Consider the following 57,671-nt stretch of genomic DNA (forward strand, 5'->3'; position numbering starts at 1 on the left):
ACAGAATCTGTTACACCCTCCTTGAAGGTAGCCAATGATTAGCACTCTATTTTCAGCAATATTAAGCTCTTTCTGTTTTGCTTTAACTTGATGAGCTGCAACTTCTTCCTTTCTGCTAGATAACTCATTCAGCAAAGACTCAAAATTTTCACTATTAGGGTCAATGCTCCTTTTTACGTCTAATAGCTCATCAATTGAATATTGAGAATAGTCGATTAACTTCATACACTTCCTTGTATTACTAACATTTGTATTGTACACATTTATTGAACTAAACATTTATAGCTTACTAAAGCAAAGCTATTGATTAATAAGCACTCTATCAAAGTTATATTAAATAAACGAGTATCCATATTTGATTGCTTAATTTCCAAACTTCGTTTGGGTTAAGTTCAACATCGTGGCGCTTCGCCCACACCAGAGCAAAAGGGAGTGGACGGCAACTCCCTCTTGCATCACCCTCGCCGCTCCGGCGAAATTTAAAAAGCAAAATTTCCAACGGAGAATCATCCAGCTTTAGCCTATATTTTGAGCCTGCCTCACTAAGCTGCAAAAATCGCTAACGCTTCCGATGGGGCGTCCCTTCCCCTCGAAAGCTAGCCAGACATCCCTGTCTGGACTCACGCGATTTTCTTACTTACCTCAATTCGAATTGAATATTCAAAGGAGATCAAAAGCATTAAAAAACAAATAAAATTAACTTCAAAAAAATTTGGAACTACAACCGAAGTTGCAGGCTTGATGTTCCCCATTGAAATTGCTGAAATGTGTTGAAGAAAATGGCGTAAGCCTGACAGGACGTCAGGCTAGCTTTCGTTTGGCCATGGATGGCCTATCGGAAGCGTTAGCTATTTTCGAATAAGCATGAAGCTTACTCGCTTTGAAAGAGTAATTTCGTTGGGGCGGCAAGGGATGTCGAGAAGGGAAATGCTGTTGTTTCCCTTTCGTCGGGTGTGGGCGAAGCGCCACGACTTTGATTCTGATTTTAGTTAAATTTAAAAACAAAGTTAAAAACAAATATAAAAACAAAAAAGCTCAGAGAAAATCTCTGAGCCTTTCAATTTAACCAGCAAAATAAACTTATATTTTAATCAAACTATCGGTTGAAACGCTGTTAGCGAATCTAACATCGCACTGTTGCCCAAACCTTGTCTTGGTGCCACCATATTGAACTGGCCTTGTTCACCATGCAGTGCCATGTAGTTAAGCAACACCGTATCCACCAGCAAGTTCACGTTATTTGCCGATGGGGCTGATGCGGTATCCACTGAGGCATCAGAGCGCATAAAGCCGATTTGTTGGTTTTGTGCCATTTGATCAGCACTTGCGCCCATCAATTGTGGCTTACCCGCTGGGTTATACACCAAGAAGAAAGATGCACCTGTAGATGAGTTATCTCCCGTCCATTCGCCCTTGCCTCGTCCTTCCATTGAGTCATCGATGCGGCCATTACTGGCAACCGAGCCATCACTGAATACATACATCATCAAAGGTTGATTGCGACGAGCGGCATATTCCAAACATGCGCCCATACAACGCCCTGCGCGTAAATCTCGTAACTCACCGGTACCACGCTCACCTGTGTGATAGTCAAAACCACCCATAGTGACAGTGCCAGCACCAGAGAATCCATTAACCACCAGTTTCATAATAGAAGCGGTTTTTTGGAACTCTGATTCTGAATCAAATTCATTAATGGTAAAGATACCGCTTGGGCCCACAATGTCAGGATCTAACACAGGGTTAAGCGTCGAAGGATCACCAAAACGATCGGCTAAATCAGCACTTTTCACATAGCCACAATTGACTAAGTCTTTAATCACATCATCACGAGTCACTTGAGTGTTCACCGAGGCCATTTTCTGGGCGCTAATGCGCTGGATGCTTTCCATTACCGTTACGGCATCGCGCTGAGATAACAAGTTAAACAAATCCCCCACATCCACAAGCCCTGTCACATCAGACGGTCGATCGATTTTAGTTGGCCGCATGCTCAAATCGACAAAATTAGCCGCTGCCATTGAGTTGCCACCAGAGTCAGTGCTGCGCGAGCCAATGAGTGGCATCAGCGAGCCGTTAGCACCAGCCGCCGCAATAGCATACATAGGATTATGTGGGTTATTACCCGTATCGTTATCAGAACGACAAGGGATCACCGCACCATTAATCCGTGATGCGGTATCGGCTGACACCTTTTCCAATATGCCACGTAAAAACGCTGAATCAGAGTGGAACGCGAGCCCTAAATCAGTGTTAATAAAATCAGACATACCAACATCAGGGTTTGCAATCGATGGCGCCATATCACCAGGTAAACCCAGCTTGTTATAGCCTGCTGTCGATAAGAAATCTTGCTGACCTCCTGCACCACCAACCAGCACATTTGAGCCAGCAATATTGGCGCCGCCCGCTAAATCGAAACTGATAAACGGAATTTTACCCGCCCCTTGTACGCTAATACCGCATGAGTCTCGCAGTGCTTCTAAGTCAGAAGACAACGCAGCATTGGCTTGGTTTGGGTTAGCAAACATGCTCATTAATGATAAACCCGCGACCACTTGGCCACCTTTTGCCAGGCCCGTTGAGATAAACTCACGGCGAGTCATGGGTTTACGATGATCGGAAAACAATAAAGGACTGTCAGGGTGAAGATGAGTACGTTTAGTCATGTTGAAGTCCTTTTAAACTCTTTTTTGCCGCCGCTTGATTGTCGATATTCAATATTGGAAACGTCGTAATCTGTGTGGGTATTTTTATCATCATTACGCTCCTATTGAATCAACATCACAGCACTTGCCAACACTGCTGCACATGATGCTTTAGCAATAGTTTGGGTTCGCTCTGCATTACAGTTTGTGCCACACACAGACAAATTACTGACGAGTGAATCCAGCTCGTTATAAACCAAGTTAGCATCTGGCTGACTCGATAAATTCAACGGCATAAGTTGACCAATTAACGGGGTGAGCAAGTTAGGTCTTTCTGCGCTGCTTAATGCCACGTTTGGCTCTTGCATGAAGTCAATATCAGGGAACCAAGCGCTGCGTAAGCTATCGTCATCAATGGCGACATCACAATAGGCAATTGCCAGTTGCGTCACACCCATTTGCTGTGCAGAAATAAAGGTATCGATATTTTCGACACTCGGCAGTTGGCTTTTTACTAGCGCATAGGTATCAAACACTTTGGTTGTTTGCTGAGGTACACCAGTTAACTCACTCATTGAGTGGTTAATTTCAGCAAAGTTTCTTAAGCCTATTTGCGCGGTTTCAGTACTTGCGGGTAACTCATCAGGTGTGATTATCACGCCAGGCACAACCACATTTTCATGTTCACCGATTTGTTCAAAAGTGAGGAAAAACTCATCCTGACTGGCACCTTTTTCGAGACCAATAATAGTGCCTAATGCCGACAGCGACATAGGTTCAGCTAACGCCTGACCGCTTTCAATGGCTAAATCTACGTTAGAATAAGCTTGTCCTTGGGCACTTTCTTTACCATTAATCCCGATACGAACTGAACGCATATCAAATGCTTCAGCCACTGGCGTCCCATCGATATTCACCAATGAAGCGCCAGTAAATAAATAGCTGTAATTATCAAATTGGCTGACTTCAAACATCACATAGGTATTGGGTAAATCAATTAAATGACTTACCGAGAACAGCAAGAAGAATTTCTCGCCTACACCAACATCATAGTTTTGGCTGATTTGTTCTTGCTCTAGTACGCGGTTATAAATCGCCAACAAACGAATATCACCCTGCCAGACATGTTGGTTTGAAGCCTCTCGTCCTAAAATCAACGCAAAGCTGTCATCCCAAGATGCCAACGGCGCAATATCTTCATCAGCCACTTCAATTAAGTTGCCATTGACGTAAATTTTTCGCCCTTCTGTAGCGTTATAAGTTAATACCACATGCTGCAGTGTCGCTTGCAACACTTCATCGGCATCTGGCGTACTTAAGGCTGGTTCGCCATTGGTGCTTGAAGCTTCAGTGCGCAGCATAAAGTCATAGTTATATTGGCTCTGGCCTAATGTGAAGTTACGTGCATCATCACCTGCTGAATAAGTGACGATTCTTGCAGGCCCTTCTTGGGTGACATTATTTGGTGTGACCCAAGCTTCAACTGAAAACTCACCAGTTGAGGTGATTAAATCATGGAGTTTCTTACTGTTGGCGGTACTAGCCTGCGCTTTACCATTAGTAAAAGATAAGCCCCAACTGCCGAGCCATTCAACATCACCCGTCAGCGATAAATTCGCTTCTGGCGCGATACCAGAGGTATCGTATGCAGTAGAACCTTCGCCAGTTTTGAACTGGTATAAGGCAATGACATCCGTTTCAAATCGACCACCACTTGAAGCGGTAATACCATCCGTTAAGCGTAGTGATTTAGACACCACCATTTCTGGTGAAATTTCATCGACAGCAATTGCATCACTCATCGCTGTAACAGCCGCAAGCATTTCATTGCTATTTTCTTGGCAATTTGTCCAACAGTTATGAAACTCACTGCCTAAACGAACCACTAATCGAGACTGAGATGGCTCATCGATGTTGATGACATTTTTAGCCGACTCGTAAGCTTGAGCTATATCGTTACTGGCAAAGAAAGGCGACTGAGCAAAAGTCGCTCCTTCGTTATGACAATCAACGCAGTACTGACTAACAATGGGGTAAACATGTTGGCTAAATAGCGCACTGTCATCTGGAAAACTTTTGCTTGCACCTGGCTCTCGAATGACTGGCGCAGTTAACTCAATGGTATTGGCGCTACTGACCCGTTCATCTGACCACAATTTGATCCACGAAGTCATGGTTTCACCACAGGCACTATCACTGTCTAACCAACAATTATGGCCACCAGCCACTTTTTCAACTAAGCGAGATGAAGCAGGATCAGTTAAGTCAACCAGCGGATTAGTCGCAGCATACGCGTCGTTAACGTCTTCTCGACTGGCAAAATATGGCGCTTGATTACCTTCAGTATGACAGGCTCCACAGCGATTTTGAGTTGAGATATTGTCCCACAATGAGACTTTATATTTTTGAATATCTTCAGTGGCAGGTGCAGGACCGGTATACACGCCAGAGTCTGGTTCTTGCTGTTGAGGCGGATTACTTTCTACGTCACCGCCGCCACATGCCGTGAGGGTTAAACATAAACTCAGCACCGAGAGGCTAGATAAGGTTTTTTGAGATAATTTCACCGTTACTCTCCCATGCAGTAGTTGCCAACTTCAGCGAATACACGCTTAAGTTGATATGAGTTTTGTTGAAAAGACTCAGTGGTCGCCGCAATTTGGTTAATATCCTCATTGGACTCTGCATCTCGTAAGCACACGGTTTTAAATACTTTCTTTACTTGGCACTGAGCGAAAGCTTGGCTATTAGCAAACTCCTCACCTAATGACTTAGCACCAAAGCCTTTACCTTCAAGGGTTTCATCCCAGCCAAGCTTTTGGTTAACCCCCTCACGCCAATAGTTATGCCATTCATCATCTTCAGTGACATAACCGAAAGGGAAACTGGTCGAGTTAATATGGTATTTACCTTGCACTCTGGTGCCTGTATCGGGGTCAACTTGGCCACTTTGGTTGTAAGCAATAGCCCCATTATCACCAACCGGATCGGCTTCAAGGTTAAAATCATATTGATAAAATGCAAACGCTTGAGCTAATGGATCCATGCCACTGTGGCAACCTAAACAGTTATTGATAAATAAGCGACTATCGCCACCAGGGCTGCGGCTAACATCTTGGCGAATTCTATCAGGTGAACGGGTATTATCTTTTAGGGGTTCTAAATCAGTGCACAAATGATTCATTAAGGTAAAACGCACCATGGCTCTGTTTGTACCTAAATAAAAGAATGCTTTGGCAGCCGCTCTACTGGTTAGTACGCCTGCTGTAGCATCACTTGGCAAACCATTTAAGCTAGACTGACTGGTTCGCTCCAAGCCATCTTTTAAATCAATAAACTGATCTTCTAATGATTGGTAATGTTGGTTATTACTGGTGCTATAGGCTGGTAAATTAAGGCTGTTCTTCCCCACATACACCATATCGGCTTGCAGTACCTGCCTGAAATCAACGTCATCTCGTACCGCACCAATTACAGTTGCACTGTAATCATTTAGTGGTGCAAAACTGTCTTGATCGATATTAGTCCAGGGGGTGGCGAACAATTTTAAGGTCGTGGAATAAAAAGCTGGGGTTTCCATTGCTAAATAAGCCGCTTCTATCGGTTTACTATCGCCGAGTAATTGCGCTATATCATTGAGAGTTTGTTCAGATGCGGGAACACCGGCGATACGATCATGTAATTGCTTAGCTTGCTCTAACGTCCCAGCATGAGACAAAGGAGCAAAAACAATTATTGAACCTAGTGTTAATTTATGCAAAAAGGCTCGGGTTTTATTCAGTGTTAATTGCGTTCTTAGCACATTGAATTTATTTGAAAATCGTTGACTTTTCACCGTACAAAGTTGCCTCTTCATACTGTCTCCTTGTCGTTATTTCAGCCAACAAACGCCTTAAGCGGCAGAGTTATAAAAACGCAGACAATGATAAGTATTTCGGGAATCATAAAGCTTGTTGTTTTTATTTTTGTTAACTTTATTTTTTACTTGGCAAAATAATTTTTATTAAAAAGTATTGAAACACTGAGACTAGGCGGCAATAATGTCAAGAGTTATTACATTTTAACTATGTAACGATAACAATAATAACAATTATATATTAAGGGTAATAAATGAAGCCATTTTTCGGCTTAAAGGGATTAGGCCGTAAAACTTTTGACAATAAAGTTTTACGCTATAAAGCTTCTATTTATCAAGCATTAATGGCGTTTCTTCTTGTTAGCGGTTGTAACACGGATACTGCGCTTAAGGATGAACAGCCTGATCCTGTTTTAGTTGAATACCCTGTGGTTTACATTCAGCGCGATCTCATTACCCAGCCCAGTGATGACAACCCAGAATCCGCTAGTTTTCAAAGTAGAAACCCAAGCCAATTTAATCCTGGCGCACAATTATTTGTAAAACGAAATGCGTTTACTGACTCACCCGTTACCAATATCACCGCCGAACTTTTTGCCGATTTAATCACCGAAGATCCTGATACTATCCAACGCATAGATATTCGTGATTTATCAGTATCTGATGATGGTCAACAATTTTTAGTCTCTATTCGCGCGCCAGAAATTGCTGATGCCGACGAAGATGAGCAACCAAGTTGGAATATATGGCGTTACCAATTATCAGACCAATCACTGACCCGATTAATAGACAGTGATACGACCGCCGAACAAGGTGATGATTTGATGGCATCCTTTCTCCCTGATGGACGGATTATATTTGCCTCAACCCGCCAGCGCTTATCACGAGCCATTTTACTCGATGAAGGTAAACCGCAATACACCGCTCTCGATGAAAGCCGCGATAACGAAACGTTCAACATCCATTTAATGAACGATGATGGTAGCGGTATTGAGCAACTGACCTTCAATCTTAGTCATGATTTCTACCCACTGGTATTGCAAGATGGTCAAATCCTCTATAGCCGTTGGGATGACATGGGTGGCGACCATGGTATTAACCTCTACAAAATGAATCCAGATGGCACCGAGAATGAATTAATGTTTGGCTGGCATTCTCATCAGATGACTCTCGATGAGCAAGATGAACAAATTGAGTTTGTTAAACCGCAGCAATTACCAAATGGCAATATACTTATGCTGCTGTCATCACAGGATGAAATGAGTTATCAAAAAAGGCCTGTGACAATTAATATCGATGAGTATATTGATAACCAGCAAGCCACTGCGGTATCGGGCGAAACCGACAACACAACTAACAATGCCATAAACGATTTACCGCTCAGTTTTGATTTTAAATTTAACTTCGCAGACGCGCTATCACCTTCTGGGCGCTTAACTCATTTATATCCATTACCTGATAACAGCCAACGTTATTTATTGAGTTGGGATCTTTGTCGGGTTGTTGTTGAAGAACAAATCCGTGCATGTGGTCAATTAACTGATGAACAGTTACTGGATCAAACCTTAGCACTTGCCGATCCCTTATATGAACTTTGGCTACTTAACGATGCCGACGGTACTCAGCAGTTAGTCGCCAATAGCGAAGAAGGTAAAGTGATTACTGAAGCGTTAGTGATGCAGCCGTCATCGCAACCTAAAGCCTTTATCGCCAACCAAGTGATTGGTAATGAACTTGATCCACAGTTGCACGAAGAACTCGCTGCGGCAATTCACATTCGCAGCGTATATGATTTTGATGGTCAAGACAGCAGCAGTAATCAAGGCGGTATTAGTCGATTAAGCGATCCTTCATTAACCCCAGCCAGTGAATTACCAGCGCGCTTTTTAAAAGTCGTCCGCGGCGTACCTATGCCACCAGATGAAGTTCGTGATATTGCCAATACCGATTTTGGCCGCAGCCGAAATCAATTAATGCGCGAAGTTATTGGCTACACCCCAATTCAGCCAGACGGCTCAGTGAAAATTAAAGTCCCTGCAAATGTGCCATTAGCCATCAGTGTCTTAGATAGCAACGGCCAACGCATTGGTGGTCGCCACAGCCAATGGATAAGTTTACAAGCCGGTGAAACCCTGCAATGTATGGGTTGTCACACGGCTAACAGCCAATTACCTCATGGCCGTTATGGTGCCCAAGCAGACAGCATTAACACAGGGGCGGTTGGTGGCTCTGCATACCCTAATGCCAGCAGCAATATTATTCCAATACAAGGTCAAACCATGGCGCAGGCCGATGCTATGGTCAATGGCATTGCAGAGCTATCGGCGAGCCTACGTTACGATGATATTTGGACTAATCCAGCTATCTCAGCGCCAAACCCGAGTATGAATCTGAGTTATGAAAACTTAACAACCCCTGCACCAAATGGCAGTGAATGTTTTAATAATTGGACCCCATATTGCCGCATTCAAATCAACTATGAAGAACATATTCAGCCCCTTTGGGATTTACCTCGTTTAGCCATAGACGAAGACACCTTAGAGGTCCTTGCGGATAACACTTGCACCGTGTGCCATAGCAATGTCGATGATAATAACCTTGCCCAGGTGCCAGCTGGTCAGCTTGAATTGATTGCAGCTCCATCAATAGATCAAATCGCTCACCTAACGAGTTATCGTGAGTTATTTTTTAATGATGTCGAACAAGAAGAAGTGGATGGGATCGTTATCGACAAACTAGTCGAAGTGCTAGATGCCGATGGTAACGTGGTTTATCAACTGGATGCCGATGGTGAATTGATACTCGATGCCGAAGGTAATCCAATTCCTGTATTAACCACAGTGAATGTACCAGCAATTATCTCGACTAATGGTGCCAGAGCCAGTAGCAGGTTTTTTAATACCATGAATGATGAAACCCATCAAAATATGCTGACAGCCGACGAACTTAAATTATTAAGCGAATGGATAGATATTGGAGCTCAGTATTACAACACTCCTTTTTACGCTCAAGATTAGTCGAAAAGGCTTTTGATAACAGCCGCCATAATAAGAGCAACCTTGGTAAGAGACGGCTTGATAAGAAAAACCTTGATAACAACAAAGTTAAAAGCCAAATAAAAACAACAATAAACAAGGACTGATGATGTTACAAAAAGGAAACTATGTTTAATTTCGCCTGCCCATTCAAGTTCATGTTGGCAGGTACATTACTCTGTTTAACGTTATTGAACTCCAACCTTGCTCACGCTGAATCCTCGGCGGCGCAGTTAACCATTGATGTTCCCTTTGTTGAGCTTCATTCAGGCCCAAGTGCAGGCTATCCCGTCGTACATGTTGTTGAGCAACATGAACAGGTCAGTGTACTACTCAAACGAACATCTTGGCTCAAAGTCCGTGATAAGCGTGGCATTGAAGGTTGGTTTCATGAAGATGACTTACGCGGACTCAGCCAACATGGTGAAGCGGTTAACCAGCATGTCATTGGCACTGAAGCCTTTATGCAAAGAGACTGGGAATCGGGCGTAATGTATGGCGACCTTGAAGGCGCTAACTTTTATAACGTGCACTTAGGCTATGTTTTCACCCCTGTTTTTAGTGCTGAAATATCTGCAGGTAAAGCCTTAGGTAGCATTTCTGATAGTGACTTATTTGAAGCCATGCTTTACAGCCATCCTTTTCCTGAATTTACCTTGGTCCCTTACATTGGCATAGGTGGCGGCATTATCAACACTAAGCCTCACAGTGTTATCGCGGATTCTGAATCACGTCAAAGCACCTTAATGAGTGCAGCGGCTGGGGTTAAATACCATCTCGCACGTAACTTTATCTTACGCGCCGAATATAAACTCTCGTTGGCCTTAACCGACAGAGATGAAAATGAACAACTTCAATCTTGGAAAGTCGGCTTTAGCGTCTTTTTCTAATGGGCATGGGAATAATGAAGGCAATGATGAAAACAGCGATAACAACAAAAATAAGCATTAATACCATGGTAAAAAACGCAATTAAATCTTGTTTAACCCTAAGTATCGTCACTTTAGGCATGGGCTATAGCGCCATTGCACTTTCAGCTGAAGCTAGCCAATCAAATACCGTCGGAGTTAAAGCCGATGTTGAGCGCCGCGAAGTACTCGATGATGTATTGGATACCGAAAATTTCGAGGTCGGTATTCAAGGTGGCTTGATGTCAATTGAGGACTTTGAAAATAGCCCTTGGATTAGTGCACATCTGGGGTATCACATCAGTGAACACTTTTATGTCAAAGGCAGATATGCAGTCGCTGAAGGCGGATATACCAGTTTTGAGAAGCTTGCTCATACCGCGCCTTTACTGACAGATGAAGAGCGCGAAATGACCTACTACGGCCTCAATATTGGTTATAACCTTCTGCCTGGTGAAATATTTTTCAGTGAAGATTTAGTCTTTAACAGTGTGTTCTCCATTGAAGTCGGTGGTGGTAACACTGAGTTTGCCGGTGATGAACAATTTACGGTGAACTTAACCGCTAACTACCGTGTTTTTCTCAATGACTGGGTTGCATGGGATCTGGCGATGAGTGACTACATCTTTGACACTCAAATAACAGGCTCATCAAAAACGACGCACAATTTAACCTTTTCTACCGGTATTGCTGTTTATTTTTAATCTATAGCCGTTGGTCACAACCTAGCTCGAAAAAGAGTTAAACAAAAATTAAATAGTAAGAAAAAAAGGATTATCAATGATGTTATTTAAGCGTGGGTTCATTGCCCTGTTTACCCTATTTACTTTAAGTGTATCGATTCAAGCCAATGCGTTATCAGAAGGCGATATGGCACCAGATTTCACCTTAAAAAACATGCAAGGTGAGAACCTTAAACTCTCTGAGCAGCGCGGCAATATCATCCTGATTAACTTCTGGGCATCTTGGTGTGGACCTTGTAGAAAAGAGATGCCAGTACTGCAAAAGCTTGAAGACAAATATCGAGATTTAGGCGTTGCCGTTTGGGGCGTCAATGTTGAGCAAGAAAACCAAGCAGGTAAAGACTTTCTAGCCGATCTTAATTTAAGTTTTGACATCTTTTTTGACGAAACAAACAGCCTATCTCAGACCTACGATGTAAAAGCCATGCCAACGACTGTGATTGTCGATCGCGACGGCAAAGTGCGATATGTGTTCTTAGGTTATCAAGACGGTTACGAGAAAAAATACGCCGCTGCGATTAAAAAGCTGATCAGAGAGTAACCCTATGATGAATCCAATCAAAAAAATGCTCATGCTCATAACGGCCCTGTCGTCACTATTCATAATATCGGGCTGCTCAAGTTTAGACATAGAACCTTGGGTAAAACCTTATGAACGCCAAAACCTTGCCGATCCTATTATGCGATTTGGTAGGCACCCCATTGCCAATATGCACGTAGCGCATGTATTGGAGGCCCGTGAGTCTGCTCGCGGAGCAGAAGGAACTGGAGGCGGTGGCTGTGGTTGTAACTAAGATGCTCAAGTGCTTATTAAAGACAGCCACACTGACAGGATTAATTCTCTGCTCGCCACTCAGCCTAGCAGCAGTGCTAGAGCCTGATCGCGCTGATGTGCTTTATCACAGCTATGAAGGCGGCGGGATGAAAATTGACGGTCCTTCGGTATTGCTTCGAAAAAAGACCTCAGAATCATTGGCGTTTACTGGCTACTACTACCTCGATAGCATTTCTTCGGCCTCTGTAGATGTGCTCAGTACAGCAAGTCCATATAGCGAAAAGCGCCATGAAGGCCAAGTTGGGGTCGAATACCTCAACGATAAGACCTTAATGACCTTTAATGCCCGCCAGAGTGATGAAGACGATTACCTCGCACAATCCTTTAGCGTTAATGTATCTCAAGATACCTTTGGCGATTTAACCAATTTAAGTCTTGGTGTGTCATATGGTGATAATGAAATACGCCGCAATGGCGATGACCAATTTGAAGAACAAAGCCAGCAGTACCGTATTCGCGCAGGCATAAGTCAAATTTTAACTCGCAACTTAACCGCGCAACTTAACTTTGAAGCCATTGCTGACGAAGGTTACCTCAATAACCCATACCGTACGGTACGCTACATAGATACAACTAACCCATCCGGTGTTGGCTATCAGTCAGAAATCTATCCAGAGACTCGTAACTCGTTTTCAACCAAATTATCGGCAAGCTACTTTCTGCCCTATCGCGCGGCGTTATTTTTTCATTATCGCTACTTCAACGACAGCTGGGAAATTGATGCTAATGATGTCGAACTCGGATACCGCCACCCTATTGGTGACTTCTTAGAACTTGAATTTAAAGTGCGTTACTACCAGCAAACTCAAGCTGAATTTTATAGTGACTTATTCCCTTATCAAGATGCACAAAACTACCTAGCCCGCGATAAAGAGTTAAGTGACTTTAATGACTTAACCTTAGGCCTAGGTGTCACTTATTTAATGCCTGAAAGCTTATCTTTTGGAGATACTCGTTCAGAAGCCAGTATTCAATGGGACTACATCACCTTCGACTACAACAACTTTAGAGATCCCACTGCTGATGGTGGCGTAGGTAACGAACCGTTTTACAATTTTTCCGCTAACGTCATCCGCGCTTTTTATAGCGTTTACTTTTAATCATTTTGCGTAATGTTAGCGATTTAGCCCATTTTCAAGGTAGGAATATGAACAACACAGATCAAGGTACTGGACAAGGTACAGCGCAGGGTAACACTGTTAAGTCATCTACAAATTTTAAAATATGGCTCACTTTGGGGCTATTTATAACCGTGTTCTGGAGCGCGATGCAGCCAAGTGCCGCGTTAGCCAATACTAATAGTGACGCGAGTGCTAATGCAATGACTAATGGTAATGGTAATGGTAGCGCTGATAGTCAGAGTCAGGTAGCAAGCGATCTTGAAAACATCAAAAGCCAAGTCATTAAATTAAATCGTGATTTATTCATTCTTGAAGAAGACTTATTGTTCCCCGCAAGCACTCAAATAGCTGTATTTGTGTCAGTGGATATTGGACGTTTTTTTACCCTAGACAGTGTCGAGCTAAAAATTAATCAGCAAAATGTAGCCGGTTTTTTATATACCCAACGCCAACGTCGTGCACTGGAAAAAGGCGGCATTCAAAAAGTCTATATGGGAAATTTGAAAATGGGACAGCATCAGCTTACCGCTATTTTTACCGGTGTTGATGCAGAAGGTCGCACCGTACAAAGAGCAGTGACTCATCAATTTGAAAAGACAGATGAAACCGTGATGGTGGAATTGAAACTTGAAGATAATGAATCCAGTTATCGTGCAGATGTGAAAGTTGAAGAGTGGGTTTTATAACGGTTATGCCAGTTAATATGAACCAAGCTTTCCCTGACTTTAGCCGCTATGCAGTAGCAACGCCTCAGCTAAAAGCGATATTACTGCTTATCGTTAGCGGCTGTTTTTCAACTGCAGCTATCAGTGCTGATATGCCCACTGATGTCTCAACTGATGAACTAAATAAGCAACCAACTGAAGTTGCTAATGCAACGACTGCAACTAATTTAACCCTTGCTCAGCAAGCTAACCTGCGCAATAAACTTTATCGCCAAGCCTTATACTTTTATTTTGAAGGTGATTACAACGCCGCATTAAGCCAAGTTAGCCTAAACAGACAGCGCTTTGATGCTGATACCGCAAAAAGCCATTTGTTTGAAGCTGGCTTACAGGTATCCATCGGTTTACATCATCAAGCTACAGAGACGTTGGCCACGTTCGAGCAAGCATTAATTCAACAACAAGCAGACGATAAGTTGGCAGGTATTGAGCCACCAACCGAAGATAAACAAGGCAATAAAACTGCCACCTCTGCTGATGAGCTAAAGCTTATCGCGCTACTACAGTTGTCAGAACAACAAATAGAGCAAGGTAAACACAGTGCTGCCCAGCAAACCCTCGCTAATATCACTCAACTGCCTGCTTCATATGCTGAGCAATATCAGATCCTACATCAATTGGCATATTGGCCTGCATCTGTGACTCCTTCAGCGAAAATACTTGATGAGTCAGCCGCGGGATCAAACCAAGCAGATACTGAATTAACTGCAAAGTCAGCATTATCTGCTTACGTCATGCTTAACCAAGCACTGCAATTGATGCAAGCAAAGGATTATCAACGCGCAGAAACACTGCTGGTACGCATTAAAAACATAAACGTAGCAGCAACTGAAACGAATTTCTGGCAAAGCTTATTTACCGAAAAGAGTCCACAACAACGAGCTCAAGTTTCTAGTAAAAATGTTAATAAAGAAATCACTGACATAAGCATAATGACAGCTGATGAATTAAAGGCAGACAAACAAATCCAGCAGCAAGCCATTAATGATTATGCTCAATTATTGTTAGCCCAACTGTATGTTAAACAAGGTCTATACCAAGCAGCATTCGATCAATTACAAGATTTTCCTGAGCACAGTCCTTACACTGAGTCTGCACTATTTCTATTTGCCTTCTCAGCTCAGCAGATCAAGCGATATGACACTTCACTGGCATTGCTTGATTTATTAAAACGTGACTATCAATACTCCCAGCTCGGTTGGCAATCAGCATTACTCATTTCTGCTCAAATCAAACAGCAAAACACACTTTCTGAGAGCCTATATAGCTATCAACAAGCCGAGCAACTCTATGTTGAACAATTAGCTGACTTAGCACGCTTTCATACCGATATTAAGCAAACAGAATTAACGCCATTATTGTTCAACAGTAATGTAAACGCTCAAACGGGAGCTAATGGTCAATGGCTGCAAAAAGCCTTAGAAAATCCAGAGCTGAAACACGATATCGATACCTTATCTGAGTTATCACTGTTAACGAGCAATATTGACCGTCAGCAGCAAAAAAATGCCTGGATAAAAGAGAGCTTAACACTCAATAAACAGCGTCAAGCTCGCATCATCGAACAGCAAAGCCAAACCCAGTATCCTGAATTGATTCAGCAGTTAACCAATCAAAAGCAGCTGTTAGCACAAATGATTACTGAGGCTGAGGCACAAGAAAACGCAGATATTTTTGCCAATGACGCAGAGCAAGCATGGCTTAAACGCGTCAATGAAAGTGAAAACGTTATCAAGGCTATTCGTGGTCAGCGCAGCACTGAAGAGTATCAACAAAGACTAAACCGCGTTAAAGCAGTCCTTAACTGGGAGTTGCAACAGCAATTTCCTCAAAGGTTATGGCAACATAAAAAATTACTTAAACAAGTCGACCAACAACTCGTACTGGTAAGTCTGCAGCAACAACGCTTTGCTCAGTTAGCCAATTCTCAGCAACAAACCACTGCGTTTGAGCAGCGCCAAGCTCAAGCAGAAACGAGACTGGTTACAACAATTCAAAATATCGCAGCACTTGAATCCTCAACCAAAGCTCAAATTCAACAAAAAATCTCAGCCTTTGTTTCTGAGCAACAAATTCAGCTTGAACAGTTATTACTGGCCTCTCGCCATGAAATGGCGGCTGTATTAGAGCAAATGTCCCAACCTGTTATAAATGGGGAGAAATTATAATGACCCCATCAAAACCAACGCTATCTCTACTCGTTAGCTGCATGATCATTGCTGGCGTCAGCGGTTGTAAAAGCACCCTAGATACTCAAGCTAATAACAATCCCAAAAGAGCGACATTAACTGATTTAGCCAAACAACAACCCCAAGTTTCATTGGACTCACTTGCTCTGACAAAAGCGCAGCGAAGCCAAAAACTTGCGCAAATTTATCAGCAATTACTGACATTAGAACCCAACCCAGAAGTCAGAACACACGTTGAATATCGTCTGGTTCAAATTAAGACTGAAAATCTTGAAGAGCAAATGTTTGGTGAGCTTGAAACCACAGTTCTTGATGAAGATACGGGGGTTAACCAGTTAGCTGCAGAGCAAAAAGCTTTGCAACAGTTCAAGCAAAACGATCAACAACTAGCAAAATTAATCGCTGAGTATCAAACACTATTACAGCGCTACCCTAATCGCGCTGATAACGAGCATCTGCAGTATCAACTGGCAAAAGCGCTAGATTTGCAAGGCCTGCTAGATGAAAGCTTAATCGAAATGGAATCGTTATTATCCCGCTACCCTAACACTCAATATTTGGCTGAGCTTAACTTTAGGCGTGGCGAAATCTATTACAACTTACAAGATTACCCTGCTGCGATAAGCGCTTATAAACAGGTTCAATTAGCTGATAACAATGATAAATATTTACTCAACAGCATTTATATGTCTGGTTGGTCACTGTTTAAACTGAATCGCTTACCTGAGGCTGACAGTACCTTTTTAGCCGTGTTCGATACGATTTTAGCTAACCATAAACCAAAGCGAAATGAGTTAACCGCAACGGATTTCAGCTTTGCTAGTTTGAGCAGCCGCGAGCAAAACCTAGCAATTGATGCGCAGCGAGTGTTAAGTATTTCACTCAGTCAGCAGCAACAATCCGTATCCTTAGTTGCGCTGGTGACATCAAAACAAGACACGCGTTACTTACCTATTTATCAACATGTTCTATTTGATAACTTAGCAAAATTCTTACTAAAACAAGAGCTGCAACATGATGCAGAGCAGACCTATCAAGCCTATATCGGTTTGGCACAAGATAACATTTGGTCTGCTCGTTACTCATTGGCTTTACTTGAGCTTTATCAGCGCCAAGGTAAGTTTGCTTCAATGCATAAACTCAAAAATGATTATATTAACCAGTACGGGTTAAATAGCACTTTTTGGAGTCAAGCAAGTGCAAAGCATCAACGAGAGTTACTGCCTCATTTACTGGCATTTAGTGATGAGCATAGCCGCAGAGTTTACGCCAACGCGCAAAATCAGCCTGCAGGCATTGGCCGAGTAAGCGCTTTTAAAGCGGCTGCAAATGCATTAAGTACTTACTTACAACTCGCAAAATTGCCACAGGCAAGCAGCTTACTCAGCAAAGATATTCACACTGATGAATACCTGTTTGCTGATGCTAATTTTGAAGCCCAGCAATTTAGACAAGCACTTAACAGTTATAAAACTATCGCTTATGGTGAAATCAGTTCTATTGATGATTCGGTTCAAGCAGACCAGCCAAACCAACAAGCTGATCACTTAAGCCAACCAAATAAGCAGCTAAACCAAGAGCAGATAGCCCTCAAAAAGCAGGCGGCTTATGCAACCACAATCACAATTCGAGAAATCCTAACGCCGCTGCAAAATCAAGCTAATGCAAATTTGGATAGCACTCAGGTCGTTGTCCAAGAGAGGGTCGCCTTAGATAAACAGTTTATCGCCAACTATCCAGATGATAAACGCGCTCTAGAGCTTGCAACTCACGGCGCCCAATATTCATTTGCATCGAAAAACTACCTGGATTTAGCCCAGTTCAGCGAATTTGTATTAGTGACTCACGGTGTCATTAATCAACCCTCTGAGAAAAGTGCAGAACAAATAGCGGTAGTAGCGCGACAAACACCTGATGAATTAGCCAGTGTACAAAAACCTCAGGCTTATATCGCCCTAGATAAATCAAGTGTTATCAATCCAGTAGAGCACGGTAAACAGCTGCCTAAAACTCAATTAAAACAAGTACAACTTGTGACTCAGTTATATGCTCACGGGTTATATCAGCAAAGCCAATATGCCCTTGCTGAGCAATCTTATAATCTGGCGTTAAAATATTTAAGTGTCAGTCAAACACCGACAGCGCAACAAGCGACATCACGAGTTGAAATGCGCGATTTATTAGCATCAAGCATTTACTTCCAAGCACAGGCTAACAAGAACGACAATCCGCAACTTGCTGTTGTCGATTTATTACGGATTAGCAAAGCTGTGCCTGAATCAAAATATGCAGTCAGTGGCGAGTTTGAAGCGGCGAATATCTTGCTTTCGCAACAGCAATGGCAACAAGCTATTACGGTATTGGTGCCATTTCAAAAGCGTTACCCTAAACATCACTTCAGTGCATCAATCCCAGCAAAACTTGCTCAGTCATATGAAGCATTAGAACAATGGGAATTGGCTGCTGAGCAACTGTTGATTATTGTTGCCAATGAACCCAAAGGAGCGCTAAAGCGTGAGGCGCAATATACTGCTGCGGAGTACTACCTCAAAGCAGGCGAAACCGAAAAAGCCCGCTTAACCTATCGAACATACGCTAAAGATTACCCTGAGCCTTTTGATGTAGCACAAGAAGTACGCCTTAAAATGAGCGAGTTTTATCAAGTTTCTAACGAGCCCAACAAGGAATATTACTGGTATCGCCAGATATTAACCTTCCACGCCAAGCAGCAAGCTAAAGCGAATACCTTTGCTGGGCGAGAAATTGAAATTGCCTCTATTGCAGCGTCTGAATTAGCCCAAGCACACCAGCAAACATTTATCGCGATTAAGCTAACCGCGCCATTAAATAAAACCTTGAAGCGTAAACAAGACGCGATGAAACAAGCTATTGATTATTACCAGCAAGTGTTGGACTTTCAACGAGCACAATATGTGCCGCAAGCAACCTTTAACTTAGCTGAAATGTATCGCCAGTTAGCGGCTGATGTTATGGACTCTGAGCGCCCTAGTGACCTAGATGAATTAGCGCTGGAAGAGTACGAAATATTGCTTGAAGAGCTCGCCTATCCATTTGAGGAAAAGGCTATTGAAATTCATATCAGTAACATTGAGCGAGCTTGGCAAAATATCTATGACCAATGGATTGGCAAAAGTTTCACAACCTTAACTGAACTGTCACCTGCGTTATATAACAAACAGGAGGTGACACATAATGTCGTTGAATCAATTCACTAAACCTTTAAGTAAGAGAGTAAACAGTCGGGTGAATAATAAAGTGAATAACACACTTTCCTCAGCTCATGTCACCATCAAGTTATTAATGGGTTTCAGCCTAATGATCTTGTCTGCATGCTCAACGATGACTAATGATCAAGCGAGTGAAAACGCCGAAGCTAACGGTATTGATGCCCTAGATAGCAGTATGGTGGATATGGTTAACACAGATGATGGCAATGCTAGCTCTGTGGCAAATGGCTCTGTAGGGAACAGCTCGAACAAGCAAACGGCAAGTAATGGCGCTTTAAATGACATAACAGCCAACAATTACAACTTATATGCTGAGCAAGCACAGCAACGTTTAGCCAATGTACCCAGTACGGTGTTAACTCAGTATCAAGATGCGCTTGCTCTGATGAAACAACAGCAATTTGATCAAGCTGATGTATTATTCGATCAAGTACTCTTGGCGCAGCCAACCCTATCAGGTGCATTAGTAAACAAAGCCTTAATCGCCATTAATAAAAGTGACCTTAGTCAGGCTGAATCTTTGTTAAATCAAGCCATTGCCGTTAACCATAAAAACCCTTACGCCTTTCAGTTGAAGGCCCTTGTAGCAAGAAAGCAAGGTCAATTTGAACAGGCAGAAAAAGATTATTTAACCGCATTATCTATTTGGCCTAATTATCCAGAAGCACAAGTTAACCTGGCTATTTTGCTCGAGCTATACCGAGGAAAACTATTAGATTCGAGACGTTATTATCAATCCTATTTATTGCTAAAACCTGATGATGTTCAAGCCCAGCGATGGTTGGCTGGCGTTGAAATAAAAATTCAGCGCGCTGGGCTCAATTTGCAAGAAGGAGAAGGATAAGATGGTTAGTTCATTAACCCCGATGACAACATACCGTGTAAACGCGGCGGTTATTGCTGTTATGACACTCTTGCTGCTATCAGTCATTAGCATTGGCCAGCTTAATGCCGCTGAAACCGTCAGCACAGCAAACAAACCCGTATTAATTGAAAGTAAAGTGGCCGGCACGCAAGAGCAACCCAAAGTGCTTTACATCATGCCTTGGCAAGGAATTACCAACCCTGTAGCAATACAAGATAACAATATGCAAATCATCTTGCCGCAATTCAAACCGATTAACCCTAAAAAGTTCCAACAAGAGGTACGTGATTTCAGTGTGAATACTTCATCAAAACAATAAAGGGTGTATTCACCAAGATAAAAGTTTAACCCGAAGCAGTAACAAAAAAGCAGTAACAAAAAATAACTACATTTAGGACGAGTCAAAAACAACTTCGTTCGACTCTATAAAAAGGAAAATATCATGAGTTTTACCGACCATATTATTGCATTTTTACAAAATGGTGGCCCGTTCATATACCCTATCGCCCTAGTATTAGTCGTCGGTTTGGCCATCACTATCGAACGCTGGTTATATCTCAGTTCAGCTCATCGCACTAACCAAAAAGCATTCTCGTTAATCAAAGAAGCACTTAAAAGCGGTGATGTCGCGACAATCAGTCAACATGCGCAAAATAATAAAGCCCCTGTATTTGATGTATTGCAATCTGGTATCGTCAGAATTTCACAAGCTAATCGCCGTGAAGATGTGGAATACGCCATGGAAGAAACCATCATGGAGTACATGTTGAGACTTGAAAAGCGCACGCCATTTATTGCTACCTTAGCCAATATTGCTACGTTACTTGGTCTACTGGGTACCATTATGGGGCTGATTGCAGCGTTCTCTGCGGTAGCCAGTGCAGATCCAGCTGAAAAAGCTAACCTGCTGTCTTCCAGTATTTCTGTTGCAATGAACACCACTGCATTTGGTCTTATTACCGCTATTCCGCTAATTCTATTTCACTCAACACTGCAAACTAAAACTGCGACTATTGTTGATTCAATTGAAATGGCTGGCATTAAATTACTTAATTCACTGTCATTTTCTAAGCAAGCGGATTCGGACCGAGGCTAATAATTATGAGACGCCGTCGTCGCCCTAATACCGAAGATGCAGAACTCGATATCACTTCATTTATGAATTTGATGATCGTGCTCGTGCCTGTGTTATTACTGAGTTTGGTATTTTCACAAGTACGGATACTAAATCTGCAATTGCCTGTTATGTCAGAATCTCAACAAGCTGAAGATGATCAAGAACCTAAAGTATTGGAACTGGTCATTACTCAGCAAAGTCTTGAGCTCAACTACCCTGCGAGCATATTACTTAAACGTTTTGAAACAACAGAACAAGGTTATGATTTCAAGGCTTTGTCTGTGTACTTACAAGACCTTAAACTGACTTTTCAACAACAAGAAATCGATAAAAATGACATAGTGCTTTTGCTTGAATCTAATATCGATTATCAGACCATTGTGACTGCAATGGATACAGTGCGTTCATACAAAGCAGTGGTTGCGGCTAATCTAGTCGATGCTGAACTGTTTCCGCTTATCTCATTAGGCGATGCACCTGAAGAATCACTTGCTGAAACACAAGTAAGTGAAACCACAGGAGGCAAATCATGAAGCAATCACCCAGAGCTAAACGACTTGCTAAGCACCATAAGCGCTTTAAATCAGGTGGCAAACTTAACTTAGTTGCCTTGATGGATATCTTTACGATTTTGGTATTCTTCTTGATTGTGAATCAATCTGAAGTACGCGTTCTACAAAATATCGAAAAGATAAAGTTACCTGTCTCTATTGCTGAAGAACTGCCAGTTGAAAACCTGGTTATCACAGTACTTAAAGATACAGTGCTTATCCAAGAGCGAGCTGTTTGGCAAAATAGTGCTGATAAGCCTAACTTCAGTGAACAAGAAAACCTTGAGTTTATCGAAGCGATGACTACTGAGCTTACATACCAAGCGAGTAAACGTACTGAGTTAACAGAGTCAGAACAGGAAAAAGGCCGTGCCGTCACCATTATTGGCGATAGCAGCACACCTTATATGGCGTTAAAGCAAATTATGGCTGCTTGTGCTGAAACGGGATATAGAAATATGTCATTAGCCGTGGAACGCCAAGCCAGTAAAACGGCTGAGGAGAGTTAGCATGACAGCAGCAAGCTTATCCCATTCGTTTAATGGCAGTAGCCCAAATGGTAATAGCTTTAACGACATAGGTGATTTATTTAAGCCCAGTAAACAAGATAGGTTATTTAAACAGATCTTAGTGTTACTACTGGTCATTTACGCTGTGTTCGGCATCGGTGTGCCTTTACTTGAGCAAGTTGAAGTGCCAAGAGAAGTTAAAGAGCAATTACCACCGCAGTTAGCGAAAATAATGCTTAAAGAAAAACAACTTCCAGTGCCTGAAAAGCCAGAAGTTATTCCTGAACCTGAGCCAGAACTTGAAAAAGAACCGGAAAAGGTTGAAGAGAAGCCTATCGATAAACCTGTTGAAAAGCCAATAGTACAGCCGACAATGACCCGTGAGGCCGCAAAAGAAAAAGCACAAACTTCAGGGCTAGCAGCCATGAAAGATGAGCTTTTTTCAATGCGTGAAGCGTTTGATATCAAGCCGGCATCTCAAAGTGCCCTTGAACAAACGCAGGCGCAAGAAGTGAAAGTCAAACGTAAGATGTTAGCAGCTTCGGCCAATACCCAAAGTGAGAGTTTAACCACCTCTACCGTCAATCAAACCGTTGTGTCAGATGCTTTAAGCACTAAAAACACCCAACAAATTAGGTTGGCAGAAGAGGAGGTGTTAGCTACTCAAGGGGCAATTGCCGAGGAAGAGCAACTGGCTTCTGCGGGAAGCCAACGTTCAGAGGCAGCATTACGCCGCACACTTGAGGCGAACAAAGCACGTTTATATGCCTTGTATAATCGAGCTCTGCGTAAAGACCCTTTCCTCAAAGGTAAAGTCATGTTTGAGATTGAGATCCTGCCTAATGGCAGCATTAGTCGGGTTGATATTCAATCAAGCCAGCTTAACAATGCCAAATTAGAGCGCCAACTAAAGGTTGTGTTACGTTCAATCACCTTCCCAGCAGAAGATGTTGCAACAATGACAACCATTTGGGCGATCGACTTCTTACCCAGCTAGACAGAAGTAAGCGATAAATGATTAATTAATTTTTATCAGTTAACAATACGGCCAATTGGCCGTATTTTTTTATTTGCTTAAGGCTTAAAAAGTAAAACAGATTAAAGCACTTGCTTCATAATCTTAGCATCAGGGCCATAACTTGCGTTAGCCGCCTGCTCATGATCAATCTCAAAGCCCATTTTTTGCCAAAAAGGGACTGAGCCTTGTATTGCCACAAGTTGTATTTGTGAGTAATTGTATTGCTTAGCAATTAATTTTAACTGCTCAACCATTTGCTTACCGACTCCTGAGCCTTTTAATAGAGCAGATACCGCTAAATCATGTAGAAACAATTTATTACCCTCCTTTTTCTCAGAAAGTGTCTGATAGAGCTTAGGAGGCGTTTCATTAGCCCAAACATGAGCCAATAGATAAGCCATTACCTTTTGCTCTTCATTTTGATAGACAAAACAGCAGTGAGCAGAATGCTGCCATTTATCCCGAAGGACTTCGAGCGGCTCTGGTTCAATATCCACATACACTTGCGATTGGAGTTTATAGATTTCAGGCCACATTGACTCTGTAATTGGATTAATTGGCATTTCGGGCAGACTCTGAATGTAATAATTTAGAAAGTAATAATTTGGAACGTATGACTTATCCATCATACAAAAATAATCATATGCCTCAATCGATAAGTGATAATGGATAAATATAAGAAGATAAATCATAAATTTCAGGCAACAAAAAGCCCGTCATAAGACGGGCTCTTTCTTTAACCGTGAGGCTAAATTTGGCTGGGATACCAGGATTCGAACCTGGGGATGCCGAGATCAAAACCCGGTGCCTTACCACTTGGCGATATCCCAAAATTGGTTATGTATAACTTTTCATAAAGGAAGGTTTACATATTGAAAAAATTTGATGGTACGGGAAGAGAGACTTGAACTCTCACACCTTACGGCACCAGAACCTAAATCTGGCGTGTCTACCAATTCCACCACTCCCGCATCAAATCTTTCTCAGAATATACACTAATTATATATAGTGTAAACTCTGTTGTTGCTCTTTTCTAACTAAGTAGCATAGCGTTACCCACTAATCTACCTTTAAACATGGTAGCAATGGCGGGACTTGAACCTGCGACCCCAGCATTATGAATGCTGTGCTCTAACCAGCTGAGCTACATTGCCTAAGATGGCTGGGATACCAGGATTCGAACCTGGGGATGCCGAGATCAAAACCCGGTGCCTTACCACTTGGCGATATCCCAATAATCTTGTCTACTTACTTTAAAATGGCTGGGATACCAGGATTCGAACCTGGGGATGCCGAGATCAAAACCCGGTGCCTTACCACTTGGCGATATCCCAATCTAAAGCTTTTTCGAAAAACCCGCTAATGCCAGCCTTTCTATATAATGGTACGGGAAGAGAGACTTGAACTCTCACACCTTACGGCACCAGAACCTAAATCTGGCGTGTCTACCAATTCCACCACTCCCGCACTGACTCTGTTTAACATCCAGAACACGATGCTCATTTAACCTTGAGAAGGTAGCCAGTCATATTTCTAAAACCTTGCGGCTTTAACTAACCAGCGAATCTCTAGTTTGACATCTTGAGAAGATGGTAGCAATGGCGGGACTTGAACCTGCGACCCCAGCATTATGAATGCTGTGCTCTAACCAGCTGAGCTACATTGCCACTTTATCTTTCGTTGCCCTCGTCGTGAGGACGGGGCGTATTATGCTTATTCAGCGTATCGAGGTCAACTGCTTTTTTTAGCTATTTTCATCAATTGGCACTGTTCGGCTATAAGTTCACCAAACTGCGTAGCAAATCGGCATATTTGACCAAAAAAGTTAACCTCGACCGCTTGTTTGACTAATTAAAGTCTACAAATACTATTTATACGTTGAATAAGAAATGCATTACATCGCCATCTTTAACGATATAAGCTTTACCTTCTACGCGTAACTTACCTGCTTCTTTAGCACCTGCTTCACCATTAAACTCGATAAAGTCATCATAGGCCATTACTTGGGCGCGAATAAAGCCACGCTCAAAGTCGGTGTGGATCACACCAGCAGCTTGTGGCGCACTGGCGCCTACTGGCACAGTCCATGCTCTTACTTCTTTTACACCTGCAGTAAAGTAAGTCTGTAAGTCCAATAATTCATAACCACCACGAATAACGCGATCAAGCCCTGGCTCATCAAGACCAAGGTCTGCCATAAACTCATCACGCTCTTCAGCGTCCATCTCAGCAAGCTCAGACTCAATCGCAGCACATACTGCAACCACCACGGCGTTTTCTGTCGCGGCAATGGCTTTAACAGCATCTAAATGTGGATTATTCTCAAATCCATCTTCAGATACGTTAGCAATGTACATGGTTGGCTTTAGGGTTAAGAAGTTAAGGTAGGCAATTGCAGCCATTTCTTCTTTGCTTAACTCTAATGAACGCAGCATTTGGCCTTCATCTAAAGTTGGACGCATTTTTTCAAGTACTTCTACTTCAAACTTAGCATCTTTGTCGCCGCCTTTAGCGCGCTTTTGCTGACGGAAGATAGCACGCTCTAAGCTGTCTAAATCCGCTAACGCAAGTTCAGTGTTGATAACATCAATATCGCCTGCAGGGTCAACCTTGTTAGCAACATGAACGATGTTGTCATCTTCAAAACAACGTACAACGTGACCAATGGCATCCGTTTCACGAATGTTAGCTAGGAACTTGTTACCTAAACCTTCACCTTTTGATGCGCCAGCAACTAAACCTGCAATATCCACAAATTCCATTGTAGTCGGTAAAATACGTTCTGGATTAACAATCGCTGCTAATGCATCTAAACGTGGATCAGGTACTGGAACCACACCCGTATTTGGCTCAATGGTACAAAACGGGAAGTTAGCAGCTTCGATTCCTGCTTTAGTTAACGCATTAAATAGTGTTGACTTACCAACATTTGGCAAACCCACAATGCCGCATTTAAAACCCATATTTTTACCTTTATATAATTAAACTCACCTAGGAAGTGGTAAGTTGTGTCAAATCAATAATCAAAGCGCGGCTAATTAGAGCGCTTTGAATGTGTGTAATCGGTGCATCGCTTTCGCCATGTCTTGTTTAAACAATATTTCAGTTGAACGCACCGCTTCATCTATTGCTGCGTCCATCTTTTCTTGATCGCTCGCTGGCGCTTTACCTAAGACATAACCACTGACGCGGTTTTTATCTCCAGGGTGACCAATACCAATACGTAATCGGTAAAAGCCTTTTTCATTGGCAAGCTTAGCAATAATATCTTTTAAGCCGTTATGACCACCATGACCACCGCCCAATTTAAACTTGGCAACGCCCGGCTCCATATCAAGCTCATCATGGGCCACTAATATCTCTTCAGGTAAAATACGAAAAAAGTTCGCTAATGCGCCCACTGACTTACCGCTTAAATTCATAAACGTAGTAGGTATAAGTAGACGCACATCTTTACCATCAATAGTGACTCTGGCGGTTAAGCCAAAATATTTACTGTCTGGCGCTAAGGTGGCGCCACATAAACGCGCTAACTCTTGTACATACCATGCACCCGCATTATGACGAGTGTGGGCGTATTCTGCACCTGGGTTAGCAAGGCCGACAATTAGTTTTATTTGACTCATTAGCACTCAATTTCAGTGGTTAAATGACTGCGTTATCTTCAATATCATTTATCCATCTTAATAGTTATAGACTAAGATTTTGTGATTTGAAGGCGCTAAAGCGCGGCATTTTAACACTCAAAACTGAACTCAACAAATACACTGTGATAATTAGACAGAATGGGGATAACCTCACTGTGAAAAAGTTCACAGTGAATATAGTTAACCGCCATTAGAAATTGCGTGGTGGGGGAAGGCGTGATTGCTGATTAAATAGAATAAGTTACGCTAAACCCAATGCGTATTTAAGCACTTTCTGTTTGATCGGATTATCGTAGTTTGCCAGTTTCAACAACCCATTTCTTAACAGTTTTATTGGTAATAAATCATTACTAAAGCCTGCATAGAATGCATCCATTGCTGACATCATCAATAAATTATCGCTATAACGTTTGCATTGATACTGCTTTAAACAAGATGCTGTCCACCAAGGTTTATCATTGCCTACTGCATCGGCAATGGTTGCAATCAATACATCGACATCTTTAAAACCAATATTGACGCCCTGCCCTGCAAGCGGGTTAATGGTATGGGCTGCATCACCTAAAATCACAATATTATCTTGGCAATAATCTTGGGCATGACGTCTTGTGAGCGGGAAACTGCCTCTAGCTATAACGGTAAAGTTCTCATCAAGCCTTGATGGAAAGTTAAGCTTAATTTGCTCAGCCAGTTGTTTATGATTGAGCTGCATAAGCTGCTTAATGCGACTATTACTGTCATACCATACTAATGAGGCGTTATTACCCGGTAATGGCAGTAATGAGCGTGGCCCTTGAGGGGTAAACTGTTGCCAAGTTATGTCTTGCTGCGCGGTGTCAGTTTCAACATTAATGAGCATGGCTGACTGAGCATAATCCCAGCCAGTAATACCAATACCGGCCCATTGTCTTACTTGTGAGTTAGCCCCATCTGCGCCAACTAATAATGATGCATGTAATTCAACGCCACTTTTAAGGGCCGCTTTCATTCCTTGAGACAATGATTTTACGCCACTATTGCTCATTTCAATACGCTCGAACTTAGCAACGCTATCAGGGCAATAACAATGCACATTGTCCATCTTTTCAATTTGCTGCCACAGACTCAGTTGAATTAAGCGGTTCTCAAAAAAATAGCCCAGATGTGATTCATCGATCTGATCAGCATGAAAACGGGTAATGCAATCATCGAGCTCCCAGGTTTCTAAACCTTTATAGGCCACATGACGCATAGTGCGTAATTGCTCCATTACGCCCAAGCGTTCAAGTAATTGCTCAGAGGCCACACTAATAGCTGATACGCGTAAGTCTAAGGGCTGCTCAGGTAAATAGGCTTTAGGCGCGAATGCTTCAACCATGGCAACATTTAAGCCAAGCTGACCTAACCCCACAGCTACAGCTGCGCCCACCATACCTCCGCCAACGATGACGACATCATGTTCAACTACATTCGATGCTTGATGCATTGTTTATTTACCTTAATAAAAAGCTGTAATACTGAAACGCCATGACAGCGGCTACTATTATGTGCCAATAAGCGTCACTTAAACTATGTACAAAGATGTCTGTAACGCCTCAATCGTATCGATATGTTGCTATCTTGAGTTTGAGCAACACTTGCTTACACTGATTAAACTTTGACCACCAAACCTTACCTTATACTGAGACTGTCTAGTATGACATGCCTTGCAACCAACCCCTTAAATGCCAAGGTAAGAGAGGATAGTATGTTCAGTCAAAGCACCTATGTACAATCTAATAATGGAACCCTTAAATCACTAACAAGCAGCCGTAATACGTTAATGAGTTATGTAAAAAAGTTTACTAAGTCACTCTATACTATGCCGCTACTTGCAGGGCTTGTTGCTGGCGCAGCCATTATGCCAATGACAGCACAAGCCGAAGTACAACCGATGGAAACCATTACGGTTATTCACCGTTCATCCTTCGATTATGCCTTATATCAACAAACCACGGAAATGCTTACGCAGTTTAATAGAGAGCTAGCGCAAAAAATAATTGTTCAAGCAAGACAAGATAACGTCACAATGGCGAAACAATTTGGCTATTTTACCAATCAATCAAATGAGTTAGCCCAAATAGATAAACACCCTGAAAATATAGGGGTATTAGTCATTTCAGAATAATGCCGCTTAAGTGTGCACAAAGGCTAGCCAGCGAGCCTTTGTGCAGTTAAAATACTCGGCTATTTTTCTGTGGTAATAGAACGGCGTAACTGATGAGTAAAAAACTACACATAAAGACCTGGGGCTGTCAGATGAATGAATATGATTCATCTAAAATGGCTGACTTGCTGGACGATTATCAAGGTTATACCTTGACTGAGGATGCTGAAGAAGCAGACGTACTGCTACTAAACACATGTTCAATTCGCGAAAAAGCGCAGGAAAAAGTGTTTCATCAGCTTGGTCGCTGGAAAACCCTCAAAGACAAAAAACCTAATCTAATTATCGGTGTAGGTGGTTGTGTTGCATCACAAGAAGGTAAAGCCATTAAAGAACGTGCTCAGTGCGTTGATATTATTTTTGGCCCACAAACCTTACATCGCTTACCTGAGATGATCACCCAAATTAATAATGGCGATAAAGCAGTTATTGATGTGAGCTTTCCTGAAATTGAAAAATTCGATCGCCTACCTGAGCCTCGCGCTGACGGTCCATCGGCGTTTGTGTCTATTATGGAAGGCTGCAGTAAATACTGTTCATTCTGCGTAGTGCCGTACACCCGCGGTGAAGAAGTTAGCCGCCCGGTTGATGATGTCATTTTAGAAATCGCACAACTTGCTGAACAAGGTGTACGTGAAGTAAACCTGCTTGGTCAAAACGTGAATGCGTTTCGCGGTGCTACCCATGATGATGATATTTGCACCTTCGCAGAGTTATTGCGTCTAGTGGCATCAATTGATGGTATCGACCGTGTGCGTTACACAACGAGTAACCCCATTGAGTTTTCACAAGACATTATCGATGTTTATGAAGACACCCCTGAAGTGGTGAGTTTTTTACATTTACCAGTGCAATCGGGATCAGACCGCATTCTAACTAATATGAAACGTGGTCATATGGCAATTGAATATAAATCAATTATTCGTCGTTTACGTAAAGCGCGCCCTGATATCCAAATCAGTTCCGACTTCATTGTCGGCTTCCCTGGTGAGTCAAATGCTGAATTTGAAGACACCATGAAGTTGATTGAAGATGTCAGTTTTGACCACAGCTTTAGCTTTATCTACAGCGCCCGTCCAGGAACACCAGCGGCTGATTTGCCAGATGATGTCACCATGGAAGAAAAGAAAAAGCGCTTAGCGATTTTACAAGACCGTATTACCCAACAAGCCATGCGCTACAGCCGCCAAATGTTAGGCACTGTTCAACGTATTTTAGTTGAAGGCCCTTCAGTTAAGAACCCTATGGAGCTTCGCGGCCGTACTGAAAATAACCGCGTAGTGAACTTTGAAGCTGATCCTAAGTGTATTGGCGGTTTTGTGGATGTTGAAATTGTTGATGTATATACAAACTCGCTGCGCGGCGTATTTATTCGTGGCGAAGACGAGATGGATTTACGTCGAAGTTTACGTCCGTCAGATATCGTAGCCAAACACAAAACTGATGATGATATTGGTGTAAGCCAATTTACCCCAGGCAGCTAATTTAGCCATAAAACGGGTTTATCATTATTTAATAAAGGCGGCCTCGAGCCGCCTTTATTGTGCTTTTCAGTTAATACCGTGGTATTTTAACTTTTATACCTATTCGCATTCTTTTTCTTTTGGAGCATTATTTTTGTCCACTAAAGTTACTACCATGAATTTATACCTCGAGCCTGCTGAAACTCGAAGAATTGCCTCATTATGTGGTCCATATGATGACAACATTAAACAGCTTGAACGTCGTTTAGGTGTTGAGATTATCCATAAGAATAATCATTTCAAAATCGTTGGCCTGCCAAGACATGCCTTTAATGCTAATAATTTACTGAAACAGCTATACATTGAAACCCAAACTGTTAAAGGTAGCACCCCAGATTTAGAGCCAGAGCGAGTGCATTTAGCCATTCAGGAGGTCATTAACCTCGAAGCTGAATCATCGGCTGAAGATGACACCCTGCATATCAAAACTAAACGCGGCATCATCAAACCTCGCAATCCAAACCAGTCTGTGTATGTGGCGAATATGGCCAAACACGACATTACCTTTGGTGTGGGACCTGCCGGTACCGGTAAAACCTTTTTAGCAGTTGCCGCAGCTGTTGATGCCCTTGAAAGACAAGAAGTAAGACGAATACTCCTTACCCGCCCAGCTGTTGAGGCTGGCGAAAAATTAGGTTTTTTACCAGGGGATTTAAGTCAGAAAGTCGATCCCTATTTACGCCCGCTTTATGATGCCTTATTTGAAATGATGGGCTTTGAGAAAGTTGAAAAGCTACTTGAACGTAATATTATTGAAGTCGCGCCTTTAGCCTATATGCGTGGTCGAACCCTAAATGATGCGTTTGTTATATTGGATGAAAGCCAAAATACTACCGTTGAGCAAATGAAAATGTTCTTAACCCGTATCGGCTTTAACTCGAAAGCGGTGATCACCGGTGATATTACCCAGATAGATTTGCCTCGCAGTCAAAAATCAGGGCTTCGCCAAGCCATTGAAGTATTGAGTGAGGTCGATGAAATCAGCTTCAACTTCTTTATGTCTCAAGATGTGGTGCGTCACCCGATTGTGGCAAGAATTGTCGAAGCTTATGAAGCCTTTGATTCAAAAGAGCTAGCACAAAAAGCTGAAAAAGAGCACCAGTATAAACAACGTCAAACGGCCTTTAATGAACAAATGGCCAATGTGGACGTTAACGCCAACGAGATCAGTAAAGACGGAGCAATAAATAATGAGTCTTAAACTTGATTTAGATCTGCAAATTGCCGTTACTGACAGCAGTAAGCTCCCCAGCCGAAGTGAATTTGAGCTATGGGTAGCGACAGCCCTTGGTAACACTATGGCGCAAGCTGAACTGACCATCAGAATTGTTGAAAATACTGAAAGCCAGCAACTTAATAATACTTACCGTGGTAAAGACAAGCCGACTAATGTATTGTCTTTCCCCTTTGAAGCGCCTCCAGGGATTGAGTTACCGCTATTAGGCGATCTCATCATTAGTGCTGAGGTGGTAGAACTTGAAGCAAATCAACAAAATAAGCCCCTTGTCGCACATTGGGCCCATATGGTTATTCACGGCTGCTTGCATTTACTAGGCTATGACCATATTATCGATAATGAAGCTGAAGAAATGGAGTCATTAGAGACTCAACTCATTGAAGGCTTAGGTTTTTCAAATCCATATAAGGAAGCGTAAATAAATCAGACGACTGCATATAACATGCTGATTTTGATTTAGTAAAATATTATGAGTGACGACATCCCACCGAGTACCAACGCCCGTAAGAAGAACTGGATTGGCAAAATTAGTCAGATGTTTCAGGGCGAACCTCAAAATCGCGAAGACTTAGTTGATGTAATTGCTGGCGCAGAAGAGCGCTCTTTAATTACTGAAGACACCCGCGAAATGATGAATGGCGTATTAGAAGTATCAGGGTTGCGGGTACGCGACATCATGATCCCTCGAAGCCAAATAGTCACATTGCAAATCGATAGCACTGTTGAAGAGCTACTAGAAACAGTCATTGAGTCTGCACACTCCCGTTTTCCTGTGGTCAACGAGGATAAAGATCATATTGAAGGTATTTTGCTTGCAAAAGATTTACTTAAATATGGTTTCAAACAATCAGCTCAACCTTTCTCATTGCATCAAGTCATCAGGCCTGCGGTTGTTGTGCCTGAAAGCAAACGCGTTGATGTACTGCTAAAAGAATTCCGCTCCCAGCGATATCATATGGCCATCGTGGTCGATGAATATGGCGGTGTATCCGGTCTAGTGACGATTGAAGATATCTTAGAAGAAATCGTCGGTGAAATCGAAGACGAGTTCGATCATAGTTCAGTAGAAGATACCGAAATCAAAAAGATCAGTAACACCGTGTTTATGATTAAAGCACGTACACCGATTCATGAATTTAATGACGCTTGTGGCACCCAATTTAGCGACGAAGAATTTGATACCGTAGGCGGCTTAGTTTCACACGCATTTGGTCACTTACCAGAGCGAAATGAAACTGTCGTTATCGATAATATCGAGTTTAAAGTCACCAATGCTGACACCAGACGTTTAATTCAACTTAGTGTGAAGTTACCCGATCAAAAACTGCTAGAAGAACTCGACGACTAACTCTGTGCTAAAAAATAAACTTTCCAAGTCATCAGTGATTAAAATGGTGACTGCATTTGTTGCAGGTGCTTCAACCACACTTGCTTTTGCCCCCTACGCTATTTGGGCTTTTTACCCCGCAGCAATGCTGTTTGTTTTATGGCAAAGTCGCAGCCTAACCCCGAAAGAAAACTTCTTTCATTGGTTAAGCTTCGGCTTTGGCTGTTTTGCATTTGGCATTAGTTGGGTACATGTCAGCATTGATACCTTTGGTGGTTTACCGCTAATAGTATCAATGGCATTAATGGCAATATTGGCGCTTTATCTGGCCTTATTTCCAGCGCTAGCAGGTTATCTCACTGCGAAACTGTCCCAATATCAGCAAACTCAAGGCTGGCAAGTTTATTTTCGTTACTTAGGGTTATTCCCCGCACTGTGGGTATTTACCGAGTGGATGCGCGGTTGGGTTCTCACAGGTTTCCCTTGGTTATGGGCAGGCTACAGTCAAACCCAAGGGCCATTGTCAGAGCTTGGCAGTATAATTGGCGCATTAGGCTTAAGTTATGTTATCGCACTGGTTTGTGGCAGTATCGCACTGGTGTTATATCAACGTTTTGCCAGTGTTATCATCATATTCTCTTTGATATTTATCAGCACTTACCTTGCGCCGCACATCTCCGACATAAGCCCACGAAATGAAACGGTTAAAGTGGCTTTAGTACAAGGCAATATTGAGCAAAGTATGAAGTGGGAGCCTGACGCACTATGGCCAACTTTACTCAAGTATATGGATTTAAGTCGGCCTAATTTTGATGCTGATATCATCATTTGGCCTGAAGCCGCGATTCCAGCGCCTGAAGCTATGGTGGCAGACTTTTTACATAATACCGACAAGGTGGCTAATTTAAATAATAGCGCCATCATTACCGGTATTATTAGCATGCAACAAAATGACTTTTATAACTCATTAATTGTATTGGGCAATGCCTATCATCCTCAGCAGACTGAGGGCGATTACGTTGGAAGTGGCATTAATGATTACAAGAAACATCATCTATTACCAATAGGTGAGTTTGTCCCTTTTGAAAGCCTTTTACGCCCAATAGCCCCGTTTTTTAATTTACCCATGTCATCTTTTGCACGTGGCACCTATGAGCAAAAAAACCTTAATGCTTTAGGCTATCAAGTGGCACCGGCTTTATGCTACGAAATCGTCTTTCCTGAGCAATTACGCGCCAATGTGAATAAAGACACTGATTTTTTACTCACAGTGTCTAATGATGCCTGGTTTGGTGACTCTATCGGGCCACTGCAACACATGGAAATAGCCCAAATGCGCGCAATTGAGTTGGGGCGCCCCTTAGTCAGAGCCACCAACAACGGTGTTACCGCTGTGGTCGATATTAAAGGCCGTATTACTCACCAACTGCCACAGTTCAAATCTGGAGTATTAGTGGCTGACGTTGCCTTATATGACGGTGAAACTTGGTTTAAGCGAATAGGCCAAACACCGTTACTCATATTATGTAGCTTGATAATTTTATTTAGTTTTATATATCAACTATTATTAAACAAAGGCAGAAAAAAATAGCAAGGAGGCCATGATTGCAGCAAGCATTGCCAGTTAAGCCAAATATATTCAATCCAAATGGATTTACATTAATTGAGTTAGTGGTGGTCATTATCATTTTGGCCGTCATTGCCATTATTGCTGCGCCAAAGTTTATCAACTTTGCCACTGAAGCCCGAATTAACGCATTATCACAATTACAGAGCAGCGTTAAAGCAGCTAATACCCTCGTTTATGCACGCACGCAAATGCCCAGTATTTCTACCCGAAGTGTTCCAGGTCGTGATGATTTAACCGATATCGATTTAGAAGGCGATGGCAGTTTCAATACCCGTTTAATAAACGGTTATCTTGATAATACTGATATCGAAAAATGGATTGTGTCGATGGACGATTGGGAAATCCAATATCGAGGTGCACCTGAAACCTATATTGGATATGATCTCAATGACGATGGTGAAGTGCGTGATGACAACTGCTATTTTTTGTACACCCAGGCCAGTAGTGAAGCTAACCCGCCAACATACCAAGTTAGCACCTCGGGTTGCTAAATATGCGCTTTAAACTCAGTTAATCGATAAAAAATTGACCATAAAACACTATTGCATAAACATAAGACGTAAAACACTATTACATAAACATAAAACGTAAAACACTATGCCACTTAAGTCAGCTAGCATAGTTGCTGTCTCAAACAATCTCTAAAATCGTGCTATTGTTTGAAATAGGCAGCGCTTTAAGGCGTTAGCGCTTCTCGAGTGAACATTTCATTATCGCATTGTGGGCAATCTGGAATAATACTGGGGAATTCAATTTTCATTTCATGATTACACTCAGTACAAATCACTTTACCTTGGTTAATCACCTCCCCTGACATATAAAAACCCTGATGCTTAAAGTCTTGGGCAATTTCATGCCACTCTACTTGGCTGCGATCAGTAATTTCACCCAGCCAGTGCCATAAGGTGTTTTCAATACCAATGACAGTTGGGCTAAAACTGAGGTTATCGGCATTTTCCTCTTTTATGTAGCTGGCGATGTCACGCTTTAAAAAATCTTCTGCTAAAGCAAGCTCCTCGGCATCGGCGGCTGACTTTAATTGCAAATAATCTTTACACTGGGTCACAGAAGCAAAAAGGCTCTTTGCCGTCAATGAGTTATCTTCATCATATTGTTTCTTAACTTGCTCAAAAAGCGTCTTATATAGTGCTAATAACGCTGAACTTCGTCCACTCATAGTAAATACTCCTTCATCTGAACCTTTTTAATGCATCACTTCTAGTTTATTCTATGCAGATCTTACTCGCGCTTTTTAGCGCTAGATCAAACAATGGGCGGCATTGGCCGGAATAGAGTGATGCAAGAGCAATATAATCCCTCAGAAATTGAAGCCTTGGTGCAAAAGCACTGGGAAGACAAAAAAACCTTCGAAGTAACTGAAGATGCAAACAAAGAGAAATTTTACTGTCTCTCTATGTTCCCTTATCCATCAGGCCGACTTCACATGGGACACGTGCGTAACTACACCATAGGTGATGTTGTTGCTCGTTACCAACGTTTGCAAGGTAAAAATGTGTTACAACCTATCGGTTGGGACTCATTTGGTCTACCTGCAGAGAATGCCGCAATCAATAATAAGACTGCGCCTGCGCCATGGACTTATGAAAATATCGACTACATGAAGAACCAACTTAAGCTATTAGGCTTTGGTTATGATTGGAGTCGTGAAATCGCGACTTGCACCCCTGAGTATTACCAGTGGGAACAATGGTTCTTCACCCAGTTATTTGAAAAAGGCTTAGTCTACAAAAAGACCGCCTCAGTTAACTGGTGTCCAAACGATGAAACAGTACTGGCTAACGAGCAAGTACAAGACGGTTGCTGTTGGCGTTGTGACACTGAGGTGGTTCAAAAAGAAATCCCTCAGTGGTTCATTAAAATCACCGATTACGCTGAAGAGCTATTAAACGATATCGATAAGTTAGATGAATGGCCTGAGCAAGTTAAGGCGATGCAACGTAACTGGATTGGCCGCAGTGAAGGGATTGAAATGACTTTCGGTGTTGCTGGCAGTGACGATAGCTTTGATATCTATACCACTCGTCCTGATACCGTGATGGGCGTAACCTATGTTGCAATTGCCAGTGGTCACCCTCTTGCTGAAGCTGCAGCAAAGAATAACCCTGAGCTTGCTGCATTCATTGAAGAATGTAAAAACGTTGATACTACCGAAGCGGCTATGGCTGCAATGGAAAAGAAAGGCGTTGCGACCGGTCTTAATGCAATCCACCCATTAACCGGCAAAGAAGTGCCTATTTGGGTCGGTAACTTTGTATTAATGAACTACGGTACTGGCGCAGTAATGTCAGTTCCAGCCCATGACCAACGTGATTATGAGTTTGCTAAAAAATACGGTTTAACCATTGAAGCTGTGATCAAGCCTGCTGATAGCGATGTGGATATCAGTGAAGCTGCCTTTACTGATAAAGGCGTGCTATTTAATTCAGGTGAGTTTGACGGTTTAGAGTTCCAAGCTGCATTCGATGCTATTGATGCCAAACTGACTGCTGAAGGTAAAGGTAAGCGTCAAGTGAACTTCCGTCTGCGTGACTGGGGGGTATCGCGTCAACGCTACTGGGGCGCTCCTATCCCTATGGTTACGCTTGAAGATGGCACCGTAATGCCAACACCAGCTGAGCAACTGCCGGTTGTATTACCTGAAGATGTGGTAATGGATGGTATTCAAAGCCCGATAAAAGCTGACAAAGAGTGGGCTAAAACCACGGTAAATGGCCAGCCAGCACTGCGTGAAACTGATACCTTTGATACCTTTATGGAATCATCTTGGTATTACGCCCGTTACTGTAGCCCCCATGCAGATCAAATGCTTGATCCTGCTAAAGCAAACTACTGGTTACCAGTGGATCAATATATTGGCGGTATCGAGCATGCTTGTATGCATTTGCTATACTTCCGCTTCTTCCACAAGTTGCTACGTGATATTGGTTTAGTTGACTCTGATGAGCCAGCCAAACGCTTACTGACTCAAGGTATGGTATTGGCTGATGCTTATTACTATAACAACGAGAAAGGCGCCCGCGTTTGGGTTTCACCATCTGACGTTACAGTACAAGAAACTGACGATAAAGGCCGTGTAGTAAAAGCGGTAGACGGTGAAGGTCATGAACTGGTTTATACCGGCATGAGCAAGATGTCTAAGTCTAAGAATAACGGTATCGACCCACAAGAAATGGTTGATAAATACGGTGCTGACACCGTGCGTTTATTCATGATGTTTGCAGCCCCACCTGAGTTAACCCTTGAGTGGCAAGAATCAAGCGTTGAAGGCGCACATCGATTCATTAAGCGTTTCTGGAAAACAGCTCATGATCATATCGCTCAAGGTGATGTGGTTGAACTTGACCCTAAAGCACTTGATAACAATCAAAAAGCACTTCGTCGTGAATTACATAAAACCATTGCTAAAGTCAGTGATGATGTTGAACGCCGTCAAATGTTCAATACCGCCATTGCCGCTATCATGGAACTGATGAACAAGTTGCAAAAAGCCCCGTCTGCTAATGAGCAAGACAGAGCCCTGATGCAAGAAGCATTATCAGCAGTAACACGTTTGCTTTACCCAATCATCCCACATACTTGTTTCAGCATGTGGACAGCCTTAGGTAACCAAACTGATATCGAAGATAGCCTATGGCCAACAGTTGATGAGTCAGCACTAGTTGAAGACAGCAAACTGATTATCGTGCAAGTTAACGGTAAGCTGCGTGCTAAAATCACAGTAGCTGCAGATGCTGCTAAAGAAGAAGTAGAAGCCCTAGGTTTAGCTGATGAAAACGTACAAAAATTCACTGATGGCGTCACCGTACGCAAAGTGATTTATGTACCAGGCAAACTGCTAAACATCGTTGCTAATTAATCATTTATAAGTAACGATAGCTTGAAGGTGACAAATGACAAGCAATTAGCCTCGTCATTCGTCGCCTTCATAAAGTTAAAGGTGTAACCTAATACCCATCTTATGCATGTACAGTTAAAGGATGCCAAAAACAGTGATGCTAATTAAACGCATTAACTTGGCCTTGTTGGCGCTCGTCATTATGACCAGTGCTGGTTGCGGCTTTAAATTACAACGTAGCTATTCAATTCCTGCCGAACTTGAAGAATTGCACCTGCGTTCCAATGACCAATACAGTGAACTGACCCGTCTAGTTAATGAACGCTTACGTATTCACCGTGTGGCAACCGTACCCGCATCAGATGAAACACCCACTTTAAGCCTCATCAATGACTCACTAGAGCGTGCTACCCTGTCTTTATATCCTACGGGTAACGTAGCTGAGTATGAGCTTATTTATGTGGTTAATTACACTGTTATGTTCCCAGGCAGCGAGCCACAGCGATTCGTATCTGAAATTCGCCGTGATTATCAAGACGATCCGCGTACAGCACTAGCAAAAAGCCGAGAAATGGAAATGTTAGTCAAAGAAATGCGTATTCAAGCGGCTGATAATATTATCCAAACTCTGGCCTCAATCGAGGTGAATTGATGCGGGTTTACCCAGATCAATTAAATCAGCATCTCAAAACACTCCATGGTTGTTATTTACTCTTTGGTGACGACCCATGGTTAATTGAAAACTGCAAAGCGCAAATTCTCAGCGCGGCTAAAAAACAAGGTTTTGAAGAGCGGGTACATTTAACTCAAGACAACAGCTTTAGCTGGAATGATTTGCAACAAGAGTGGCAATCAATGAGTTTATTTGCCAGTCGCCGCATCATCGAGTTGACGCTTCCCCAAGCAAAACCTGGCACCGAAGGTTCGGCAGCGTTAACAGCCATGATGCAAAATCCTAATCCGGATATTATTCTGATTATCCATGGGCCAAAGATATCTGCTGAAACCAAAAGCAAATGGTTTAAATCCCTTGATAACGACGGTATTTATTTACCTTGCGCTACCCCTGAAGGGAAACAGTTCCAGCGCTGGTTAGATAATCGCATTCATTTTTACAAGTTACAGGTGCAGATGGACGCCAAAGCCATGCTGTTTAACTTGTTTGAAGGTAATTTGTTGGCTGCTGAGCAAGCCTTGCAATTATTGCAATTACTCAGCCCTGATAAGCCAATCCACAGCGATCATTTAAACGATTATTTTGAAGATCAGTCGCGCTTTACTGTGTTTCAGTTAACCGATGCGCTACTAGGAAACCACCAAAAACATGCCCAGCATATGTTGGTACAGCTTAATGCTGAAGGCACTGCGATGCCAATTCTAATGTGGGCATTGTTTAAAGAGTTAAATGTATTACTCAGTTTAAAATCTGCAGTAGAGCAAGGCGAGCAACTGAATAGTTTATGGTCTAAACATCGTATTTGGGATAAGCGTAAACCCTTTTATCAAGCGGCATTAACCCGACTGAGCCTCAGTCAAATCGAACACATGCTAGCCTTTGCCTCAAAAATTGAGTGCAACCTCAAGCAGCATGGGGTAGAAGATTGGACCGCTATCAGCCATTTAAGTCTGTTATTTGATCCTAATGCCCACAGACGATTAGCCCATATAGAACTGCAAACATGAAGATTGGGATTTTAGGCGGCACCTTTGATCCCATTCATTATGGTCATATCAAACCTGCCATTGAAGTAAAACAACAGCTCAATTTAGACAAAATTTGGCTAATGCCTAATCATATCCCGCCTCACAAACAAACCACTAAAGTTAGCAGTGAGCAACGCTTAGCTATGGCTGAGTTAGTTTGTCAGCAATATGATGAGCTTGAAGTGTGTGATATCGAAATTAATCGTGATAGTCCATCTTACACTGTGACCACTCTTGAGTTATTAACCCAGCGTTATCCCCAGCATCAATTTTATTTCATAATGGGCACAGACTCTTTTATTCAGCTAGCGTCATGGTATCAATGGCAGCAATTATTTGCCCTGTGCCATTTGGTGGTTTGTCGCCGCCCTGGTTGGTCAGCGAGCCATGACCATCCGATGATGCAACTGCTTAAACAAAAGCAAGTAGATTGTCAGCAAGCTGAGTCGATTGAGGCTAAAGTTGGCAATATATTTCCAGTTGAAGTGACCTTGCAAGATATCTCCTCTACTGAAATAAGGGCGCAGCTGACTCAGTTAATGGCTAACGAAACTCACTTACCCACCCAAAGCACTAAACTACTCGCACAAAGCACTCATTTTTCCGCTGATGGCTCTTTGAAATTAGCAAAAGGCTCATTAAATAAAAAACTCCCAGCGTGCATCCAAGCCTATATTTTACAACATCAACTTTACCGTTAACCCCTCGTAATTCCCGCCTCAAAAATCGCTGCTGTTAAAATCAATTTCAGCTTCAATTGCGCTCGCATAGGTATTTTGCGTATAATGCCCCGTTATTTTTATATATCGAGGTAAGTGACGTGCAGAGCACGGAATTAAAAGATTTTGTTATCGATAAAATCGATGACCTGAAAGCCAAAGACGTTGTGGTATTAGACGTTGCAGAACAATCACAAATCACTGATTTTATGGTTATTTGCTCTGGCACATCAAAAACACACGTTCGCGCAATTGCGGAAAATATGATCGTTGAATCTAAAACTGCAGGCTTACAACCATTAGGTGTTGAAGGTCGTGAGAGCAGTGAATGGGTACTGGTTGATCTAGGTGGCGTAATCTTACATGTAATGCAAGACCAAACACGTGAGTTTTATGATCTAGAAAAACTATGGTCTGAAAACAACGCATAATGAAGTTACAACTGATTGCTGTTGGCACCAAGATGCCAGATTGGGTAACCCGCGGATTTGAAGAATACCAACGTCGTTTTCCTCGTGATATGGCGTTAGAGTTGATTGAGATCCCCGCAGGAAAGCGCGGTAAAAATGCTGATATAGCACGCATTCTTCAAAAAGAAGGCGAACTAATGCTAGCAGCAGTACCCAAAGGCAATCACATTGTAAGCCTAGACTTGCCTGGTAAGAACTGGGAAACCCCACAACTTGCCGAGCAACTCAGCAAATGGCAGCTTGATGGCCGTGATGTCAGTTTATTGATTGGCGGTCCTGAAGGTCTTGCGCCAGCATGCAAAGCTGCTGCAAGCCAAAGCTGGTGTTTATCCGCCCTCACTTTGCCCCATCCATTAGTTCGAGTACTGGTTGCCGAAAGCCTTTATCGAGCATGGAGTATAAATAACAACCACCCCTACCATAGAGAGTAAACCTTATTGGTCAAGGCTCTGGTAAAAGCAAAGCTAATTCAGCTAATATAACAAATCTGAATTTATTAGCCTGAATCTCATCGGAGAAAGCTTAAGTGTCGCCAAAAAAGCGCATTGCCATGCACGACCACGCTGCCGAGGCGTCGCTATTCAAACGTCGTGCTTTGTTCACTTTCCTGTGCGTGTTTATTCTCATCAGTGTTTTACTGTCTAACCTTTATCAACTGCAAGTTGTCTCATACACTGATTATGAAACCCGCTCTAATGACAACCGTATCCGCGTTGTGCCCGTAGCCCCGAGTCGCGGCTTAATCTACGACCGTAACGGCCAACTGCTTGCTGAAAACCAGCCGTTTTATACCCTAGAAGTCATCCCAGAAAAGTCTAAAGATATTACTGCGACCCTAGATAAACTCAATGAGGTTATTGCCCTTACTGAAGAAGAGCGTGAAAGTATCACTGAAAGATTACGTTATCATCGCCGCTTTAAACCATTAACCATCAAAAGCCGATTAACTGAAGAGCAAGTTGCCGCATTCAGTGTTAACCAACATCAATTCCCCGGTTTTAGAGTCGAAGCAGGCCTTAAACGCCATTATCCCTATGAAGATTTGATGACTCACGTATTGGGTTATGTGGGTAAAATTAACACCCGTGATCGCGCATCTCTTGAAAAATCGGGTACCTGGAAAAATTACGCCGCCACTAATGATATTGGCAAACAGGGGATTGAAAAGTTCTATGAGAGCCTATTATTAGGCACCCCTGGTCACCTTGAAGAAGAAGTGAATAACCGTGGCCGCGTGATCCGCACCTTGAAGGTGACCCCGCCAACGCCTGGGCAAGATATTTACCTCACCTTAGATTTAAAACTACAGCAAAAAGCTATGGAACTATTAGATGGTCGCCGCGGCTCAGTGGTTGCAATCGATCCACAAGATGGCGGCGTACTTGCGATGGTATCAAGCCCAAGTTATGACCCTAATTTATTTGTTCACGGTATTAGCAGCAAGGCGTATAACGCACTACTAAACGATAAATCACGCCCTCTTATCAACCGTGCAACCCAAGGCCAATACTCACCAGCATCAACAGTAAAACCGCATATTGCACTACTGGGCTTAGAACAAAAAGCCATTAGCGAAAAAACCCGCATCTGGGATCCAGGCTTTTGGCAAATCCCCAATGTCGAACGTAAATACCGCGACTGGAAACGCTGGGGCCACGGCTGGGTTGATGTATACAGTGCCATCATGGACTCCTGTGATACCTTCTTTTATGACTTAGCCTATAAAGTCGGTGTCGATAAGATTGCTGATTTCATGAACCAATTTGGTTTTGGCGAATCAAGTGGCATTGATATCTACGAAGAAGCCAACGGCATCATGCCATCAAAAGATTGGAAGCGCATGCGTTACAATCAGCCTTGGTATATTGGTGATACGATTTCGGTGGGTATTGGTCAAGGCTACTGGACCTCAACACCATTACAGCTTGCTAATGCCGCCACCATTTTAGCCAATCACGGCACCCGTTATACGCCGCATTTATTAAAATCATTTAAAGATGACACAGCTAAAATCGATACCCCGATTGATGAGCGTGAACCAATAAAATTAAACGATGATAATAACTGGGAAATCATTAACGAAGCGATGCGAAAAACGGCTGATAAGTCTCGCTTTACTGATGCCAAATATACCGCAGCAATGAAAACCGGTACTGCGCAGGTATTTAGTGTTGCCCAAGATGAAAAATACGATGCTGATACCGTGTCAGAGTTTTTACGAGATAACGCCTTAATTATTGCCTACGCGCCTTATGAAAACCCTAAGATTGTTCTCGCGGTGGTTATTGAAAATGCTGGCTGGGGCGGAGTCAATGCTGGACCTGTCGCCCGGGCGCTATTGGATGAATACATGTTACGAGATCAATGGATGGTGGAACAATGAATACCTCACACCACCCACACAAACAGACTATTTGGCAAAAACTACACATAGACTTACCGTTATTGTTGGGCCTACTCGCGCTAATGATTTTTGGCTTGTTTGTGATTTATTCTGCCAGCGGTGAAGACTTTGCCATGATGGAAAGGCAATTAACCCGCTTTGGCTTGTCATTATTTGTCATGTTTATCTTTGCCCAAATAAACCCTGAAATTCTCAGGCGCTGGGCTTTACCCATTTACGTGGCAGGTATCATCCTACTGCTTGGGGTACACTTTTTTGGCACCATTAATAAGGGCGCACAGCGCTGGCTAAACTTAGGCTTTATGGAGTTTCAGCCATCAGAACTTATCAAACTCGCCTTCCCTATTACTATGGCGTGGTACATCAGTAAATTTCCGCTACCACCGAAAAAACGTTATTTAGCCGGTGGTTTGGTTATTCTGCTAATTCCTACGTTACTGATTGCTAAGCAACCTGATTTAGGCACCTCAATTTTGGTCGCCGCTTCGGGGATTTTTGTGCTGTTTTTATCAGGCATGAGCTGGGTAATTGTCGGCAGTTGTGTGACCGCGGTTTTAGCCTTTTTACCGGTACTGTGGTACTTCTTAATGCACGACTATCAGCGCACTAGGGTGATGACCTTGTTTGATCCTGAGCGCGACCCTCTCGGCGCGGGTTATCATATTATTCAATCGAAAATCGCCATTGGCTCAGGTGGTCTATGGGGTAAAGGCTGGCTGCAAGGCTCACAATCACAACTTGAGTTTTTACCAGAGCGCCATACCGACTTTATCTTTGCTGTTATCGGTGAAGAGTTTGGCCTGATCGGCAGTTTACTGTTACTTGCCCTGTATATGTATATCATCGGCCGCGGCTTAGTTATCGCATCGCGAGCGCAAACCTCCTTTGCTCGCTTACTGGCAGGCAGTATTACCTTAACCTTCTTTGTTTATATTTTCGTCAATATTGGTATGGTATCTGGCATCTTACCTGTTGTGGGAGTGCCCTTACCTTTAATCAGTTATGGCGGCACCTCGATGATGACATTGATGATAGGTTTTGGCATTCTGATGAGTATTCAAACCCATAGACGCTTTGTGGATAGGTAATCCCAGCCAAACCTAATGAAATAACTTAATAAGGAAAACTGCCGCACAGCTGAATTGACATCACTTAGCGGTAGTCCAATTACACAGGACCTTAAATGCAAATAACAACTAAAATCGCAACAGCGCTGGCATTACTTCTCAGTTCAACAACACTTTTTGCGGCGCCAACGCCGCCAACAGAGCAAGAAGTCAGCGCACTAAAACAGGCTTTTATCACTGAACAAGTGAGCAAGGGCTTTACCGAACAAGAAGTTCAGCAATTCTTATCATCTGCTAATCATAATCAAGCCGTACTTGATGCTATTTCCAAACCTTGGGAAGCCAAACCTTGGCACCAATACTATCCCATCTTTTTAACTGACTCCCGTTTAGAAAAAGGCTTAGCCTTTTGGCAACAAAATGCTGAAACCATCAAGCAGGCCTCAGAAAAATTCCAAGTTGACCCGCAAATCATTGTTGCCATTATCGGTATCGAAACCTACTACGGCGGCTACATGGGTAACTATAAAGTACAAGATGCGCTGTATACATTAGGCTTTTACTATCCTCCTAGAGCCACCTTTTTCAGGAAAGAATTTGGCAACCTGATGTCATTAATTAAAGAAGAGCAATTAGATAATGACAATCTTAAAGGCTCTTACGCTGGCGCTATGGGTTATGGCCAGTTTATTCCTTCAAGCTATCGTCACTACGCGGTTGATTTCAGCGGTGATGGCCGCCGAGATCTATTGAATAGTAAGCCGGATGCTATTGGTAGTGTTGCTAATTATTTCCACCAACACGGCTGGAAAAAAGGCGCACCTGTTGCCCTTAAATTAAATCACACCGTTGAAACCGCGCCTAAAGCCAAGGTATGGCTTAAAGGTAAGCCGACACAAACTGTGGCTGATATCTTGACCCCAAGTTTATCCCTAGCGGTTGCCAAAGATATTGATGCTTCGCAATCTGCATTACTGATCAAACTTGAGCAATCCAAAGCAACAGACTACTGGTTAGGGCTTAATAACTTTTATGTGATTACCCGCTACAATCGCAGCCCACTATATGCCATGGCGGTATATCAATTTAGCCAGCAATTAGCAGCTGCGTACCACTCAGGTGCAGCCCCTGCACATGACAACAAATAAGATGCGCACTCACATGAACGGTCAAATAAACTGTCACATTAAATATGACATGCTAAAAAAGTCACTCATTAGTCTCGCCGTGGTTGGGTTGTGCGGTGCATTGGCTGCGTGTTCAAGTTCACCGACGCCAACTAGCCAAGATGACCGCTATCAGCTCAAAGATGATCGCGCCCCTAAAAGTGCCCCCGATGTCAGTAAGGTTGAAGATGCCCACCCAAAGTATGAGCCCTATAGTCGCCAAGGAAACCAGCAAAACTATACTGTGCGCGGCAAGTCATATCAGGTGATGTCGAGCGCGAAAGGTTTTAAACAAACGGGCGGCGCATCTTGGTATGGGTCAAAGTTTCATGGCCACCTAACATCAAACGGCGAAACCTATGATATGTACTCCATGTCAGCAGCCCATAAAACCTTGCCATTACCAAGTTATGTGCGAGTCACTAATGAGGCTAATAACAAACAAGTGATTGTCAGAGTCAATGATCGTGGCCCATTCCATGAAGGCAGAATTATTGACCTGTCCTACGCTGCAGCCTACAAAATTGGTATGTTGCAGCAAGGCACCGCTAAAGTCAGCATTGAAGCCATTCATATTGAGTCACCAGAATCAATGGCACTAGATGAACTAAAAGACTCCAGCGTGCATTTTATTCAAGTGGTGGCCTCTAAAGATCTGCTGCGGATTAATGTGCTGGCAAAAGAGCTTGAACAAAAGTACCAAGTGCCGGCAAAAGTTGAAGCGGCTAATGGCTTTTATCGCCTACAACTCGGGCCAATTGGACAGCGTTATTTAGCGAATAAAGTATTAGTGCAGCTAAAACAAGATGGCCACCCTAATAGCTATATGATGTACCCTAAAAAATAACCAGTTTTTGAAAAATAATAAATTAGCCTGCCTGACAGTTTATTTATGTTAATGAAGCTTAATGTCAAATTGTCAGCGACTAATGATATAATGTTTTTAATTATGTCGTTTATTCATTTAAACCTACTAAAGATGCTTTAAAGTAATAATCTTGCTTGGTTTTTATGCTATTTTTGATAAATGCGTTTGTTGGTGCTTTCACTAGCACATCAAACACGGTAAGTTAAAAATAAACCCTAAACGACGTCACCTTCTACATTGACCAGAGATGTGCCAATTTAATGATGAATATTGTTAACACTCCCCTAAAATCTTTGCTGTTGCTTTCTGCGGTATCTTTTTCATCTCAAGCAGCCAACGCAGCTAATGCACCTATGGTTATGCCTAATGCGCCGACTGTCGCCGCTAAAGCTTATGTTCTAATGGATTACAATTCAGGGCGCGTGATTGCTGAAAGCAATGCCTATGAATCACTTAACCCTGCTAGCTTAACTAAAATGATGACCAGTTATGTTATTGGTCATGAAGTTAAAGTCGGTAATATTTCTTTAGATGATGAAGTAACCATCAGTAAAAAAGCTTGGTCTAAAAACTTCCCAGATTCGTCAAAAATGTTTATTGAAGTGGGTAAAACTGTCACGGTCGAAGATTTAAACCGCGGCATTATTATTCAATCAGGTAACGATGCCTGTGTGGCAATGGCAGAACATATCGCCGGCACCGAAGATGGCTTTGTTGACTTAATGAACTCATGGTCAAAGCAACTGGGCATGACCCAAAGTTACTTTGAAAACTCACATGGTTTAGATTCTGATAATCACAAAACCACCGCCTATGATATGGCATTGCTAGGCGCAGCGTTAATTCGTGATGTGCCAGATGAATACCGTGTTTATTCAGAAAAATCTTTCACCTTTAACGGCATTAAACAATATAACCGTAACGGCCTATTGTGGGATAACAGCCTTAATGTTGACGGCATCAAAACTGGCCATACATCAGGTGCGGGTTACAACTTAGTGTCTTCAGCAACCAATGACGGTATGCGTCTCATTACCGTGGTGATGGGTACTAACAGCGAGTCAGCCCGTAAAGCTGAAAGCAAAAAGCTGCTTAACTACGGTTTCCGTTTCTTTGAAACCATTACCCCATATAAAGCTGGCGACACCTTTGTTACCCAAAAAATCTGGTATGGTGATCGTGAAACGGTTGATTTAGGTGTCGTTACCGACACGCCTATTACCATTAATCGCGGTCAAGCTAAAAACTTACAAGCAAACTTTGAGCTAACTAAGCCACTAACGGCGCCGTTAGCGAAAGGCGAAACTGTTGGCCGTGTTTTCTTCCAATTAGATGGCAAAGACATAGCTCAATTCCCATTAGTCACTTTAAATGAAGTCAATGAAGGCAGCTGGTTTAGCAAATTGATGGATTACTTCAAGCAAATGTTTGAAGGCTGGTTTGGTGAATAATAAGCTAAGCTATTTTCTAAATAATTAGCAAAATGGTCAGTTAAACAAACTGATATCTACAATAAAGCCACCTTCGGGTGGCTTTATTGTTATCGAAGCAGCAGCGCAAAACTAACGCCTTAGGTAATAAATTACAATGGCGCAGTAAAAATGACCATCAAACGCTGCTCGCAGACTTGTATTACAGTATAATTACCCCATATAGAAGTGATAACAGCTTCAACTGTACCTGCTGTAATATCTACAAACAGGCGCATTCAACCGTAGAGAGCAAACACATGTTAGAAACAAACTTTGGCGAACTAATGGATTTTCCAAATTCATGCCCATTCAAAGTCATCGGTAATGCTGACGATACCTTAGCTGATCGCATCGTTGCTGTAGCGCAAAAACTCGCACCTGGCGATTATGCGCCAACAGTCAAAGCATCAAGCAAAGGCACCTACTACGCAGTATCAATTCGTATTACTGTTACCAGTAAAGAACATATTGAGCAAGTTTATACAGATCTTGCTGCAATTGAAGGTGTAAACCGCGTACTTTAACACCGCTCAAAATGGTATAAAACGTGATCCACCTATCACTTTGATGTTATTTCAGTGATAGGTGCGTATAATAAGCCAACTTTTTTGAGGGAGAGCTTGCCCTTGCAAACTCAGACGTTACATATCAGGCATCTTGGCCGCCAAGATTACGAGTCGGTCTGGCATGCCATGCAAAGTTACACTGACAATCGCGACAGTGACAGCAACGACGAGCTATGGATAGTTGAACATTCACCGGTATTCACCCAAGGCCAAGCAGGCAAAAGTGAACACATTCTCAATCCTGGCGATATCCCAGTGATCCAAGTGGATCGCGGCGGACAAGTCACTTATCACGGCCCCGGCCAACTGGTTGTCTATCCACTCATTGACATAAAAAGAAGTAAACTCGGTGTGAGACAATTAGTGAATAATATCGAGCAAAGCATCGTTGATATGCTCGCCATGTACGATGTCAATGCTTACGCCAAAGCAGATGCACCCGGTGTCTATGTTGACGAGCGAAAACTCGCGTCATTAGGGTTACGCATTCGTAAAGGCTGCTCTTTTCATGGCCTTGCCCTCAACGTCGATATGGATTTAGCACCATTTCTGCGCATTAATCCTTGTGGTTATGCCGGACTTGAAATGGTGCAATGCAAAGCCTTAGGCGGCCCACAAACCGTGACTGAAGCTGGCGACAAACTGATTCAAACATTAAGCCAAGTATTAGGCTACCAAGAACTTGTACATCATCAAGGATTAGCAGAATAAAATGAATAGGCCTGAAAGATTACAACCCGGTGTTAAATTGCGTGATGCTGAAAAAGTCGCGCGTATCCCTGTTAAAGTGGTTCCATCTGAACGTGAAACCATGTTGCGTAAACCAGATTGGTTAAGAGTAAAACTCCCTGCATCAAACCAGCGAATTACTGATATAAAATCAGCACTGCGTAAAAACGGTTTGCACTCAGTATGTGAAGAAGCCTCATGCCCTAACCTTGCTGAATGCTTTAACCACGGTACTGCCACCTTTATGATCTTAGGGGCGATTTGTACTCGTCGTTGTCCTTTTTGTGATGTTGCCCACGGCCGTCCACTAAAGCCTGATGCAGCTGAGCCTAAGAAACTCGCGCAAACCATTCAAGATATGAAGCTTAAATATGTGGTGATCACCTCTGTAGATCGTGATGATTTACGTGACGGCGGCGCACAGCACTTTGCTGATTGTATTCGTGAAATCCGCATCTTAAATCCTGAAATTAAAATTGAAATTTTAGTGCCTGATTTCCGTGGCCGTATTGACGCCGCTTTAGATATTTTAGCCACTGAGCCACCAGATGTGTTCAACCACAACCTTGAAACAGCGCCAATGCATTACCGTAAAGCGCGCCCAGGGGCAAATTACCAGTGGTCATTGGATTTACTAAAACGCTTTAAAGACCGTCACCCTGATGTTCCAACTAAGTCAGGTTTAATGATGGGCTTAGGGGAGTCAAACGAAGAAATCGCCGATGTATTACGTGATTTACGTGCTCATAACGTCGAGATGTTAACCTTAGGTCAATACTTACAACCAAGTAAGTTCCACTTACCGGTTGAGCGTTACGTGCCACCAGCAGAGTTTGATGAGCTAAAAGCATTAGCTGACGAGATTGGCTTTACCCATGCAGCCTGTGGCCCGCTTGTACGTTCAAGCTACCATGCGGATTTACAAGCGCAAGGTAAAGAAGTGAAGTAAGCTTTATTTGCTTCCTAAGAGACTAAAACGGCGCCTAGAGCGCCGTTTTTAATGTCTGTTATTAATAGTATTACTTACCAGCTTGAACCATTGCTTTAATCACATGGGCTTTAACGAAATGATCAAGTTGATGAGTTTCAATCCACCAAGTCGCAGCTTCCATCAATAATATCGGGTCATCGTTCTTATTGGCAAAAAAGGCATAAAATGATAAACCAACATTATCGCCTTTGGCGGCAATTTTTTTATCGCACACTTGGATTATTTTGGCTCTTAACGACTCTCTCATTTAACGCTCTTTATTGGTTTAACAATATTAATTTACTCAGCATATGATTCATTCAGTCATTTATTCTGGCAATAACCTGTAATCCATCAAGATAGCATCTTCACGGCCAGTTACGCTTGGGTAATAACCCGTGCGGCGACCTGCTTCAACAAAACCTAATGTATTATACAAGCCAATTGCAGCAAGATTAGACTGTCGAACCTCCAACATCACCACCACTGCCTGTTTCACTTTAGCATCATAGATAACATGATTAAGTAGCTGCTTTCCTAGACCCTTTCCTTGTTGATTCGGCGCAATACAAATATCTAATAACGTCAGCTCATCGACAATTTGCTGCACAATGGCAAAACCAATAAGCTCATCTTTATCAAAGACTCCATAAACGCGATATAAGCGGCCAAAACAGTCTTCTAAGCTTGCTAAACTCCAAGGGTGAGAATGTGCAGCAGACTCAATTTCAAACATTGCAGCTGTGTTTTCAGGAGATAATAACGAAATTGTTAAACTTGTTTGAGGAGAAGCTGAAGTCATAAGGTTTCTTCAATAGTGGAAGTTTGAATAATCGAAGCTTTAAATAATCGAAGCTTTAAATAATCGAAGCTTTAAATAATCACTGTTTTATATCGTCAATGTCAGTAACTAAATTCTAAGCTGACTTATCTGTATCAATCGAAGCCGTTTTATCAAGCTGCAAACCAAGCTGTTGCCACAGGTCTCTCTTACCTTGATGGCCTTGCAATAACGCCTCAATAGGATCGGTAATAATCCAAGCCACTCGTGGACGGACGCGCATTTTGCGCATATCCCAAATCACCTGCATGCCTTTGACCATTTCAGTATCAAACTCACATTGTGACTCATCAATATGTAATAGCGACAACACGCTTTTAACCAAACTATGCTGGCTAATATCATCACCGTCATCATGAATAATTAAATACGGCTTGCCTTGGCTATCAGCGCTGCGCCAACGGGTTACGCCCATGGCATCTAAAAAAGCTGATTTTTCCATAGTAATTCTCTATCAATGATCTCGTCACTAGAATAGCAGTTCATTAACCACAATGTGAGAGCAAATCAGCTTGAGCGGGTAGATTTAATCCAATTAAAGCCTTAACAACAAAAAACCGCAATAATTTAAAAACCTTGGTAAATACATATCTGGTTAATAGGAGCCCTAGGTTCTTCAGAATGAGCGATATTCACCACTCGCGATTCTAGTTTTAAGAATAATGATCCCTTAACTCTTTTCAACATCTAAAACAGATTCAGGTAGTGTGGTTGTCGGTAGATGAGATTGATAATACTGATGGGGCATTTCATTCTTTTTTGCGTGATACATGGCGATATCGGCATGCTTAATTAAGGTTTTGCTATCTTGCCCATCCTCTGGATACTGAGAAATTCCAATACTGGCGGCAATGACAATCAAATGTCCAGCACAAGGAATGTCAATTAATAGTGCAGTTTCAATATCTTTCGCCACATCAGAAATATTCAGATTGGCGGTATCAGGAATAATAATCGCAAATTCATCACCGCCAATACGGGCCGTTAAGCTATTTTCAGGTACGACTTGCAAGATCCGCTGGGCAATCACTGTTAAAATTCGGTCCCCTTCTGGGTGCCCAAACGTGTCATTAATCATTTTAAAATTGTTAATGTCTAACATTAAGCAATAAAAACCTTCACTTTTTAGCGCTAACATTTGATCCATATGGCGATAAAAGTGCTGACGATTGGCTAATGTGGTTAACAAATCATGGTTCGCTTGATGGTGCTTTTGCTGCAATAACACATCAATATCCATAATTGTTTGCTTACTTAGGTTCGTCACCAAGTACACAAACCCGCCGCCAGCGAAGAAAATACCAGCCACCACTAATTGTATAAAATCAATCTCACTGGTAGAGCTAAATAATAAAGATAAATAACTGAGGTAACTGACAATAAATAATCCAATTAACAATAACAGCGTCAACCAGCCTTTATTACTAAACTGAGAATAAGCACAGATGGCATAAGCTGGGCGTAACGATAACACCAGCCCGATGCTTCCAACCAGCACCAAAAATAAAGCAACATAATCCATAGCACACCCAAACAGTTGTCAAAATCACATTCAATTCATTTTATTCAGTTCTCGAAGCTCTTTGCCATAAAAGACATTGGCGTTGGAATTCACTGAAACCGATAAGGTTAATTAATATAAATATTGTTATATATTAACCTATTACATAATTTAAAGTATACCAGTTCATCGCAACCATCGATATTCAAGGTTTAGCCAACGGCCTACTAAATAAAGAGGGAGCATTGCGCTTTCGAGATGAATATTAACCACCAAAGTGCTACAGCCCTAGAGTCAAAGGTCTCTTTTCAAAATAAAGCAGTTAACATTTTGGTAACAGTGTGGCATTTTGTATTTAAGATACGCTAAAAACACAAATAATAAGAACATGGACCGGTTTAATCATGCTTAAGAACTATAAATTACTATTACTTACTTGCCTTTGCCTTCCCCCGTTAACAAGCCTTGCCCAAAGTAAACTTATCAATAATATCAATGGCTACACTGTCAGTAATGGTAAATTAGTTGAGTTTAAGGCATTACAATTTAACGGCGATGTCATTGAAAAAATCTACCTTGAAAATGAACATCTTCCCTACAGTACTAACACCAGTATTGTAAGAATTGATGGACAAGGCAAAACCTTACTACCAGGCCTTATCGATGCGCATGGTCATGTTTTAAGCTATGGATTAAGCCTGATGCGAGCCCAGTTACGTGGCAGCGTGACTGAACAACAAGCCGTTGAAACTGTTGTAGCATTTAGGCAATTACAACCAACAATGCAATGGATACAAGGACGCGGCTGGAACCAAGTGTTATGGCCACAACAAAACTTTCCCGTGGCTGCATCACTGGATAAAGTCTTTCCCGATACCCCTGTATGGTTAGTTCGCATTGATGGCCATGCTGGCTGGGCAAATAGCGCTGCGATGAAAATCGCTGGTATTAGCTCTGCCACCACCAGCCCTGAAGGTGGTGAAATTATCAAATATGCTGATGGTCAGCCGACAGGGGTATTTATTGATAATGCCATGAGCCTGATCACTACTAAAATCCCACAACCTTCTATCGACGAGCAACAAGAAATACTGCTAACAGCTCTTACTTCGCTGGCTAAGCAGGGATTAACAAGTGTCCATGATGCAGGTATTGGCAGTGACACTATCGCGGCTTATCAGGCACTTGATTATGCCGATAAACTGCCAATTCGCGTGTACGCCATGATAGATGCTCAAGACCCTGAATTTGACAAGATGATGCAGGCAGGACCGATGGCTTCTGGCTCAGATAAATTACACATCAGCAGCGTAAAAATATCCGCCGACGGCGCCCTTGGCAGTCGCGGCGCTGCATTGATTGAAGACTATAGCGATTTAGCTGGCCATAAAGGTTTATTGCTCTATTCTGAAAAAGAGTTGGGCGATACGATTCAACAAGCGATGGATGCAGGCTTTCAGGTCAATACCCATGCCATTGGCGATAATGCCAATCAAATAGTGTTGGATCACTACCAAGCCAATATCGCCGCAAGTAACAGCCGTCATTTACGCCATCGAATTGAACATGCCCAAGTGTTGCAATTAGCCGATATTCCACGTTTTGCGCAACTCAATGTTATCGCATCAATGCAAGCAACCCATGCCACAAGTGATAAAAACATGGCATTAGACCGAATTGGTAATGCCCGTATAAAAGGCGCCTACGCTTGGCGTAAGCTACTTAATGCCAATACGATTATTGCCGCAGGCTCTGACTTCCCCATTGAGTCGCCAAATCCTTTTTATGGCCTGCACGCCTCGGTAACTCGTCAAGATCACGACAATCAACCTGTTGATGGCTGGTATCGCCGCGAAAGCATGAATTTAACCGAAGCATTAGCCACATTTACCACCCACGCCGCTTTTGCCGCCCATCAAGAGCAAATGATTGGCCAACTTGTCCCTAAGCGTAAAGCAGATTTTATTCTGATTGATAAAGATATCTTTGCTATTAACCCTGAAGATATTTGGAAAACTAAGGTGCTGGAAACTTGGGTTGATGGTGAGCGAGTAGAATAACGCCGCAATCATTTTTAATATGCCTAACCTAAAAGCCTAGCGATTAATTTAACTAGGCTTTTTTACGCCTATATTTTGCATTAAACGCCAAACGCCTAAAAAGTGCTTATTAAAAACTGACTTTTCTTAATTAGGTTTTATCGCGTCAAAAATAAAATTCAATAAATTAACCCTTTTCAAATTTGCTCTCGTTTATAGCTATAACAAGGTTACTACCAACCTCATTTATTGTTTGGAGCACGACATGACAACATCAACACATCGCATTATAAAAACAACCTTAATGAATGGTTTGCTAGCAACAGGATTACTATTTGGCTCACTGTCTCAAAATGCTATTGCTGCTGACTATAATTTCCCACATCTTGAAACGGTTGGTACGAGCCATTTAAAAATAGCCCCTGATATGGCGGTAATTTCAGTTCAAGTCAGCCTAACTAAAGATGATGCCAAGCAAGCTAAAGTCGCTGTTGATCAAGCCGTCGCTAAATTCATCAAGCGACTCAAGGATGCTGGAGTCGATAAAAATGCGATATCTAGCGCTAATTTGAGCATCCAACCGCAATACCATTACCCTTCGAAACAACCCAAAGAGTTAGTGGGTTACCGCGCTAACAGACAAGTGATTGTTACCATCAAGCAGCTGCCTAAGCTTAATGACATTTTAGATTCCGCATTAGAAGAAGGCATTAATCAAGTGCAAAATATCAGTTTGAAATCATCAAACGAAACTGCAGCGGTCGAAAAAGCAAGACAAGCAGCCATTAAAGATGCCAAGCAAAAAGCTAAATCACTGGCCCAAGGTTTTGAACGTGAGCTCGATGGTGTTTGGAAAATCAGCTACTTAACTCAGCAGTCGGTACAACCTGTGATGATGCGTATGGCGGCAATGCAAAGTGACACGGCCGAAAGCTATCAATACGGTCAAGTCAGTGTCGAGGAGCGTGTTGAGGTCATTTACAAATTAAAATAGCTATAAACGTAAGTGGCGATTAACAGCAACAGTTCATCGCTGCCTTACTCGGTGGTATAAAGAACAGCGCATAAAGAACAGCAGCATTTATGCGCTCTAGTTAACACTCTTAAAAAATAATCACACATTTGTCATATTTATTGTTTTTAATCAATACCTCTATTGTCCCGCTGCATAAACTACCTCGCAATTTACACATGCTTTTTTATTGTTTATTCCACCAAGAGGACGCTTCATGAACATCGATTTATCCACTGAAATTGCTGGTATTAGCTTAGACAGTTACTTGATGAATGCCTCTGGCCCCAAGTGCACCACTTGGGATGAACTGCACACGATTGCCCAATCTCATTCGGCTGCTGTGGTCACTAAATCTTGTACCATGGAAGCACGCGAAGGCAATCCTGAGCCACGCTATAAAGATTTACCATTAGGTTCGATTCAATCGATGGGCTTACCCAATTTAGGTTATAAAGCTTATTTAGCAATGGTGCCTCAATTAAAAGCATTAGGTAAACCTGTTGTTGTAAGCATTTCAGGCTTTAGCATTGAAGATAATATTGAAATGGTTAGCGCCTTTCAAAACAGTGATGTTGACCTAATTGAAGTTAACTTCTCTTGCCCTAATATCCCTGGTAAAGCGCAGGTCGCCTATGACTTTGAACAAACTGACAAAGCACTCGCTGCCCTAACAGCGCTTGGTAATAAACCGATTGGCATTAAACTGGCGCCTTATTTTGATATGTCACATTTTGTGGCAGCAGCCAATGTCATCAAAAAATATCCAGTAAAATTTATCACCTGCATTAACTCAATCGGCAACACTTTAGTTATCGACCCGTACACTGAGCAACCCATAATCAAGCCTAAAGGCGGCTTTGGTGGTTTGTGTGGTGATTATATTAAACCTGTCGGTTTAGCCAATGTGCGCGCCTTTCGTGAACTGCTGGATGATGACGTACAAATCATTGGCGTTGGCGGGATAAAAACCGGAATCGATGCCTTTGAATACCTACTCGCCGGTGCTGATGCGGTACAAATCGCGACCTGTTTTGAAAAAGAAGGTGAAGCTTGCTTTGAGCGTATTGAAACAGAACTCGCTGACTTCATGCGCGGTAAAGGTTACCAGTGTATTAATGACGCTAAAGGCAAATTAAAACCGCTTTAATGATACCTGTGGCACATTAAGCCTCTGAATATCTGTATTGAAACTCCCCCCTTCCCCTTTAAAGCCACTGTATTTACAGTGGCTTTTTAGCCGTTTCAAAAACACTGCATATAAATAAATTCAGTAAGATATTTATTGTACAAATTATCCCTAATCCAAACTAACACTGTTAATATTAAACTTGAGCAACAACTTTGTAGCATTATCAAAACATTAGCCT

The 57,671-nt window shown here is 42.4% G+C and carries 51 protein-coding genes, 7 tRNA genes and 1 pseudogene; 39 read left to right on the forward strand and 20 right to left on the reverse strand.

The annotated features are described in order from the left end of the window. The 4 genes from BCU91_RS17755 to BCU91_RS17770 form a co-directional block, all read right to left on the reverse strand. On the reverse strand, positions 1–225 hold a 225-nt coding region (locus BCU91_RS17755; RefSeq protein ID WP_133126621.1), incomplete at its 3' end, for a hypothetical protein. Between the two features lie 866 nt (positions 226–1,091). Further along, positions 1,092–2,669: a general secretion pathway protein GspF gene (locus BCU91_RS17760; RefSeq protein ID WP_102532048.1), complete on the reverse strand. Its 1,578-nt coding sequence runs from the start codon at positions 2,667–2,669 to the stop codon at positions 1,092–1,094. 101 nt (positions 2,670–2,770) lie between these two features. Then, positions 2,771–5,215 carry a LamG domain-containing protein gene (locus tag BCU91_RS17765; RefSeq protein ID WP_102532049.1) on the reverse strand — a complete coding sequence of 815 codons (2,445 nt, stop codon included), beginning with the start codon at positions 5,213–5,215 and terminating at the stop codon, positions 2,771–2,773. A gap of 2 nt (positions 5,216–5,217) precedes the next feature. Beyond that, a complete protein-coding gene (locus BCU91_RS17770; RefSeq protein ID WP_241904111.1) occupies positions 5,218–6,504 on the reverse strand; it encodes a hypothetical protein in 1,287 nt (428 codons plus the stop codon). 254 nt (positions 6,505–6,758) lie between these two features. On the opposite strand from BCU91_RS17770, the gene BCU91_RS17775 reads away from it, so the two are divergent. The 15 genes from BCU91_RS17775 to BCU91_RS17845 all read left to right on the forward strand — a co-directional run bounded on the left by BCU91_RS17775 (position 6,759) and on the right by BCU91_RS17845 (position 23,347). Further along, positions 6,759–9,521, forward strand: a complete 2,763-nt coding sequence (locus BCU91_RS17775; protein WP_102532050.1) for a PD40 domain-containing protein — start codon at positions 6,759–6,761, stop codon at positions 9,519–9,521. A 146-nt stretch (positions 9,522–9,667) separates the two neighbouring features. Next, on the forward strand, positions 9,668–10,429 hold the full coding sequence (locus tag BCU91_RS17780) for an SH3 domain-containing protein (protein WP_102477101.1): 762 nt from the start codon (positions 9,668–9,670) through the stop codon (positions 10,427–10,429). Between the two features lie 65 nt (positions 10,430–10,494). Then, positions 10,495–11,151: an outer membrane beta-barrel domain-containing protein gene (locus BCU91_RS17785; protein ID WP_241904112.1), complete on the forward strand. Its 657-nt coding sequence runs from the start codon at positions 10,495–10,497 to the stop codon at positions 11,149–11,151. A gap of 76 nt (positions 11,152–11,227) precedes the next feature. Beyond that, positions 11,228–11,731 carry a TlpA disulfide reductase family protein gene (locus tag BCU91_RS17790; protein ID WP_102438952.1) on the forward strand — a complete coding sequence of 168 codons (504 nt, stop codon included), beginning with the start codon at positions 11,228–11,230 and terminating at the stop codon, positions 11,729–11,731. Between the two features lie 7 nt (positions 11,732–11,738). Continuing rightward, on the forward strand, positions 11,739–11,984 hold the full coding sequence (locus BCU91_RS17795) for a DUF4266 domain-containing protein (RefSeq protein WP_102439160.1): 246 nt from the start codon (positions 11,739–11,741) through the stop codon (positions 11,982–11,984). Next, a complete protein-coding gene (locus BCU91_RS17800) occupies positions 11,965–13,125 on the forward strand; it encodes a DUF3570 domain-containing protein (RefSeq protein WP_229370619.1) in 1,161 nt (386 codons plus the stop codon). The genes BCU91_RS17795 and BCU91_RS17800 overlap by 20 nt, the downstream gene beginning before the upstream one ends. A gap of 47 nt (positions 13,126–13,172) precedes the next feature. Continuing rightward, positions 13,173–13,832 carry an AraC family transcriptional regulator gene (locus BCU91_RS17805; protein WP_198590498.1) on the forward strand — a complete coding sequence of 220 codons (660 nt, stop codon included), beginning with the start codon at positions 13,173–13,175 and terminating at the stop codon, positions 13,830–13,832. A gap of 5 nt (positions 13,833–13,837) precedes the next feature. Further along, positions 13,838–16,039 carry a CDC27 family protein gene (locus BCU91_RS17810; protein ID WP_133126622.1) on the forward strand — a complete coding sequence of 734 codons (2,202 nt, stop codon included), beginning with the start codon at positions 13,838–13,840 and terminating at the stop codon, positions 16,037–16,039. Further along, entirely contained in the window at positions 16,039–19,296 is a 3,258-nt protein-coding gene (locus BCU91_RS17815; RefSeq protein WP_102532053.1) for a tetratricopeptide repeat protein, read from the forward strand. Before BCU91_RS17810 ends, BCU91_RS17815 begins: the two co-directional genes overlap by 1 nt. Then, positions 19,274–20,152 carry a tetratricopeptide repeat protein gene (locus BCU91_RS17820; RefSeq protein ID WP_102532054.1) on the forward strand — a complete coding sequence of 293 codons (879 nt, stop codon included), beginning with the start codon at positions 19,274–19,276 and terminating at the stop codon, positions 20,150–20,152. Before BCU91_RS17815 ends, BCU91_RS17820 begins: the two co-directional genes overlap by 23 nt. A gap of 1 nt (position 20,153) precedes the next feature. After that, positions 20,154–20,492 (forward strand): hypothetical protein, encoded by a 339-nt coding sequence (locus BCU91_RS17825; protein ID WP_102532055.1) that lies wholly within the window; start codon positions 20,154–20,156, stop codon positions 20,490–20,492. 123 nt (positions 20,493–20,615) lie between these two features. After that, positions 20,616–21,269, forward strand: coding sequence for a MotA/TolQ/ExbB proton channel family protein (locus BCU91_RS17830; protein ID WP_102438963.1), 654 nt, complete (start codon positions 20,616–20,618; stop codon positions 21,267–21,269). Positions 21,270–21,274: 5 nt separating this feature from the next. Then, positions 21,275–21,823 carry a biopolymer transporter ExbD gene (locus BCU91_RS17835; protein ID WP_102532056.1) on the forward strand — a complete coding sequence of 183 codons (549 nt, stop codon included), beginning with the start codon at positions 21,275–21,277 and terminating at the stop codon, positions 21,821–21,823. Then, entirely contained in the window at positions 21,820–22,350 is a 531-nt protein-coding gene (locus BCU91_RS17840; RefSeq protein ID WP_102528072.1) for a biopolymer transporter ExbD, read from the forward strand. Before BCU91_RS17835 ends, BCU91_RS17840 begins: the two co-directional genes overlap by 4 nt. Position 22,351: 1 nt before the next feature. After that, complete coding sequence (locus BCU91_RS17845) at positions 22,352–23,347, forward strand: AgmX/PglI C-terminal domain-containing protein (protein WP_102532057.1); 996 nt, start codon at positions 22,352–22,354, stop codon at positions 23,345–23,347. 101 nt (positions 23,348–23,448) lie between these two features. Here the strand turns inward: BCU91_RS17845 and BCU91_RS17850 are convergent, their stop codons facing one another. The 11 genes from BCU91_RS17850 to BCU91_RS17900 all read right to left on the reverse strand — a co-directional run bounded on the left by BCU91_RS17850 (position 23,449) and on the right by BCU91_RS17900 (position 28,480). Further along, positions 23,449–23,931 (reverse strand): GNAT family N-acetyltransferase, encoded by a 483-nt coding sequence (locus BCU91_RS17850; RefSeq protein ID WP_102477092.1) that lies wholly within the window; start codon positions 23,929–23,931, stop codon positions 23,449–23,451. A 192-nt stretch (positions 23,932–24,123) separates the two neighbouring features. Next, positions 24,124–24,198, reverse strand: a tRNA-Gln gene (locus BCU91_RS17855). 56 nt (positions 24,199–24,254) lie between these two features. Next, positions 24,255–24,339, reverse strand: a tRNA-Leu gene (locus BCU91_RS17860). Positions 24,340–24,445: 106 nt separating this feature from the next. After that, positions 24,446–24,522: transfer RNA gene (locus BCU91_RS17865), tRNA-Met, on the reverse strand. 5 nt (positions 24,523–24,527) lie between these two features. Beyond that, positions 24,528–24,602, reverse strand: a tRNA-Gln gene (locus BCU91_RS17870). Between the two features lie 25 nt (positions 24,603–24,627). Further along, positions 24,628–24,702, reverse strand: a tRNA-Gln gene (locus BCU91_RS17875). Positions 24,703–24,750: 48 nt separating this feature from the next. Further along, a tRNA-Leu gene (locus BCU91_RS17880) sits at positions 24,751–24,835 on the reverse strand. 123 nt (positions 24,836–24,958) lie between these two features. Further along, positions 24,959–25,035 (reverse strand) — tRNA-Met (locus tag BCU91_RS17885). 204 nt (positions 25,036–25,239) lie between these two features. Continuing rightward, positions 25,240–26,331 carry a redox-regulated ATPase YchF gene (gene ychF, locus BCU91_RS17890; RefSeq protein ID WP_102438973.1) on the reverse strand — a complete coding sequence of 364 codons (1,092 nt, stop codon included), beginning with the start codon at positions 26,329–26,331 and terminating at the stop codon, positions 25,240–25,242. A 75-nt stretch (positions 26,332–26,406) separates the two neighbouring features. After that, positions 26,407–26,994 (reverse strand): aminoacyl-tRNA hydrolase, encoded by a 588-nt coding sequence (gene pth / locus BCU91_RS17895; protein WP_102438975.1) that lies wholly within the window; start codon positions 26,992–26,994, stop codon positions 26,407–26,409. A 262-nt stretch (positions 26,995–27,256) separates the two neighbouring features. Beyond that, positions 27,257–28,480, reverse strand: coding sequence for an FAD-dependent monooxygenase (locus BCU91_RS17900; RefSeq protein ID WP_102532058.1), 1,224 nt, complete (start codon positions 28,478–28,480; stop codon positions 27,257–27,259). 261 nt (positions 28,481–28,741) lie between these two features. On the opposite strand from BCU91_RS17900, the gene BCU91_RS17905 reads away from it, so the two are divergent. The 7 genes from BCU91_RS17905 (at position 28,742) to BCU91_RS17935 (ending at position 35,408) form a co-directional block, all read left to right on the forward strand. Beyond that, the gene (locus tag BCU91_RS17905) at positions 28,742–29,161 is read left to right on the forward strand and encodes a hypothetical protein (protein ID WP_102438979.1); all 420 of its coding nucleotides are present in this window, start codon (positions 28,742–28,744) and stop codon (positions 29,159–29,161) included. Positions 29,162–29,253: 92 nt separating this feature from the next. Continuing rightward, positions 29,254–30,684, forward strand: coding sequence for a tRNA (N6-isopentenyl adenosine(37)-C2)-methylthiotransferase MiaB (miaB, locus tag BCU91_RS17910; RefSeq protein WP_102438981.1), 1,431 nt, complete (start codon positions 29,254–29,256; stop codon positions 30,682–30,684). Positions 30,685–30,817: 133 nt separating this feature from the next. Continuing rightward, on the forward strand, positions 30,818–31,924 hold the full coding sequence (locus BCU91_RS17915; protein WP_102532059.1) for a PhoH family protein: 1,107 nt from the start codon (positions 30,818–30,820) through the stop codon (positions 31,922–31,924). Beyond that, positions 31,914–32,378 carry an rRNA maturation RNase YbeY gene (gene ybeY, locus BCU91_RS17920; protein ID WP_102477091.1) on the forward strand — a complete coding sequence of 155 codons (465 nt, stop codon included), beginning with the start codon at positions 31,914–31,916 and terminating at the stop codon, positions 32,376–32,378. The genes BCU91_RS17915 and ybeY overlap by 11 nt, the downstream gene beginning before the upstream one ends. Positions 32,379–32,429: 51 nt before the next feature. Further along, a complete protein-coding gene (gene corC, locus BCU91_RS17925) occupies positions 32,430–33,308 on the forward strand; it encodes a CNNM family magnesium/cobalt transport protein CorC (protein WP_102532060.1) in 879 nt (292 codons plus the stop codon). Positions 33,309–33,351: 43 nt separating this feature from the next. Then, complete coding sequence (gene lnt / locus BCU91_RS17930; protein ID WP_102532072.1) at positions 33,352–34,878, forward strand: apolipoprotein N-acyltransferase; 1,527 nt, start codon at positions 33,352–33,354, stop codon at positions 34,876–34,878. Between the two features lie 14 nt (positions 34,879–34,892). After that, a complete protein-coding gene (locus BCU91_RS17935; RefSeq protein WP_102438989.1) occupies positions 34,893–35,408 on the forward strand; it encodes a prepilin-type N-terminal cleavage/methylation domain-containing protein in 516 nt (171 codons plus the stop codon). Positions 35,409–35,593: 185 nt separating this feature from the next. Here BCU91_RS17935 and BCU91_RS17940 read toward each other — a convergent pair whose 3' ends face one another. Further along, entirely contained in the window at positions 35,594–36,094 is a 501-nt protein-coding gene (locus BCU91_RS17940; RefSeq protein WP_076543105.1) for a zinc ribbon-containing protein, read from the reverse strand. 120 nt (positions 36,095–36,214) lie between these two features. On the opposite strand from BCU91_RS17940, the gene leuS reads away from it, so the two are divergent. From leuS to lipA, 14 genes and pseudogenes are all read left to right on the forward strand, one after another. Further along, positions 36,215–38,794 (forward strand): leucine--tRNA ligase, encoded by a 2,580-nt coding sequence (leuS, locus tag BCU91_RS17945; protein WP_102532073.1) that lies wholly within the window; start codon positions 36,215–36,217, stop codon positions 38,792–38,794. A 136-nt stretch (positions 38,795–38,930) separates the two neighbouring features. Next, positions 38,931–39,425, forward strand: coding sequence for an LPS assembly lipoprotein LptE (gene lptE / locus BCU91_RS17950; RefSeq protein WP_102438991.1), 495 nt, complete (start codon positions 38,931–38,933; stop codon positions 39,423–39,425). Continuing rightward, complete coding sequence (gene holA, locus BCU91_RS17955) at positions 39,425–40,456, forward strand: DNA polymerase III subunit delta (RefSeq protein WP_102532061.1); 1,032 nt, start codon at positions 39,425–39,427, stop codon at positions 40,454–40,456. Before lptE ends, holA begins: the two co-directional genes overlap by 1 nt. Further along, positions 40,453–41,067 (forward strand): annotated as a pseudogene (gene nadD, locus BCU91_RS17960) (nicotinate-nucleotide adenylyltransferase); the annotation flags it as partial. The gene holA and the pseudogene nadD, both read left to right, overlap by 4 nt. 230 nt (positions 41,068–41,297) lie before the next feature. Next, positions 41,298–41,627, forward strand: a complete 330-nt coding sequence (gene rsfS, locus BCU91_RS17965; protein ID WP_076543101.1) for a ribosome silencing factor — start codon at positions 41,298–41,300, stop codon at positions 41,625–41,627. After that, entirely contained in the window at positions 41,627–42,097 is a 471-nt protein-coding gene (gene rlmH, locus BCU91_RS17970) for a 23S rRNA (pseudouridine(1915)-N(3))-methyltransferase RlmH (RefSeq protein ID WP_076543100.1), read from the forward strand. Before rsfS ends, rlmH begins: the two co-directional genes overlap by 1 nt. A 95-nt stretch (positions 42,098–42,192) precedes the next feature. Next, positions 42,193–44,049, forward strand: a complete 1,857-nt coding sequence (mrdA, locus tag BCU91_RS17975; RefSeq protein WP_102477088.1) for a penicillin-binding protein 2 — start codon at positions 42,193–42,195, stop codon at positions 44,047–44,049. Beyond that, positions 44,046–45,158, forward strand: coding sequence for a rod shape-determining protein RodA (gene rodA / locus BCU91_RS17980; protein WP_102477087.1), 1,113 nt, complete (start codon positions 44,046–44,048; stop codon positions 45,156–45,158). Before mrdA ends, rodA begins: the two co-directional genes overlap by 4 nt. A gap of 95 nt (positions 45,159–45,253) precedes the next feature. Further along, positions 45,254–46,285, forward strand: coding sequence for a lytic murein transglycosylase B (gene mltB, locus BCU91_RS17985; protein ID WP_102532062.1), 1,032 nt, complete (start codon positions 45,254–45,256; stop codon positions 46,283–46,285). 49 nt (positions 46,286–46,334) lie between these two features. After that, positions 46,335–47,150 carry a septal ring lytic transglycosylase RlpA family protein gene (locus BCU91_RS17990; protein ID WP_102439167.1) on the forward strand — a complete coding sequence of 272 codons (816 nt, stop codon included), beginning with the start codon at positions 46,335–46,337 and terminating at the stop codon, positions 47,148–47,150. A gap of 281 nt (positions 47,151–47,431) precedes the next feature. Then, the gene (locus BCU91_RS17995; RefSeq protein WP_076543096.1) at positions 47,432–48,622 is read left to right on the forward strand and encodes a serine hydrolase; all 1,191 of its coding nucleotides are present in this window, start codon (positions 47,432–47,434) and stop codon (positions 48,620–48,622) included. 278 nt (positions 48,623–48,900) lie between these two features. Next, a complete protein-coding gene (ybeD, locus tag BCU91_RS18000) occupies positions 48,901–49,167 on the forward strand; it encodes a DUF493 family protein YbeD (protein WP_076543127.1) in 267 nt (88 codons plus the stop codon). Between the two features lie 102 nt (positions 49,168–49,269). After that, the gene (gene lipB, locus BCU91_RS18005) at positions 49,270–49,920 is read left to right on the forward strand and encodes a lipoyl(octanoyl) transferase LipB (protein WP_076543095.1); all 651 of its coding nucleotides are present in this window, start codon (positions 49,270–49,272) and stop codon (positions 49,918–49,920) included. Position 49,921: 1 nt separating this feature from the next. After that, positions 49,922–50,887 (forward strand): lipoyl synthase, encoded by a 966-nt coding sequence (gene lipA, locus BCU91_RS18010; protein WP_076543094.1) that lies wholly within the window; start codon positions 49,922–49,924, stop codon positions 50,885–50,887. A 70-nt stretch (positions 50,888–50,957) separates the two neighbouring features. Here the strand turns inward: lipA and BCU91_RS18015 are convergent, their stop codons facing one another. The 4 genes from BCU91_RS18015 to BCU91_RS18030 form a co-directional block, all read right to left on the reverse strand. Continuing rightward, positions 50,958–51,176, reverse strand: a complete 219-nt coding sequence (locus BCU91_RS18015; RefSeq protein WP_076543093.1) for a DUF6500 family protein — start codon at positions 51,174–51,176, stop codon at positions 50,958–50,960. A 60-nt stretch (positions 51,177–51,236) separates the two neighbouring features. Then, positions 51,237–51,644, reverse strand: a complete 408-nt coding sequence (gene rimI / locus BCU91_RS18020; protein ID WP_241901127.1) for a ribosomal protein S18-alanine N-acetyltransferase — start codon at positions 51,642–51,644, stop codon at positions 51,237–51,239. Positions 51,645–51,825: 181 nt separating this feature from the next. Further along, positions 51,826–52,191 (reverse strand): hypothetical protein, encoded by a 366-nt coding sequence (locus BCU91_RS18025; protein WP_102439005.1) that lies wholly within the window; start codon positions 52,189–52,191, stop codon positions 51,826–51,828. 228 nt (positions 52,192–52,419) lie between these two features. Then, entirely contained in the window at positions 52,420–53,271 is an 852-nt protein-coding gene (locus BCU91_RS18030; RefSeq protein ID WP_102439007.1) for a GGDEF domain-containing protein, read from the reverse strand. 383 nt (positions 53,272–53,654) lie between these two features. Here BCU91_RS18030 and BCU91_RS18035 point away from each other — a divergent pair, with 383 nt between their 5' ends. The 3 genes from BCU91_RS18035 to BCU91_RS18045 all read left to right on the forward strand — a co-directional run bounded on the left by BCU91_RS18035 (position 53,655) and on the right by BCU91_RS18045 (position 57,451). Further along, positions 53,655–55,310 (forward strand): amidohydrolase, encoded by a 1,656-nt coding sequence (locus BCU91_RS18035; protein ID WP_102520815.1) that lies wholly within the window; start codon positions 53,655–53,657, stop codon positions 55,308–55,310. 268 nt (positions 55,311–55,578) lie between these two features. After that, positions 55,579–56,283, forward strand: a complete 705-nt coding sequence (locus tag BCU91_RS18040; RefSeq protein ID WP_102477109.1) for an oxidative stress defense protein — start codon at positions 55,579–55,581, stop codon at positions 56,281–56,283. Positions 56,284–56,518: 235 nt separating this feature from the next. Further along, positions 56,519–57,451: a dihydroorotate oxidase gene (locus BCU91_RS18045; protein ID WP_102439011.1), complete on the forward strand. Its 933-nt coding sequence runs from the start codon at positions 56,519–56,521 to the stop codon at positions 57,449–57,451. Positions 57,452–57,671 lie beyond the last annotated feature (220 nt).

The organism is Shewanella sp. 10N.286.52.B9, assembly GCF_002873635.1.
GTDB lineage: Bacteria > Pseudomonadota > Gammaproteobacteria > Enterobacterales > Shewanellaceae > Shewanella.

Excerpts from the sequence above, each read along its gene's own strand:
- BCU91_RS17760 (WP_102532048.1), bottom strand. The coding sequence starts at position 2,669 with ATGACTAAACGTACTCATCTTCACCCTGACAGTCCTTTATTGTTTTCC.
- BCU91_RS17770 (WP_241904111.1), bottom strand. The coding sequence starts at position 6,504 with ATGAAGAGGCAACTTTGTACGGTGAAAAGTCAACGATTTTCAAATAAA.
- BCU91_RS17775 (WP_102532050.1), top strand. The coding sequence starts at position 6,759 with ATGAAGCCATTTTTCGGCTTAAAGGGATTAGGCCGTAAAACTTTTGAC.
- BCU91_RS17780 (WP_102477101.1), top strand. The coding sequence starts at position 9,668 with ATGTTTAATTTCGCCTGCCCATTCAAGTTCATGTTGGCAGGTACATTA.
- BCU91_RS17785 (WP_241904112.1), top strand. The coding sequence starts at position 10,495 with ATGGTAAAAAACGCAATTAAATCTTGTTTAACCCTAAGTATCGTCACT.
- BCU91_RS17790 (WP_102438952.1), top strand. The coding sequence starts at position 11,228 with ATGATGTTATTTAAGCGTGGGTTCATTGCCCTGTTTACCCTATTTACT.
- BCU91_RS17795 (WP_102439160.1), top strand. The coding sequence starts at position 11,739 with ATGAATCCAATCAAAAAAATGCTCATGCTCATAACGGCCCTGTCGTCA.
- BCU91_RS17805 (WP_198590498.1), top strand. The coding sequence starts at position 13,173 with ATGAACAACACAGATCAAGGTACTGGACAAGGTACAGCGCAGGGTAAC.
- BCU91_RS17810 (WP_133126622.1), top strand. The coding sequence starts at position 13,838 with ATGCCAGTTAATATGAACCAAGCTTTCCCTGACTTTAGCCGCTATGCA.
- BCU91_RS17815 (WP_102532053.1), top strand. The coding sequence starts at position 16,039 with ATGACCCCATCAAAACCAACGCTATCTCTACTCGTTAGCTGCATGATC.
- BCU91_RS17820 (WP_102532054.1), top strand. The coding sequence starts at position 19,274 with ATGTCGTTGAATCAATTCACTAAACCTTTAAGTAAGAGAGTAAACAGT.
- BCU91_RS17825 (WP_102532055.1), top strand. The coding sequence starts at position 20,154 with ATGGTTAGTTCATTAACCCCGATGACAACATACCGTGTAAACGCGGCG.
- BCU91_RS17830 (WP_102438963.1), top strand. The coding sequence starts at position 20,616 with ATGAGTTTTACCGACCATATTATTGCATTTTTACAAAATGGTGGCCCG.
- BCU91_RS17835 (WP_102532056.1), top strand. The coding sequence starts at position 21,275 with ATGAGACGCCGTCGTCGCCCTAATACCGAAGATGCAGAACTCGATATC.
- BCU91_RS17840 (WP_102528072.1), top strand. The coding sequence starts at position 21,820 with ATGAAGCAATCACCCAGAGCTAAACGACTTGCTAAGCACCATAAGCGC.
- BCU91_RS17845 (WP_102532057.1), top strand. The coding sequence starts at position 22,352 with ATGACAGCAGCAAGCTTATCCCATTCGTTTAATGGCAGTAGCCCAAAT.
- BCU91_RS17850 (WP_102477092.1), bottom strand. The coding sequence starts at position 23,931 with ATGCCAATTAATCCAATTACAGAGTCAATGTGGCCTGAAATCTATAAA.
- ychF (WP_102438973.1), bottom strand. The coding sequence starts at position 26,331 with ATGGGTTTTAAATGCGGCATTGTGGGTTTGCCAAATGTTGGTAAGTCA.
- pth (WP_102438975.1), bottom strand. The coding sequence starts at position 26,994 with ATGAGTCAAATAAAACTAATTGTCGGCCTTGCTAACCCAGGTGCAGAA.
- BCU91_RS17900 (WP_102532058.1), bottom strand. The coding sequence starts at position 28,480 with ATGCATCAAGCATCGAATGTAGTTGAACATGATGTCGTCATCGTTGGC.
- BCU91_RS17905 (WP_102438979.1), top strand. The coding sequence starts at position 28,742 with ATGTTCAGTCAAAGCACCTATGTACAATCTAATAATGGAACCCTTAAA.
- miaB (WP_102438981.1), top strand. The coding sequence starts at position 29,254 with ATGAGTAAAAAACTACACATAAAGACCTGGGGCTGTCAGATGAATGAA.
- ybeY (WP_102477091.1), top strand. The coding sequence starts at position 31,914 with ATGAGTCTTAAACTTGATTTAGATCTGCAAATTGCCGTTACTGACAGC.
- corC (WP_102532060.1), top strand. The coding sequence starts at position 32,430 with ATGAGTGACGACATCCCACCGAGTACCAACGCCCGTAAGAAGAACTGG.
- lnt (WP_102532072.1), top strand. The coding sequence starts at position 33,352 with ATGGTGACTGCATTTGTTGCAGGTGCTTCAACCACACTTGCTTTTGCC.
- BCU91_RS17940 (WP_076543105.1), bottom strand. The coding sequence starts at position 36,094 with ATGAGTGGACGAAGTTCAGCGTTATTAGCACTATATAAGACGCTTTTT.
- leuS (WP_102532073.1), top strand. The coding sequence starts at position 36,215 with ATGCAAGAGCAATATAATCCCTCAGAAATTGAAGCCTTGGTGCAAAAG.
- lptE (WP_102438991.1), top strand. The coding sequence starts at position 38,931 with ATGCTAATTAAACGCATTAACTTGGCCTTGTTGGCGCTCGTCATTATG.
- holA (WP_102532061.1), top strand. The coding sequence starts at position 39,425 with ATGCGGGTTTACCCAGATCAATTAAATCAGCATCTCAAAACACTCCAT.
- rlmH (WP_076543100.1), top strand. The coding sequence starts at position 41,627 with ATGAAGTTACAACTGATTGCTGTTGGCACCAAGATGCCAGATTGGGTA.
- rodA (WP_102477087.1), top strand. The coding sequence starts at position 44,046 with ATGAATACCTCACACCACCCACACAAACAGACTATTTGGCAAAAACTA.
- mltB (WP_102532062.1), top strand. The coding sequence starts at position 45,254 with ATGCAAATAACAACTAAAATCGCAACAGCGCTGGCATTACTTCTCAGT.
- BCU91_RS17990 (WP_102439167.1), top strand. The coding sequence starts at position 46,335 with ATGCTAAAAAAGTCACTCATTAGTCTCGCCGTGGTTGGGTTGTGCGGT.
- BCU91_RS17995 (WP_076543096.1), top strand. The coding sequence starts at position 47,432 with ATGATGAATATTGTTAACACTCCCCTAAAATCTTTGCTGTTGCTTTCT.
- ybeD (WP_076543127.1), top strand. The coding sequence starts at position 48,901 with ATGTTAGAAACAAACTTTGGCGAACTAATGGATTTTCCAAATTCATGC.
- lipA (WP_076543094.1), top strand. The coding sequence starts at position 49,922 with ATGAATAGGCCTGAAAGATTACAACCCGGTGTTAAATTGCGTGATGCT.
- BCU91_RS18015 (WP_076543093.1), bottom strand. The coding sequence starts at position 51,176 with ATGAGAGAGTCGTTAAGAGCCAAAATAATCCAAGTGTGCGATAAAAAA.
- rimI (WP_241901127.1), bottom strand. The coding sequence starts at position 51,644 with ATGTTTGAAATTGAGTCTGCTGCACATTCTCACCCTTGGAGTTTAGCA.
- BCU91_RS18025 (WP_102439005.1), bottom strand. The coding sequence starts at position 52,191 with ATGGAAAAATCAGCTTTTTTAGATGCCATGGGCGTAACCCGTTGGCGC.
- BCU91_RS18030 (WP_102439007.1), bottom strand. The coding sequence starts at position 53,271 with ATGGATTATGTTGCTTTATTTTTGGTGCTGGTTGGAAGCATCGGGCTG.
- BCU91_RS18035 (WP_102520815.1), top strand. The coding sequence starts at position 53,655 with ATGCTTAAGAACTATAAATTACTATTACTTACTTGCCTTTGCCTTCCC.
- BCU91_RS18045 (WP_102439011.1), top strand. The coding sequence starts at position 56,519 with ATGAACATCGATTTATCCACTGAAATTGCTGGTATTAGCTTAGACAGT.